We start from the raw sequence: 57,671 nt of genomic DNA on the forward strand, positions 1-57,671 counted from the left end.
GAATATGTTCAAATAATTAAACATCTCCAAGCCTACTAAGAACTTTTAAAGGCTTGGAGATGTTATTTTTTATAGTAATAATGATAAGATGAATGTCCATAAACATACGAATACGAGTAAACCGATACTGTATCGTAATGTCATTTTAAGTAACTCAGATTCTTTACCAACCTCTTTAACGGCAGCTGTTGCAATCGCTATAGATTGTGGTGAGATGAGTTTGGCTGCCACACCACCTACAGTATTTGAAGCAACAAGCAATGATCCACTAGTACCTATTTGTTGAGCAACTGATGCTTGAATAGGTGCAAACAATGAGTTGTTGTTGACGACGGAACCTGTCATGAATACGCCAATCCATCCAAGTATAGGTGATAAGATTGGGAAGACACTACCTGCTTTAGAAATACCTTGACCCATCGCACTACTTAATCCACCATATGTTGTAATTTTTGAGATTGCCAGAATAAAGCAAATAGTAAGGACTGGTAGCCAAAGTTCTTTAAAAGTGACACCAAATAAACGACCAGCATCTCCAAAGTTTACTTTCTTAGACATCAATATAGTAATAACGATCGTTAGTAGAATAGCTGTACCTGTTTGGCCAATAATATTAAGTGATAATACAATTGGTTTGTGTGCTATATCACTGAATGTACCTGGTAGATTAAAGTTAAACACAAGTGATGATAATTTACCTTTTGGTAAGAATAACCCTTTAAATGATGGAGAACTCCATATCATGACAATGATTGTTAAAATAACGAATGGGCTCCATGCATATAATATTTCCTTACCTTTATGATGTTTAACTGGTTCTGGTTCAACATCTTTTTGAATTCTAAAGATATGTTTAGGTTGGAACTTTTTAGAAAATAAAGCTAAAGCTAGCATAGATGCAAGTGGCGGAATAATATCTGCTAACTCTGGTCCATTGAATACAGTTAATAGTGCTTGTAAAACTGTATAAGTGACAGAAACAACTAAAATAGATGGTAATGTTTCTTTAATACCTTTGAAGCCATCAATAATAAAAATTAATAAAAACGGAATAAAGAAGTTAATAATGGCTAATGTCAGTGTTGCGGTTTGTGAAACACCCATAGCTGTAACATTTCCCGGTAAATGTAATGTATCGACCACTCCAACTGGTATACCTATTGCCCCAAAGGCACCTGACGCTGCATTAGCTACTAAACATAACATTGCTGCTTGAAGTGGTTTAAAGCCAAGTTGTGATAATAATAAAGCACAAATTGCAATTGGCACCCCAAAACCTGCAGCACCCTCTAAGAACGCATTAAACGAAAATCCTATCAGTAATAATTGAATACGTTGGTCTTGAGAAATACTTGTTATACTATCTTGTATAGTTGAAAATTGCCCAGACTCTAAAGTAATTTTATAAAGTAATACCGCCATCATTACAATATAACCAATAGGTATCACCCCTTGGAAGAAACCTTCTACAACTGCACCAGAAGCGATTCCCACTGGTAATTTGAAAAATGGAATTGCAATGAGCAATGTCACTACAAGTGTAGTTATCGCTGCATAAATTCCTTTCATTTTGAAAACTGTTAAACATAGTAAAAATAAAATGATAGGTATTGCTGCTACTAAACTTGATAATATTAAATTACCAAATGGATTAAATGTTTGTACTAACATATTTTGACTCTTCTTTCCTAAAAATTTTCTATGAATTTAACTAGCAACATACTAATTTTAAACAGTTAACAAAAATTAAATAAAAATTAGTATGTCATCCCCACAAATATTTGTGAACTTTTTCACAAGAAAAATATATCATCTTTCTTTTAAAAATACAATAGACTTTTTATAGTTTATTCAAGAAGATTTCAAAACCTCAAAGTTTAATATTTTCCTAAAAAAAATATAGTACTAAGTTTTTAGATTTATTACATTGAAAGTCATTTTTAAGCAGTGAATTCATGAATTATAGTGAGCCACATGATAAAATAGTAGTAATAAAAGTTTAATAGATAGAAGGAAAACGAATGATAAAACAAATAAACATTTCACATATGGAGAAGTTGGAAGGACTATTAGAAAAAGCTTTACATGAGGGTTACACACATTTTGTACCCTATTCAAATGAAATTCAGATTCATCAATCAATGTTAAAATCCATTGAGCTACCTTCAACTTCATTTGTTGTCGATTATACAATACATAATACGTATCTTAATGACTGTAGATACTTTGGTAAAACATATATTAACTTTGAAGATTGGGTACAAAATATTAATTTATATCCTAATGTTATTTACGAAATCAATTCAGCGCTTAAGATATTGAATAAATTTGAGGTTGAAACGATATTTGACTTAGCTTTATTTACTATTCTTAAGGGCCATGTAGCTGTAGAAGGACATGTGGCACTTGATTTTAAAGACTCCCTCCGAACAAGCAAGGTATTCTGGAGAAGTTTTGACCGTAATGGATTAAATTATAGAGATCAATTCTTTCTTAATAAAATTGCATATGAACATCAACGTAGAATCCCTTTCACACGTGTACCTTTCAATGATCATGATAGTATACGTTATTCTGATTCCGTGTTATTAAGTACTAAATTCAAAGCACCAAGATGGCTCGTAAATCCAATTAAAAATTATTCATTACGTAAACATAAGGAAATTAGTTATATTTATGATAAAGATGATTCTAAAATTAAATCACATGTCGTATTTTTAGGTTTTGATTATCATTATAGAGGAAATTCTAAGTATCTATTTAATTACTTTGTAAAACATAACGCTACAGTAGAATCATATTTTATTACTGATGATAGAACTGGCCCACATTTCATATCTCCTAATGATGAGAGTGCAAAGGAAGTCATTGAAACTGCTAGTGTTGTAATCATAGAAAGCTATCTACCTGATGATGTTCGTCCTAATGGAAAGGTCATTCAATTATGGCATGGAACACCTATTAAGCGTCTCTTTTTAGATAGTAAAGAACCGCATCAAAATCTAAACATTTATAACTATCGAGCACGTAAATATAATAAATGGGTCCATCAAGATTATCTTGTCGTTGATTCTACAGAGGTTGTAAAATATTTTGAATCTGCTTTTCCGAGTCATAAATTAGATATCCTACCTATCGGTTATCCAAGAGTCAATTATTTATTAAATAAATCTCAAGATCTCACCCTAAGAAAAAGAATTATCAAAGGGTTACAATTAGATACCTCTAAGCCAGTTCTGTTGTATGCCCCAACTTGGAAATCAAATACATCTGAAGAAGATATACTACCTTTATCTGATAAGTTACTCAATAAATATAATGTGATATTCAAAGGGCACGTTGAAAGTAAAGATAATTACATTCCTGATGGCGTGATTGTCCCACCTGAAAGTGTAGAAACACAAGATTTAATTATGATAGCTGATATTGTTCTAACCGACTACTCTTCTATTATTTTTGATGCACTCACTCTTAATAAAAAGGTATGTTTATATACGCCAAATCATGCTCAATATGTTGAAGAACGTGGTGTATATGAAGATGTACTCAATAGCTTAAAAGAAGTATGGTATACAGATGCAGAATTACTTACAAATCATTTAATTTCTGATTCAATACCACATGTAAATAGTAAATATATTAATAGACAAAATCATTCATTAGACAAACTTAGTCATTTAATAGCTCAGCAAATAAATTGATAATTACTTAAATAACGCGCTCACTTTTAAATTAAGTGAACGCGTTATTTATATACTATTGATGATAGTTTGGATCTATAAGTGTTGGTTGACCTTGTCGATTCACTGTGACTATCGAATAACTATTGTCTTTTGAGTCATCTTTAAAGCTAAATACATATCTAAATCCATCATTAGTAGCCTCGAGGGAGTAGTCATTATATTTTTTATGTGAGTTACCAAACATGTTTGCCTCATTCTTTGCTATATCTAGGGCTGTTTCAAAATTTGGAAGTTGTTGTAGTGCTTGACCTTCATTTCCATTAAATGGAGACAAGCTTCTAGCGACCTGTGTCGCGTGATTGCTTTGATAAGGTGCAACATAGTCCTTATTTTTACTATTATCTTGGTTAGATTGAGGTTGCTGTTTTGATGTATTAGTATTTTCAGTTGGTGAATCAGACGACGAAAGTTCATTATTATTACTACTAGATTTAGATGTACTGTCTTTATCTTTATGATTTTTAGACTTATCCTTTGAATCAGTTTTAGACTTTTTCTCTTTTTGTTCCTTCTTCGAACTATCATCATTTTTCTCATTTTCATCACTTCCACTATGAGAACATGCTGCTAGTATTAATGTTAGAACTGTGATACTTGCGAATAATCTCTTCATGAATACCTCCTCCAGCTTTTGAATCTATCTACCATTACTCTCATTTTATAACATCATATTTTTATAAAAAGAATAAAAAAAGAGTATAATATTAATTCCTTATTAATATTATAACCTATATTTATTAATTGAGTATTAAATTTATATACAGACTATAAGAAGTCCTTTCCCTTCTAATTAGCATCAAATATACATTTTCAAATTACTTTCGAGACATCTGTCCCATATATTGATTTAACTTTCAAATGAATTTTCTTAAGTTTAGATACAAAACAGACTGTGACAATAAAATTAGTCACAGCCTTATATATAAATATTATATTTCTACTTGTTTTCTTCGATATCTTTGTGAATAAGCTCTCCGATATATTGAGAAGCTTTACCATCATCAACTGAACAGAATCTATCATAAAAAGCATCAATTTGGTCTTGATATTCATCTTGAACTTTATCTAAGTCTTTGAGTTTTTTAGCCAATCCATATGGTTCAGTATAAATTGGACCTGGTAAATCTTTCATATAGTCCATGTAGAATCCACGTAATCCTTTATCATATTTATCAATGTCATATGCAAAGAAAAATTGAGGACGTTTTAAAATACCATAATCAAACATAACAGATGAATAATCAGTGATTAAACAATCACTTACCAAGAATAACTCTGAAACATCGTTATAATTAGACACATCAACTGCAAAGTTTTCATATCCTGTTAGATCAAGAGCATTAGAGATAAGATAATGCATACGTAATAAGATAACGTAATCATCCCCTAGCTCATTGTATAGATTTTCTAAATCAATTTTTAACTCAAATAAATATTTACCCTTACTAACAAATTCATCATCTCTCCAAGTTGGAGCATACATAATTACTTTTTTATCACTTGGTAAGTTAAGATTTGTCTTGATTTCATCGATATAGTCTTGATCGTTTGCACGATTCACTAATACATCGTTTCTTGGATAGCCTATTTCTAATATTCTAGGTTCATCCATCCAGAATGCACTTCTGAAAATTTCTGAAGAATATCTATTAGGCGAAATTAAATAATCCCAACGTGACGTTTCACGGTTGAAGTTTCGTTTATATCTTGAAGTTGTTGTACCAGGCATACGAACGACTTTCATATCATTTGCAAGTCGTTTTAATGGCGTACCGTGCCAAGTTTGAATATAAGTTTGGTTATCCTTTTTGTTTAAATATAACGGTGTACGTGCATTTGATACCCAATGACTTGCTTCAGAGTATGCTTGATAGTATTCAGCAGATCCACGTTTCACTTTTTTAGCATTACCTGGAATTACACTCTTATCAGGTTTTTTAAGTGACCAAACATAATTGTAATTTGGATAGTATTTTTGCATATATTCATATATATATTTCGGACTATCACTATAATTTTTACCACCAAATGCCTCGAAAACAATCGTTCCTTGATTAACATTTTCTTCTTTATCAGTAAGTTCATATATAGAACGATCTTTATTTTTTCTTCTGAGTAAGACATTTTTAACATGACGCAATGTCTTTCTAAATTGGTTCACTTTAAAAGCATTCTCTGTATCTTGATTCATCAATAAAACCGTTTCTATGATATTGATAAGTTTTTGATGTTTAACTAGTTGGACGTTAAGATATTGTGCTAATTCAACAAGTGTATCTTTGTGAGCCTCGTATCTCGCTTTAATATCATAATGAGTTGGATCAAAATCACGGGAAATTCTATTTTCCATTTTATTAATAATAAATGTTCGCGTCATTTTATTCGAAGTACGTTCTAAAGCATCATAGAAGCTCTTTACATATTCTTCAAAAAGAACATCAAAACTTTGCTCACTTAACGTTACTGTTTCAAAAGGATCGTAAACTTCTCCACGGAAGTAGAACGGGAAGTTAAAAATACGCATAAACTTATTAACATACTTCATATATTCAAGCGTAAATGACCAATCAGTATAAATACTTAAATCTTCGTTGAATTTCAGATGATGTGCTTTGACGATTGCAGTTCGGAATATTATATTACAAGCTGTTTGCTTTCTTAAAAATGAATTAACGTTCGCGTCAGCATTGTAATACTCAACTCTAACACGATCTAAATCAACGTATTGAGGACGTTGAAGTGTAAATGAATGAATAGGCGCTATCAAGCCATCAGTATAATTAAATTTATCTAGATAAAATGTGATTGCATATGAGGCTAAAACGTCATCTGAATCAAGAAACATAAAATAAGGTGTTTCCACTTGTTCTAGAGCAACATTACGTGCATGTGCATGTCCTTGATTACTCTCTAATTTGATATAATTAATATCTTTATCATAATCTTTTAAAGCTTCATTCATTAATTGTTCACTATTGTCAGTAGAACCATCATTAACGATAATCACTTCAAAATCTTGAGTTCTCTGTTGTTTAATACTTTCAATACAACTTTTTATGTACTCTTCTGAGTTGTAATATGTTACAATAATTGTCGGTTTACTCATGTTATACGTCCTTTCTAATAACTCTATATGAATATAACGTGATTTGGCAGACATGCTATTAGATTTTATAAATCTAATATTTGTAATTCCTCTTTCACTTTGTATTACGTATTTAATCCTTCATAAGTGAAATGCTTAGGATAATTAAAACTAGTATACTCATTAAAATAAAATGTACGATTATCATAAACACATTTTAATTCAATGATTAACTGTCATCATAGCAACTGAAACATTGACGATAATGATTACTAGTTATAACAAAATCAACGCCTTGCTTTTACTAAAATTTTACGTAAAATTCATAAAAATTTAACGTGATAATTATATCTAATTTTTAATACCTACGCTAATAATAACAAGTTCAATGTTCAAATTTTATATACTTTTTGGTATATTTTAAATTAAACTTTTTTCCATAATTAAATCTTTATCTACGACATCACCAGTATAAAATTCATGTGAACCTGTAACGACAAACCCTCTTTTTTCATAAAATCGAAGTGCTTGTGGGTTGTGCTCCCATACACCAAGCCAAATCTTAGTTTTATGATATTCCTTTGCTTTTTTGACAGCCAAGTCGATGAATTTTTTACCTCTCCCGCCACCTTGATACGCCTCATCGAAATAGATTCGTTGAATTTCTAAATAATCCTCTCCCTTTTTTTCTGTTTGGGCATGATTAATATTTAATTTTAAATATCCTACTACTTTTTGTTCATCTTTAAAAAAATAGTGAAATGAATCTTTCTCTTGAAGTTCACGAGATAATTGATTAATGTTATACGCCTCTTCAAAAAATTTATTAAAATCTCTATCATCATAAGACGATTTAAATGTATGATAAAAAGTTCTCTTAGCTATATCTTGCAATATTTCAACTTCATCACTTCTTACCTCACGGATACTTTCACTCATACCAAACAACCCCTTTTTGTCGTTTAAACTACTTTAACTTATTTTATTGGACGAGTCACGCTTTTTTATTTTATAATACTATCATTTTTCTATTGATAATCTTTATCAATGAGTATAAAGTTATAGATGAAAATTGTTTAAAAAATAGAGTGAGGTTATTATATGTTTGAAAATATGTTTGTCGTAGGTATCACTGGTCCTACAAGTTTAGTCGTAATCGCAATTATCGCATTAATTATTTTTGGACCTACAAAATTACCACAATTTGGAAGAGCTGTTGGTTCAACGTTAAAAGAATTTAAATCCGCAGCAGAACATATTGATGAAGATTCACACGAGACTCCCAGTAAAGCTTCTAAATCACAGCGAGAACAATCAAAATAGTTCTTCACTATTAGAGCATTTTGAAGAGTTACGTCACAGGCTTGTCATTGTATTGATCGCACTTATCGTTTCAGTCTTCTTAGTTTATATTTCATCACATTGGTGGATGCAACCTTTTATAAAATATATTAAACGAGCACATGTTACTTTACATACCTTCTCGTTTACCGAAACGATACAAATTTATGTAATGATTATTTTCACAGTAGCAATATGTTTAATTGTACCTATTATTTTCTATCAGCTATGGTCTTTTATAGCACCAGGCCTACATGTTTATGAGCGACAATTTATTTATAAATATAGTTTTTTCTGTGCTTTATTATTCATTATAGGAGTAGCCTTCGCATTTTTTGTTGGCTTTCCAATGATTATTAATTTCTCTGAAAAACTATCTCATATGCTCAACATAGACCAAGTTATTGGATTTAAAGCATACCTAGGAGAGCTAATTAGATGGCTCCTCGTTTTTGGATTTATATTCCAATTACCTATATTATTTATGGGATTAGCTCATTTTGGACTTATAGATGTTAATCAGTTAGGTCATTATAGAAAATATGTTTACTTTGCTTGTTTTGTAGTAGCAAGTATTATCGCACCACCTGATTTAATATTAAACTTAGCATTAACACTTCCATTAATTCTCTTATTTGAAATCAGCATGTTTATCGCAAAATTCACTTATAGAAAACAAAAAATCACAAATGAACTCTAAATGAGTCTCATTTGTGATTTTTCTTTATTGTTGATTCTTTTTACGTTGTTTAAATACAAATAATAGTATTAAAATAACTAAAATGATTTGAGCTACTATTGTTTCGACACTAGGATAGAAACCAATCCAACTCACTGTAGGCATACCTTCGATACTATGTTGAGGTATCCAACCTAGTAATTGAGCTTTTTGGATACTTACACCTAACATTTTAAATGTCATAATGAAGATTAGTATTGAAAGCACTCGAAATATATAGTGAACTGGAATTAACTTGACAATAAATCTAAATAGTAAAGCGAAGATGATTAAAATTACAATCGCTATTACTATTCCTATTATAAAGTCTTGCGTTTTAATACTACCAATCATACCCATATAGAATATGATAACTTCAACACCTTCACGAAGTACTGATATCAAGCCGATTGTTCCCAATAAAACAAGGTTACCGTTACTAATTGCATTTTGGTACATCGACTGAATCATTTCATTCCAACGTTTTGCACTTGATCGATTATGCATCCACACACCAACAACATACATTAAAATAACGGCTACGATACCAAGTACCGTTTCCATACCCTCACGAATAATACCATTATTGCCAATTGTTGAAATCAAAACAACTGCTAACGCTATACTTAATACTAATCCTAAGAGTGCACCACCTATCACACTAGATGTACCTTTATGGTCTTTGACCTTGCGAGTCATGGTTGTTAAGGTCATGACGATTAATAGTACTTCTAAGCCTTCACGTAAGAAGATTACCATTACATCAACGAAAGTATAATCTCCTGTTCCAACCGTATCTTTAATATCATTATTGATCTCTTTTAAACCGTCTTTGACACGCTCTTTGTTGCTGTCATCTAAAATACTTTGATAATAAGGTATTTTATCTTCAATAGTTGTATATAAGCTACTATTCTTAGTTTGAATCTTACCTTCGACATATGGCCAAATTTGAATAAATTTAGATAAAGCCGCATCCGTTTGTTTTAAATCATTTTTATTGATACCAGTTATCGCCTTATCTAACTCATCATTTAATTGTGTCACTTTGTACTTACCATTTTCTTCTGATGATTGTTTTTGGTCCACAGTATCTATACTTGATTTGAACGTATCCCAAGCGTTCTTAACTTTCTTTGGATCTAATGGTTCCTTTTGTATGGCTACACGAAGTTGCATTAAATTCACTTCAATCGTCCCATATTTCCCTTCATCGTAATTACGAATGACAGTTTCATGACTAGTCCAAATTTGGTTCAAACTATTATTAATGGATTCGAGTTCTGAACGATTTTTATTTTTAATCGCTTTTTGAATAGGTTCATCTTTGGCGTCTACTGCTTGCTTTAATTCTTTAATTTGACCTGATGCATCTTTAGAACTTTGTGTATTTTCATATGTAATTAATGCTTTAGTTAAGTCTGATAACTTATCAGCTTGATCATCTGAAGTTTTAGCACTTTCAACTTCCTTCAGTTTATTCTTGACTGCTTTACCTTCTTTATTATCTTTTACTTTTAAAGCATTAATTTCTTTTCTAACTTGCTTGATAGCTTTTTTCTTATCGCTATCCTTTTTTGAATTATCACTAATCGTTGATTTAGCATCCGTAATTGAAACATATGCTTCACTCATTGAGGCATTTTCAGCATGTACTGGTGCTATTTTAAATAAACTTAATATTAGAATTAAGACGATAAGTATCTTAATCGAATAGTGTTTCACCGAGGTATCCTCCCTTTTTCACACCAGGTAATACGATAAATGTTGCGGAGGCACGATGTGTAATGTATTCATTTAATTTATCTTTATGACCTAAATGGTTTTGAATATCAATAAATTGTTGAGTCGCCTTTTGGAAACTAATAAATAATAAGCCTGTTTCTAAAGCTCCAGTTTTGTCATTTGTTCCTGCAGTGTAGTTATAAGCACGACGTTTAATGGACGTCTTCGCTTCATGCGCTAAACGTGCATGAGCATCTGCAGGAATCACATACTCTCCACTACTATCCTTTGCACCGAGATCCATTTCATCAAATTCTTTCTTACCAGTTAGTGGAGCACCAGAGATTCGTTTACGTCCAAACGTCGCTTCTTGTTCTTCGAGTGCAGTGCGGTCCCATGTTTCAATATGAATCTGTATGCGTCGAATAATACAATATGTACCATTTTTAGCCCAACCGTCATCAATAAATACATAATCTTTGTATTCGTCAGTATGGCGAGGGTTAACAGTCCCATCTTTAAATGCCATTAAGTTACGTGGCGTTTCATGAAGTTGTCCTGAAACAAAACCTGTTTGAGACCATTTAACTTGTACAATATCTCTAAATGGTCTTATTAAGTTATGGATAGCATGGAAAGTAACTTGATCATCCATTGAACATGCTTGAATCATGATATCTCCATCACTAAAATCATCCGATAATTGATCATTAGGGAAATGTGGTAAATCTTTATAATCTTTCGGTATCTTGTCTTTCATACCAATCTTTTTCAAGAAAGATTTACTTACTCCGAACGTAAGCGTTAATTTACTCGCACTTAAGCCAATTGCTTCACCAGTATCAACAGGTGGTAATAATGGGTTACTACTCTCTTTACCGACAGAATCTCCGTCCGTCATCTGCGCTGCCATTTTCGTCCACTGTTTGAACATATCTTTGATTGCAGCTTTATCTTTCGATTTTAAATCTAAAGCTACAAAGTTAATTGAACGTTGTGTGGGTGTAGTAATACCAGCTTGAACTTTGCCATAAAACTCATATGCATCTTTCTCTTCATCTTCTGGTGTATCAAACATTGATTTAAAAGAGAATATACTTCCTACTCCACTTGCACCAATAACTACGCCAGCGCCACCTATGCCTAACATTTTTAAAAATGATCGGCGTGACATTTGTGATGATTGGTCTCTGTCTAGTTTACTCATTCTGTAACCACAGCCATCTTACTTAATGGTTCACCTAAAGCATTTACAGCATCAGCCAATGCTTTTCTATCTTTCTTAGTTACATCATTATAAGATTTATAACCATCACCGTCTTTATATTTATCAAGTAATTTATTTACCTTGTCAAAGTTCTTTTGAATATTTGAACTTAACTTTTTATCTTTTTTCTCTAGAGTAGGTTTAAATAACTCATATATTTTTTGCGCGCCTTCAATATTAGCTTTAAAGTCGTATAAATCAGTATGAGAATAAATTTCTTCTTCACCTGTAATTTTAGATGTTGAAACTTCATTTAATAAGTCTACTGATCCTTGAAGCATTAATTTAGGTGTAATATCTAATGTATCAGCTTTTGCATGTAATTCTTTAGCATCTTTTAACAATTGATCAGCATCCTTTTTAGTTGTACTGTCAATTTTATTATCTTGATAAAGTTGTTTTTCAATTTTATGATATCCAGTCCATTGATCTTCTTTTTTTTCTTCTTTCATATCTGCTAAACGAGCGTCAATCTTAGGATCTAAATCACCGAAAGCCTCGGCAACTGGTTCTGAACGTTCATAATACATACGTACCTTAGGATATAATTCTTTAGCCTTTTGCATATTGTTATCTTTAATTGCATCAACGAATTGTTGCGTACCTTTTAAGAATTGATCGAGTTGCTTATCTGTGTACTTTTCATACTTCTTAGTAGCTTCATTTAATTCCTTTTTATTACCACCACTACTATTATTTGTTGAACTTGAACTATCTTTACTATTATTGTCGTTTCCACATGCTGCTAACATTAACGTTGATGCTAATAAAATAACCGGTAACTTTTTCATTACTTCACCTCATAGATTGATAAATAAATGATTAACCTATTGTGACTCACATCGAGTAGGAGTTAAAGTTCTCAATTGATAATCATTATCAAGAATATTATATTCGTGGGTGATATTTGTGTCAATAACAACTCTTTTGATTTTTTATCTAAAAATCCTTTTAAATTTTAAAGAAATTAGGAGACATTTATGTGTTATTTATTTTTAAAAATAAAATGACTGGGTAAACTATGAATAAGGGAATTTAGAGTTGACGATTACTATAATTTATAGAATTTAAAAAGATACTTATAGGAGTGGCTATACTATGGTAGAAAAGTTTCAAGCATTTATAGTTGATCAAGACGACAAAGGTAACGTTTCTCATGATTTTAAAAAGATAAGTAAACAGGATTTACCTGAAGGTGACGTTCTCATTAAGGTTCACTATTCTGGAATTAATTATAAAGACGCTTTGGCTACACAAGATAACAATGCAATTGTAAAAAGTTATCCTATGGTGCCTGGTATTGATTTGGCTGGTACTATTGAAGAAACGAATGCACCTGGATTAGAAGTTGGAGATGAAGTCATTGTTACAAGCTATGACTTAGGTGTAAGTCATTATGGTGGTTTCAGTGAATACGCACGTGTGAAATCAGAGTGGGTTATTAACTTACCAGAGGGACTTACTCTAGAAGAAGCTATGATTTATGGAACTGCTGGATATACAGCTGGCTTAGCTATTGAAAAATTAGAAAAAGCTGGCATGACTATTGAAGGAAAAGAAGTTTTAGTAAGAGGAGCATCAGGTGGCGTTGGCACACTTGCTATGCTTATGTTAGATAATCTGGGATATGACGTGATAGCTAGTACCGGCCGAAAGAATGTTGATGCTGATTTAAAAGAACTTGGTGCTACTGAAGTAATCAATCGCCTACCAGATAATGATAATAAAGCATTGGCATCACGCACTTGGCAAGCAGCCATTGACCCTGTCGGTGGTCAAAATTTACCTTATATTGTTAAACGTTTAGATAATAATGGCAGTGTAGCAGTAATTGGTATGACTGGTGGCAATGAGTTTGAAAGTTCGATTTTTCCATTTATCTTAAGAGGTGTAAGTATTATTGGCATTGATTCAGTTTTCACACCGATCAAGTTACGTCGTCGTGTATGGAGAAGATTAGCAAGAGATTTAAAACCAAATCAACTTCATGATATTAAGCATGTCATTTCTTTTGATGAACTTCCTCAAGCTATTGATAAAGTGATTAACCATGAAAATACTGGTCGCATTATAATAGATTTTAATGCTTCAAAATAATTAATATAAGAAAAGAGCGCGAGTACACCTCATAGCCTACTCGCGCTCAAATCTTTAATACTTGATATACATTCCTTTTGAATGTGGCTCGGTACTTATGAACCCAAACTTTTCATAAAGTTTATCAGCTGGATAATCTGCCATTAAACTTATATATGTTCCTTTTTCAGCCACTCGATCAATATACTTCATAATTTCTTCCATTATAGTACGCCCATGTCCCAAACCTTGGTATTCTTTATTTACTGCGATATCTACAATCTGAAAAGCAGTACCACCATCTCCTATAACACGCCCCATACCAATGAGCTTATTGTCATCATAAATAGTGACATTGAAACAGGCATTGGGTACCCCCTTTTCAGCAGCTTCAATTGACTTAGGACTCATACCAGCGTTGAGTCTTAAATCACAGTATTCTTGAACTTTAGGTGCTTCAAAATTAATTTCTACCATCACTATGCTATCCTTTCAATAAACTTAGTATAGATATTGGTTCACAATATCTTTGTTTGATTCCTTAAAGATATCGTTATGACTTGATACATAACCTTCAGTTGCTGCATGAGGTTCGATGTACGTCTTAGCTAAATTAGCAGCATTACCAGCATCACTGAATGCGCTCGCAATTAAATGTACTTTAGCATCATGGTGCACGATATCGCCACATGCGTAAATACCCTCTACACTAGTAGTCGTATTCCCAAAGCCTTTAACTCGGTATTCATCATAAAGTTCAAATTGTGATGTACAATCTTTGAGTAATGGATTCTCATGATCAAAGCCATGACTAATTATGACTTCATCAAAAGCTTGAGTTTCGATTTTACCGCTCTCAACATTCTCCAGTTTCACTTGATGAATACGTGTATCATTGTCATTTCCAATAAGTTGTTTAATTTTAGTGTTTGGCAGTAATTGTACACCAAGTTCTTTAAGAATCCCATTCATAGCTTCATAACCACTTGTTTCTGATTTTCGATAAATCACCGTTACGCTTTTGGCAATTTTCGCAATATCTCGCGCCCAATCTAATGCAGTATTTCCTCCACCAGAAATAAGGACATCTTTATCTCTAAATTTTGAAAATGACTGAACGACATAGTGAAGATTTGTAAGTTGATAACGTTCTGCACCTTTAATATCAAGCGGTTTTGGATTAATGATTCCTCCTCCAATAGCGAAAATAACTGCTTTGGATTCATAAATGTGCCCTTCACTTGTTTCAATTTCAAAATGTCTTTCTGAAACTTTACGTATATCTGTAACACGTTCATTTAAATTTACTTTAGGATTAAAATGTAAACCTTGTTCAATCATATCTTCGATAATCTGGTAGCACGGTTTAGGTGCAACACCACCAATGTCCCAAATAATTTTCTCCGGATAAATTTGCATTTTACCACCTAACTTATCTTGCACATCAATGATTCTAACTGACATCCCTCTCAACCCAGAGTAGAAACTTGCAAACAAGCCAGCTGGACCGCCACCTATAATCGTAACGTCTTCCATATTGCTTCCTCCTATAATATGTAAAGCATATTAATTAATTCCCAGTGATAATTATTATCATTTATTTCATCAATATTATACTATATGTGAAATGCGTATTGAAGATATTCATATTAGCTCTATATAAAAAACTCGTGAGTCATTAAAAACTCACGAGTTAAAATTAATCCTTAGGTTCAGTAATAATTGCTTGTCTAAGTAAAAAGAATAATAATAACAATCCTGCTAGCATTCCCGTATGACCTATACCAGCAAAGCCTGCTAAAGCTTCTGGTGAATATTTTGCACCAATCACTTGTAAAGTACCTTTATAAGTCATCATGCCTATTGTCACTATGACACCTAAATGATAGACGATAAAGAACCAATTAAATAAATAATAACTACTTAATTTAAATACCTTTTCAAGTGGTAATAAAAGTAAGAACATAAACATTCCGAGTATAAGTGTATGAGTATGTACTAATGCTAATTGTGTATCACCCGTAAAATGATGCGCTTTAGTTAATTCTCTGTAATAGAAACCACTTAATAGTCCTATAATCATATAGAATAAAAAAGAATATAGTAATCTACGCATGATGAATCCTCCCTCACGGTTATATTATAGAACATATTACTAAATATTAAAGTGACAAAATCACGAAGAATATAGATGACTACAAAAAATTCCTAAAAAGATAAAGTAAACTTTTTAGGAATTTTTGAGCTCTTTATTTTTTATTACGTGCATGTTTAAATAGAGCAACTAATGAAATAATTATTGCAAAGATGGACACAATCCATAAAGCGATTGAGCCTCCACCATTTGAAGTAGATGCTTCAGATTTATTATCATTTGAACTTGCACCTTTTTTCACGGTAGTAGTTGGAGCAGGATGTTCACTATTTTCTTTACCAGTCCATTTTACAACATCACCGTTATCATACGTTTGATATGCTTTCCATTTAAATGTGCCCTCATCTTCAGGATTAGCTGCTACAATCGGAAATTCTATAAACTCGTTAGGTCCTATTCCTTTACCAGTAGCTTTCCATGTAATTTTAGTGATATTGCCTTTCTTATCTTTTTTAAATTGATGCTTAAATCCTTCAACAGGTGCGACGTTTGCTACGTTGACACCTTTAGGGACATTTAATTCAACTTTGACAGTGTTATTATCTTGCTCAACTGGAACCCTCACATCATATTTGTCATAAGATCCTGGTTCACTTTGGTTGGGATTTAGTGTCACGTGCGCATCGGCGTATTTAAAACATCCAATCGCAAAAAATAAAACAATTGTCATTGATATCAATTTGCGTAACATGATTTTCCTCCTTAACTTGGGATATTAATTTGACTCATCATCACACCGGCAAAAATTAAAATAATGCCGATAATAAGTTCTGTAAATAGAGTTACTTTGTTTACATGATTTCTTTTACCTAAAGCACGGTAAGTTTGGTAAAATCCTAAAATCATCATGATTAATGTACCAATCACTTTAATAATGATAAATACTGTCCAAGCTTGTATATTATTCCATATAGCTAAGACATTCGTTTCATCAATAGCCATCAGGACACCAGAAATTATCAATATAGCTACCGCTGTAATATTCGTTTTCAAAAGCATATGTCTAACATTTGTTAATTGATTGCCACGTCCATTTTTAGCGTAACAAATCAGATAGACTAACGCGCCTAACCATAGTGTCATTCCTGCTAAATGTAGCGTTCTAATTACTATAGACCAAAGTGGCACATGTTGTGACCACGCATGACCAGACATTGCTATAGCTAATATCATTGCAAACGACACAAGCCAGTACCATAATTTTTCCATATCTTTAAGAACCATTAATATAAATAATACAATAAGCGCAATTGAACTAATGATATATGGAAATTGCATAATGACGTTAGCTTTAAAAGATAAAATATCGTTTAACACATCTGATGTGAGTGTCATCATATAAACGAGTATCGACATAAGAATCGACATCCCCATTATCCATGCGACACCGACCTGTTTAGGTAATATGTTAAATTGCTTTAATCCTCGACGTTTAGCAAGACCATTCATCCAGAACAAGCCAACTAAAATAATAGTTGCACCTTCTGTAAGGTACCTAAATACACCAAACCAAAAGCTTGGTTGTTCATAAAAAGAATCAGAGGTATCAACATTTTTAGCAGTCACCTTGCCTACTGAAAACTCAAATTTATTACTCACTTCATGACCATCTGCTGAAATCGCATGCCATTCAACTGTATTTGTCCCTTTAGCAATTTGATCTCCAGGAAATTCTAAAGTTTTTGACCATCCTGAAGTTGTAGGTTTTACTTCACTTATTTTTTTACCTTTATCATTATATAAAGTTATATTTGAATATTTTGCATTGACTGGCTCATTATATTCCAGCTGTATGTCTTCTGGTTTATCTTTAACAACTCCTCTATCTTGCGGTGTTGTTTTTTCTAAAGTTGCATGTGCAGAAGCTTGTTGCTGAAAGGCTGGAACCAATGTCATTAATATTATAACTATCAATGCAATCATGTACTTTGTCATTCTACTATGTACTAACATTGAAACCTCCCCATATAAGTGCTTTTAAATTTTGCCCTGTTTCCAATAATATAGCTTACATTTCCACTTAACAATAACAATTCTAATTTTTCACTATTTCGACAAAAAAGAAGACAAGTAAGAAACCTTATCCTCTAACGTCTCTTAAACTTGTCTTTTAAAATTATACTGGTTTTACTAACCCTTCTTTATCAACTACTAAATAAACAACGTTAGCTCATTATAAACTAACGCTGTTTATTTCATATTATGAAGGTATTTCAGTACGTTTAGTACTATGTTTTCTAACTATTGCTGCGATTAAACTTGAAATGATACCGAAAATCATAAAGCCAATTAGCATCCAAACTGTACTATTTAACTCAATTGCTTTATTCATATAAATAAGCTCTTTGAGCGTAGTAGTATAGTGTGTAAATGGATTCCATCCATAAGCCCATTTTTGATATCCTTCTGGGAGCATTTGTTTTGGTAAAGTAACCATTTGCATACTGAAGAACATGAGTAAGATGAAGATAGGTAGAGATTTCATACCTAACCAAACCATAATTCCTAGTATTAATCCAACAAATCCCATTATTGCTAGAGCAATGAACAATGCAACTCTATTAGGATGATCGAAATGGAATCCTAATACACCTTTCATAAAGTACACATATGCAAAGCTGCCTAGGAAAGCTGCAAGTACTGCAGTTACCATTTGTCCTACAGATGCGATAATTCTGTGTTGAATCGCAAAGTTATTACTAGTTCTAAATGCATAGAATAATAACACTGAAGTAATCATTGAGCCCATCCAAACTGGCATAAACATTAAGAATGGTGCATTACCGCCACCTTGATGATCTTTAACTTTATTTACTTTGTGATCATCAACTTTAACTGGATTAGTAATGCCTTGGATATCTTTAGGACTTACATCTACGTTCTGTTTTTGAAGTGTAGATAAACTTTGTTTAGTAATTTGTTTATTTAAGTTTTGTCCAACACCTGATAGTACATTTGTAACAATGTTTGATGCTTGTAAATTTGAACCTTGGCTTACAATCGTTTTAAGTTTTGCTTGTTTTACATCAACACTTTGATTACCCATTTTTTCTTTCATTTTTTGAGCTTGTTGTGCTGGAATTTCACCAGATTCAACTTTTTCTTTCATCTCTGACTTTTTACTATCCATAACAACTTTTTGAGTTTTACTCATTGCATTTTTTGAAAAGTCTTTTTCAAATACAACTGCCCCATAATATTTCTCATTATCGAATCCTTTTTTCAAATCAGATTCTTTATCAACTTTGACCCATTTAATTTTATCTGAATCACTATCTAATAATTTATCTTCTATTTTCTTACCAATATCAACTTTATTACTTTGAATAGTTGTACCTTCATCATTATTGACGATGGCAATTGGTAAATCTTTAGGTTTAGGATTAAATGCTGGATAAAATGCTAGTGAAAAAATAACTAAGATTAAAATCGCAGCAATTGGTGCTAACCATAATAATTTGCTTTTAAAGATATTCATGAATTGACCTCCTTTTTTTATTGAACAATGTGTTGAATATTTTTTACGTTGTCTATTATAATAGGTAAGAACAATTTAACAATAATCAATTTAATAAAATACGTCTGTTATTGAACACTTTGTTGTAAATTGTCTATTAAATCATTGGGAGGTTATATTTAATTGAAAGAAGATAGGCGAATAAGAAAGACAAAATCTTCCATTAAGAAGGCATTTACAACATTATTACAATACAAAGAGCTCGATAAAATTACGATTAGAGATATTACAACTGAAGCTGATGTGAATAGAGGAACCTTCTATTTACATTATGAAGATAAATATATGTTGCTTTCAGATATGGAAGATGAGTGTATTTCAGAGCTAGCTCATCTAACGGATTTTAATCAAATAGATGGGGACACTGTTGAAGCTATTTCAGAACTCTTTATAGATAGAGTTCTTACTAAAATCCTTCAACATATAGATGATAATTTAGATTTTTATCAAATCATTCTACAGTTAGATCGTCGAAGTAAACTTGAAGAGAAAATAAGTTTATTAATTAAACAAAATATGAATCGATATATGAGTATTAATCATGAAATAGATGGTATACCAGAGATGTATTTTCATAGCTATGTCGCAGGCGCTACAATAAATACTATTAAATATTGGGTTTTAGACCCAAATCGTATTTCAGTTGATGAATTAACACATCATATTTATAAAATTGTTTATAATGGACCATTACGAATTATGGCAGAATATAAATATAAAATGAATCATGCCTAACTTAATCGTTCAAATACTATCTAACTGTTAATCAAATTGAATATAGAAGACTTTGAAAGGAATTATAGTTATGATTACTGCTTATAAACATGAAAGTATAAATTCAAATGAAATCATTGAAACTAAAGTGGATCATAGCGCGTCTTGGATTAACGTTGTTGAACCTGAACGTGAAGAAATTGAAGAATTAATGGAATTCTACAACATTCCAGAGGACTTTATCCGTGACCCATTAGATTCTGAAGAAAGTGCACGTATAGAATATGACGAAGATACTGGCTATTCACTCATTATTATCGACTTACCTATTGTCAACTCTACAAACCGTCGCGTACTTTCGTTTGTTACTATTCCACTAGGTATCATTATAGGTAATGGCATTATCATGACCGTTTGTGATGCCGAAAATGAATTTCTTGAAAATTTTGCAAGACAAGATGATATTAATTTAAAATTTCATAGTCGCTTTGCACTTGAAATTTTATTAACAATTGCAAATCACTATAATAGAAATTTAAGATTATTAAATAAATCGCGAATTCGTATCGAGAAAGATTTAAAGAATAACATTACTAACAAACAATTATTTAAACTTATGGAAGTTGAAAAAAGCTTAGTTTATTTCTTAGCGGCATTAAAAGGTAATGATACAATTATTAAAAAACTATTTCGTTTACCTGCAATCAAACGCTTTGAAGAAGATGAAGAATTACTTGAAGACTTAGTAATTGAAAATAATCAAGCTATTGAAACAACCGAATTACATCAACGTATCCTTGAAAGTATTACAACATCTTATGCTTCATTACTATCTAACGACATGAATACAATAATGAAGACATTAACACTGTTTACTGTATTACTTACTCTTCCTACGCTCGTGTTTAGTTTCTTCGGTATGAACGTACCATTACCTATAGACGACCATAGTTATGTCTCATGGGTAATCGTTGTAGGTATATCATTGATACTTGTTGCAATAGTGAGTATCTATTTATGGCGTAAACAAAAGCTTTAAATCATATTTTATATAAAAAGTCCCACTTGAATTTGATTTTAAATTCAAGCGGGACTTTTTAATTATTTAGCTGCAGCTTTATAGGTCTTTCTTTTCGATAAAACAAATGTAACAACGATTGACACAATAAAGGCAATCATCATACCTATGAGATAGTGTAACCAACCTGCATGCGCTGGATTAATAGATATAAATCCTGGTAAACCTGCAGTACCCAGTGCAATAGCTTTCACTTTGAAAAATGAAATATAAGCTGAACCTAATCCAGATCCCACAACAGCACCTATAAATGGATATCTTAATTTAAGATTGACACCAAACATCGCTGGTTCCGTAATACCTAATAATGCAGAAATTCCAGCTGCAGATGCCACACCTTTTAGTTTTTTATTATGTTTAATTATAAAGAATGCTGCAATGGCTGCACCACCTTGAGCAACATTAGACATAGTAGCAATTGGAAAGATGAACGAACCTCCCGTTTTAGTGGCGTCAGCAATCAAGGTCGTTTCAACTGCGATGAAGCTATGATGCATGCCAGTAATTACAATTGGTGCATAAAGTAAGCCGAATATGAGGCCTCCTATAGCCCCACCAAAATCATACAACCAAGTTAGTCCATCTGATAACCAATATCCTAATTGACGTGTAATAGGTCCAACGAATAAAAATGTGATAAAAGCTGTAACAAATATAGATAACAATGGTGTCAGTAAATTATCCAAAACAGTCGGTATCACTTTACGTAGCCACTTTTCAATTGTAGCTAAAATATACGCAGCAACTAACATGGGAAGCACTTGTCCTTGATAGCCCACCTGATTAATATGTAATCCAAAAATATCCCAATGGGGAATAGCTTTCCCTGCTTCAACTGCTTTAGGAAAATCATAAGCGCTCATTAAACTAGGATGAACTAATATCATGCCTAGTGCGGCACCTAAGAAAGGATTACCCCCAAAACGTTTAGCTGCACTAAATCCTATTAAAATAGGAAGTAAAGTAAATGGTGCATTTGCAAAGACGTTTATCATTTCAGCCAAGCCAGCAAATTGACTGTGAACATCAATGAATGATTGTCCTTTATAGAACAAATCTTTGGCAGTTAGAATGTTATTCAATCCCATCAATAAACCACCAGCTACAATTGCTGGAATAATAGGAACAAATATATCAGACAACATTTTCACAAATTTTTGTAAAGGATTCATATTTTTAGTCGACTTATCTTTAACATCTGATGTCGTTGATGCCTCTTTGCCAGTAATTTTCTCTAATTCATTAAATACTTTGTTAACAGTCCCAGATCCAATAATGATTTGATACTGTCCCCCAGTTGAGAAAGTTCCCTTTACTACATCCATATTATTTAGCGTTTCTTCATCTACTTTGCTTTCATCATTAAGAACTAATCTTAATCTTGTAGCACAATGTGCAATAGCATCAAGGTTTTCTTCCCCACCTATTGCTTGTAATATATCTTCAGCAGATTTCTTATAGCTCATTAAATAAGCCTCCTTATTTAGAAACCGGTTCCATTTATTTAACTTTATTGTAACCGGTTCCAAACTTTTACGCAATAGCTCATCAATCGTTTATTAGTAATCATATTAATTTAGAAACTTAACTTCTGGGTAACCTTAATAATATAAGATGAGGTGAATAATTTAATGAAAGAACGTGGAAAAATAGAAAAGCTTTGGCGAGAAGAGAAATATCGCGTATTACTACATGATCAAAATGCCTATAACAAAATTAGAGCACTGCTAAAAGAATCACCCTCTCTTGAGGAAGTACAATTTCAAATTAATGAAGCAATTAATCATTCTCCAACAACTGGCTCAATTATTAATGCCTATGAACACATGTGGGGTTATTTTAAAAATATAGCAACTGATAATGAAAAACATAAGGCATTGATGTTAAAGGATGACTTTATGAATCATCAAATTGAATTGGACGCCCTACTAAGTTATTTGAGTCAACTTGCTAATAAGTATGACATTAAATACCTACAAGAAAGTACAATACTAAATAAAAAAAGACCTAGGTGAAAACACCTAAGTCTTTCGCAATAATGTACGTGTTATATTATTTCTAAAAAGAGTAATTGTCTAAGTTGTTTCACACTGTAATAGCATTAAGGCTTGTTAATAAAACACTAATGGAATATCTTGCCTTATAGCTATGTCATTCGAATAATTAAAACATTAAGCTGATAATTAATAAAATATAAAACTTTACCATGACACTACACGAAATATATTTCTTTAATTTAATAGTACTTCGGGGGAGAGTAATTTTAATTAAAAATCTTCTAATTGTTGCTACTAAACAATTGTTGTTGATCGATTATACTTTAATGTGCATAGATGTTGATTCCTGTTGTTGAAATAGTAAGTATTTCATGTGTTTCAATAATTTGTCTTAACATTAATTAGTCTTGATGTTGATTCCTGATGTTTGAGAAGAATGAATTTTATTCTTGTTGATCTTATTCTTCGATGTTATGCATTCTTCTTATTCCATGGTGTCATTTCTTTCTAGATGACTTAACTTGAGTTGGTTGATGAATAAGTTTCGAGAAAATTATTAAGTATAACTGAATTTTTCTAGTTGTTTATTCTATTAGTATAGTTAAACAATTAAATAATAGAAAATGTGTGCTATTCTTTGTTGTCTCTCTCTTTATGCTGTTGATTCTTGATGTATTAACATACATAGTACATTTATTGCTACGATTTCCATCCAAAAATTAATTCACTATAAAATTAATCGCAAATCGTCTAAAAATTTACATTAACTTCTTTTTAGAATTTCAATTGGGTCGAAATCTATATTTATTATGTACTAAAAAATTCGTTTGCACTCTATCCAAAATTTTCAAAATAAGAACTCTATATTTCTAAATAATTATTTGTATTGTGTGCTACTTATAATTTTTGATTGGTTGCTTAACTTTACAAGGAAAAATTTTTATATTTCTCTATTACTATTTCAAGACGAATCGATTATAATAACATTTATTATTCTATAAGGAGCACAGTGCCGAATTATGACATGTCATTTAAATATTTATCAACAGTATCATTCACCCCCAACTCGAAATATCAATCGAATCATTTTAATGTTCTCACTTACAAATCATCTAGAAATTACGATTAATGGTGAAACTAAAGATTTAGATAATCATATTGCTATTATTAATCAAGCTGATATTTTTTATGTAAATCAATCCTCGAACTTGGTTATGCTCTCTATTCCTGTATTTTATTTCTATAGTGAGGATGAAAATTTCTTCAAATGTTATTTTGATCGACATTTACTTCAATCTAGCGGTTTTGTAAAAAATATTATTTTACAATCAATTCATCATTATATGAACGAAGAAGAGCAAGATACTCAAGCTATTTCAAAAATTATTCAGACTTTATTTAAGGAAACAGTGATAAGATACAAGGAAAAATATATCCCTCAAGTTGCTATCAATCATCCAATATTTATCCAAGGACTTAGCTACATTCATTCCAAAGTTTCAGATACCTTATCATTACGCGAAGTTGCAAATTATTGTAATATTTCTGAATCATATTGTTCAAATTTATTTGTTCGCTACTTAAATATGAACTTTAAAGATTACTTTACAAGTTTAAAAGTCATTTATGCCATAAAATTGCTATTATCTACAGATGATTCAATCAATGCGATTTCTGAACGCTCTGGTTTTAGTAGTCATACGAACTTCACTAATCAATTCAAAAATCATCTAGGCTTTAGTCCCAAACAATTCCGTTCTATGATCTCTAAAATTTCATTAAATCCAGTAATGGATTTTAGCCAAACTCATTTTTTAGATTACAAAGATTTAATCAATCAATTTGAATTTAATGACCAATTAGCAACTGAAATTACTGATATAGATCTTAATCAATTTAATCCTAAAGATCATACCAAAAGCTCTAAAGCATTTATCCGATTTGAAAACTTTAACAAATTATTCCAGTTCGTTTTTAACGAGTACTACGATATAGATTTCTCTTATTTGCCACAACCCGTAGTATTTATCCAAGATATTAACGATATCGCAATTAGTCATATTAACCTTAATTTGTTAAATCGTTGTTTTGAAAAGTTATTCGAAATGGATATCGGTCTAGCAATGCAAATTAATTCTACGCAACAATTTGAAGCAATTAATCAAATCATATTATCATTTTTACAAAGCAATCAAGATTATAAGAATAATAAAAAGCTAGTTAAACTCATGCTTGTTTTTAATTCAGAATATATGACTGTAAACGAAATCCATTTATGTCATTTAAAAATTAAAAATAAAAATCGTGAAATTAGGTATGGTATCACCGTTGAAGGTTTACTTCGTGATTCGCCTTCCATTGATCAAACTTACGATATAATGAAACGTCTTAACTTTGATTACTATTTCATTGACATTGAGAATCTTGAAACTAAAAATTTGTTATTAACCAAACGTAAGACATATCATCATTCATCTACTCATTTTGAAAATTACAAGCAATTTATGCTAGATTCAGGAATTCCAACTACAAATTTTGTATACAATAATTTATCACTTAAGTGTTTTAAGTATACTAATAATGGCACTAATCCATTACAGTTATCAGATTTAGTATGTCACCTTATCGCCCTTATGAGATACGGTGGTGGCATAAGTTATCAACTTATCGACGATCACTCACAATATATAGCTTTATTTAACAATTATGGTAGCCCTTTACCTTTAATGCACATTTATAAAATGGGTGATTCATTTGTCGACGAACCTTTAGAACTTGGGAATAACTATCTAATAAGCCGTAAAGATGGAAATTATCATATCTTATTATTTAATAAAATCAATGATCGTTATTTATCTGATAGTAAACAGAAGTTCATTTTCAAAAATAATTTAAAAAAGAACTCACTCATTATTATAAAAACGTTAAATAATGAGCACGGTTCAATCCAAAATCTACTTCCTAAAAGCAAAGAATTATTATATATAGAACGTAATATACTTGAAGAATTAGATAAATGTAATCGCCCTAAAACAGAATTAGCTATTCAAGAAGAAAACAACAAACCATTCCAAATGACTTTGAAGCATGATGAAGTTAAATATATATGTTTTAAACCCATTTAAGTGTTACAAGTGTCTGAGTTTATCATCATCAATGAATGGATATAGTAACTATTAAGGAGATGATGATTTTGGATAAACAAAAAGCAACTCAAGCAATTGAAAAAGTATTAGAAACTTCTAAAGTTGGCGTATTATCAACTGCTTATAATAACAAACCTAATAGTAGATATATGGTTTTCTATAACGATGATTTAACTTTATATACTAAAACTAGTATCAATTCAGTAAAAGTTGATGAAATTGAAGATAATCCACACGCTTACATTCTTTTAGGCTACAATGAGACAACTAATAATAGCTTTGTTGAAATTGATGCTCAAATTGAAGTAGTTAAAGATCAGAAAGTCATTGATTGGTTATGGGAAACACAAGATAAGACATTCTTCGATTCTAAACAAGATCCAGAATTGTGCGTCTTAAAAGTAATTCCTAAATCAATTAAATTAATGAATGATGATGAGTTAGATACTCCTATCACAATTGAAATTTAATATTTTAAAAGATACCGGAGAGGACAATGACATTGATTTGTTCCTCTCCCTATTTTTATTGAATTTCTTTTTTTGTAAGAAACTCTGTATACTGTGGGCCTTACCAGTAAGGTTTACTATAATTGTAAGAAGAATAATAAAGACGTATTTTCAATTTAGTTATCTATTCCGAATGTTTAAAATACTAAAATAGTTTATATATTAGCCAAGTTTTACGTTTTAAATATTATAATTTTATGAATTTTGAAAGTGTTTTATTTCGTGATTTTTGAAAATATGATTGCAATGTAATCTCAAGTTCTGTATAAATGAAGTAACATAAATAAAGGAGTTTTATTCAACTATGAAAAATAAAAAAGCTTTAGGTTTTGGACTTATCGCAATTATGCTTGTGCTGTGTATCGTACTTGTCATTATGATGATGGTAGGTGGTAAAAAAGATACATACTACGGTATTATGAAAAATAGTACTACTATAGATAAAATGATTAGCGAAAAAGATGAAAAAATTGAAAAGAATGTTAAATTACCTTCAAACGCTAATGTTTCTGTAAAAAAAGAAGACTTTGTAATGATCTTTAAAGATGAAAAGTCAGGAAAAATCACAAAAGTTAAAAAAGTAAAACACGATGATGTACCTCATGGTTTAATGTCTAAAATTCATGATATGAAAGGCATGAACCACGGCATGTAAACGAATATTGAAAGAATTTAAAAGACCTTGAAGTGGAATAATGTTCCCCACCTCAAGGTCTTTTTAATTTATTTATGTATATTGTTTTCATTTGTCTGACGACAAATGCATAAGCGAATCTAAAAACTTAAGTTTTAAGATTCGCTAAAAAAAATGTCAGATATAGATTTTTATAGTGAATTAAGATACTTTTGGCCTTTTTCTTTATCGTATACCTTCTCCCATTTCGCAACAACAATCGTTGATAAAGCGTTACCCATTACGTTAACGCATGTGCGAACCATGTCTAGTAATCGGTCAATTCCGATAATTAATGCAAGACCTTGTGCTGGCAAGTGCATAGAGCCTAATGTTGTTAATAAAACTACAATAGAAACACCTGGAACCCCAGCCATACCTTTAGAAGCAATCATTAACGTAGCCATTAACACTATTTGTTCTGTTAACGATAAATGTACATCATACATTTGAGCTACAAATAATGCTGCAATTGATTGATATAATGCGGATCCGTCTAAGTTGAATGAATAACCTATTGGAATAACGAATGACGTTACATCTTTTGGCGCACCAAAATTTTCCATTTTCTTCATAATAACTGGTAATACTGCTTCTGAACTTGAAGTTGAAAATGCTAGTAACAACTCGCTTTTTAAAATTTTCATGATTGAGAAGATACTAACTCCAACCATTCGAGCAACAATTCCTAATACAACTACAACAAAGAAAATCATTGCTCCAACTACTACTAATAAAAGTTTTAATAATGGAACTAAAGCTGATACTCCAAATGTCATAACAGTTGTACATATAAATGCAAATACTCCTATTGGAGCAAGTTTTAAGATTTTATTAATCATCCAAAACACTGCTTCTAATGTGCCACTTAGAAAACCTTTAACTGGTTCAGCTTTTTCTCCTATTGCTGCGAGACCTAAACCAAAGAATACTGCAAAGAATATAATTGGTAATAAATCACCTTTAGCTAATGATTCAAATAGATTGGTCGGCACAATATTTACAATAGTATCAATTAAATGATTACCGTATGTAGAAGCTTGTTCAGCTGAATGTGCAGAAGATTGATATTTAGAAATGTCACCTTTAGGTAGTTTATTATAATCTAATCCGGCACCTGGTTTGAACAGGTTACCAATTATAATACCTAACCCAATAGCAACTGTCGTTATAATTTCAAAGTAAAGGATTGCTTTCCATCCATAACTGCCTACCTTTTTCGAATCCCCTAAATTCGATATAGACAAAGCAAGTGCACAGAATACAATCGGAATAATGATCATTTTTATTAAATTTAAGAATATGTCACCAAAAGGCTTTATATAATTTGCTAAATTATCTTGTCCAAATAATAAAAGTCCTACGATGACACCTAGTACCAAAGCAATAATAACTTGCGTTGGTAAACTTATTTTTCTCTTGAATAGAGCCATAATGCAAACTCCCCTTCATCTGACATCACTTAATTATATCAGATAATAATAAAATAGCTACTTAAATTTTAAAGCTATTAATAAATAAAATATTTATGACTTGAAGTCAAAAATGTTAATAATAGTAAAAAAACACACGACTTCAAAGTGGATCATGAAGTCGTGTGTACTCTAAATTATTTATTTAGATGGTTTATAATTTTTATCAAAATCACTATGTTTTGCTTTCTTTATGCTTTTCTTCGTTTCACTATCAAAGCCTTCTACAAATATACCTTTATTTGTACTAATTGGTTGCATAACATAAGTGACATTAGATTCGTCTTTGAAAACGATTTCTTTGTAATACATCCCTTTTTTAGCACTATACAAATTATCTTGCTTTTTAATTTTATCTTGTAAATGATGTTCTTTGATATAACTATCCATAAGTTCGATATTTTTATGACCTTGATAACTTTTTAGACCAAAGAAAAATACTATGGCTAAAATAAGTGAAATGATTAATATAATAATTATTCTTAAAATGACTTGTTTTCTACTCATGATAGAAACTCCTTTTATACTTATCTTATTAAGTATGAACTAAAAGTTGGTTATAGAAAAGAGATTATTTAACATTGTAACAAAATGTTCTCATCCCATGAATATTGCTTTATAAATATTCTCTCACTTCGTGAACAGGTAATCTCACAGAACCATGAGCTTCTTGAGCTTTTTTACCAATAGCAATTGCTAATACTGGGACATATCTATCTGAATCATAACCAATAATCTTAGCGATATTTTCTTTATCAAAGCCACCAATAGGATTTGTGTCATATCCATAAGCTTTAGCAGTTAGCATAAATTGCATAGCCATTAAACTACTATCAATATTTACAATGTCCTTCATACCTTCTCTTGACAAACTTTTATAATAAGGAAGAATCCATTCTAACATTTGAGTTTTAATTTCCTCTGTCATATGGGCTTGGTCTACTGCATCATTATAAATTTGTTCAGCTTTTTCGTAATTTTGTAAATCTCCGAAAATAATCACCATAGCCGAAGAAGTAGTAAGTTGTCTTGAATTAAAACCAAAAGCTTCTTTGATTTTTTCTTTTCCTTCGTCACTCTCTACAACAGCAATTCTCCATGGTTGCATATTAACTGATGAAGGCGCTTTTGTAGCTTTAGTAATCATTTCATCCATTTCTTCGTGAGGAATTTTATATTCACTATCGAATACCTTTACTGATTTTCTTCCGTTAAGTACTTCATTGAAATCATTTAATCTTGTCATGAGATAATACTCCTTTGTTCTGTATTTATTTGAGTTTCAAAATCAAACAAAATATATTCAAATGTCGTCTAAATTTAATTTAAAACAATTTGATTATAGTGATGAAATCGGCACTTGACAAGTCATACACTTCATAATATTGTTACTTTAACAAGGAGTGATTAAATGTATGTAGAGAATAGTTATTTAAGTAAACAATTATGTTTTTTATTTTATGTTTCTTCAAAAGAAATCATAAAGAAGTACACAAATTACCTCAAAGAGTATGAATTAACATACACAGGGTATATTGTACTAATGGCGATCGAAAATGATGAGAAACTTAATATTAAAAAACTAGGTGAGCGAGTCTTTTTAGATTCAGGCACACTTACACCACTGCTCAAGAAATTAGAAAAGAAAGATTACGTTGTTCGAAGTCGTGAAGAAAAAGATGAACGAAATCTTCAAATTTCACTAACAGAACGAGGTAAAGAAATTAAAAAACCGTTATCTGAAATATCAATGAAAGTCTATAGTGAATTCGATATTAATCAAGATGAAGCTAAAGAATTAATTGAAAACTTGCAAAATTTTGTATCTAAAAATTTTGACAATAGTATAGAAAAGTGATACTTGTAGAGAAAAAGACAAAAGTAGACTTTTTGAAAATCTTAGGCAAATTCAACTTCAGCATTAACGACACAATTTAATAACATCAGTATGTATAGTAAGCTTTTGTCTTATTCTCTCGTACAATTTTTGACTTTTTTTATCCCCTAATTCCTACTAAACTTATAGAATACCTATTTATTATTAAGTGTTATCACTTTACCTCTTTTCGCTCTCTTAATATAATGTAGTTGAAAAATTATTCTAATATATTCTAACTACTCATTTAACACTTTAAGGAGTGAATTCTAATGAATAATAATGATTTTTTCAATAATAATTTCTTCAAAAATGATCCTAGTGAATTATTTAAAGACTTAGGGAAACAAGTATACAATCAATTTTCATCAAGAGCATTTCCTACTAATATTTATGATAAAAATGACGCTTATGTATTAGAAGCTGAACTTCCTGGTTTAAGCAAAGAAGATATTTCACTTAAATTTGAACAACATATTTTAACTATTAAAGCATACAAAAAAATCAATAATGAAAATTATAAATCACAACTTAATGAACGTTCTAATGGTGAATTAGAAAGACGCTTTGAATTCGATGATATTGATAAAGAAAGTATAGTAGCTAATTACACTGATGGCGTATTATATGTCACATTACCTAAACAAATCAATGAAGATGACAAAGCTACTACAATTTCAATTCAATAATAATAAAAGAACCCTCAACTCTGAAAAAAGTTGAGGGTTTTTACTGTATAATATGCATAAATATGTTAAATACAATTATTTATCTACATATAACTATCATTAGTCACTATAGAGTGTTGTACCTATTTCAGTTTCTTTTTTATATAAATGAACCATTGTGATTAAAGCGATAAGTGCAAATAGTACTAATAAACCAAATGCAAGATGACTTGAACCTGTTAGTCCTGTGACAAATGTAATCACTAAAGGTGGGAAGAAACCACCCAAACCTCCCATCATAGAAACAATTCCATTTGCAGAGCCTGCTTCTTTCGAGAAATAAGAAGGTACTAACTTAAACACGAGGCCATTACCTATACCTGCACAAACGCTTATAGTTAAACAACCAATAGTAAAATAGATGATTCCATCGAATAAAGTTAAAATTAAACCTCCAATAATCATTATTACAAAATCTATAATGAGTACTTTCACAGCATTAAATTTATCCCCTAAAACGCCACCAAGTGGACGTAAAAATGTTGCAAGAGCTATAAAAATACCGGATCGAATCCCTGCATCTACCTTATCGATAGTAAAATGATGCACTAAATAATTTGGTAAGAATAATCCAAATGCCACAAACGCACCAAATGTTATGAAGTACCAAAAACTCAAATAGTATAATTTATAATTTTTAGCCAATACTTTGACTTGAGATATTAACGGTACTTTGACTTTAGGTTCTTTATTATCTCCCAATAAGAACATTAATACTGCAAACAAGCTGATAATGATTAAATAACTTCTTACGGTATTTTGCCACCCTATTAATCCTGCCAAAACAGGTGCACAAAAAGATGAAATTGCTGTTCCTATATTGCCCATTCCATAAATTCCGTTAGCTAATCCAACTTTATCTTTTGTAAAATATTTAGGTAGCGCAGTTACTCCTACTGAGAATACCGCCCCACCGACTCCTAGAAAGAAGCCACAAATTATAAGCATCGTCGTACTTTGGGCTTGTCCTAAGAAAAATATTGGGAATAGCAACACTATAAAACTACTAAAGAATACCCATTTGGCACCTATAATATTAGTAAGGTACCCAAAAGGAACTCTTAAAACTGATCCTAAAATAACAGGTATAGCTAAAATAATAGAAATTTGACTAGCAGAAATTTTAATATCTTGAGTGATAAATGGCATTAACGGAGATATAATACTCCACGCCATAAAACCTACTATCAAACTAAACGTTTGTAATGTAAGCTGGTAAACTCCTTTTTTCATTTCTTTTTCACCTTCATTAAGTTGATAGAATAATGATTAGTACCATGTCTATTTTTAAGAGAGGTCAAAATAATGAAATCTATAAATAATACATACGGGAATAGACATAGTACTAATTACAACTTTATTTTAGTTTTATTGTGAAAAAATGAACATAAGGATTTACCCTTAATATACTCAGCTTTTTCCCTATAAAAATAATTAAAAGTGTAACTCTAAAAATTAACATCGTATGATACCTGCTAATTTTAAAGCACAAAAAAATCCTAAAAAATGATGAGCTTATCATCTTTTAGGATTTGATTAATCAACAATATGTTTTTAAAACTCGAGTAATTTCTTTTTTAGTGCATACTCAACAAGCTCAGGTTTGCTCTTAAGGTTGAGTTTATTCATGATGTGCGTTTTATGTGCTTCAACTGTTTTCACTGAAACAAATAACTTTTCAGCTATATCTTTATTACCATAACCTTTTGCAATAAGCGGTAGTATTTCAAGTTCTCTTTTTGATAATATCTTAAAGGGATCTGAAGAATAACTTACTTCTTCCTGATGAGATTGATTAATAAACTCATTTACTAAAGAAGTGGTCATCTTCATATCTACATATGTTTCTCCTTTATATACTGTTCTTACAGCTAAAATTAATTGCTCATCAGGTGCATTTTTTAAAATATATCCTTTCGCTCCACTTTTTAAAACGTGAAATAGGTATTCCTCATCATCATACATCGTTAAAATAAGAATCTTAGTTTCTGGAAAACTTTCTGAAATTTTACTTGTAGCGACTAACCCTGATTCACCAGGTGGCATGCTCAAATCTAAAATTAAAACATCTGGTTTATACTCTAAAACCTTTTGATATGCTTCAACACCATCAGCTGCTGTTGCGACAACTTCCATATCTTCTTGGTAGTTTAATATCATCGAAAATCCTGTTCTTACTACAGCGTGGTCATCTGCTATAACGATCTTCACATTCATTCCCCCACTATTTTAAATAGGTATGTCTAGTGTGACTATGGTTCCTTTATTGAGGTGTGATTCAATATTAATATTTCCATTTACTAATTCCGCACGCTCTCTCATACCGTAAAAGCCTAGTCCTGATCCTCTGGGCTTGTCATCCAAATTAAAACCTTTACCTCTATCTACTACTTCCGCTAACAAGCGATGTTCACTTTTACTAATATGAACCTCTATTTCATTTACTTCTGCGTACTTTAACGCATTTAGAACCGCTTATTGAATCACACGATAGACAACAGTTTCAACTTCATTATCAAACCGTAATCCTTTAATATTGGAATGGTAATTAATTTGAATACCATAATTTTCTTCAAATTGCTTAAAGTAGGAATTAAAAGCGGCTTCTATGCCTAAATCATCTAATGACGAAGGACGTAGTTCCACTGATAGATTACGAATGTCATCAATGAGTTGCGACACTAAACCTTCTATTTGTTGCGTACTTTCAACAACTGTTTCATCTTGAAACTTGTATTTTAATAGTCGTAGTTCAACATCAATATTTAACATTTCTTGAATCACGCTATCATGTAACTCACGAGAAATGCGCTTTCTTTCATTCTCTTGGGCTTGTATAGATTTGTGAAGCATTTTCTGTTGATACATTTTCTCCTGTCTTTCAATTTGTGGAGAAACATTTTGCAAAGTAAAAGCACTAATTCCTCTTTCATCATCAATAGTTTGATAAGTAGCTGTATAAGGTTCTATTTTATTGTCCTTTGTCTTCATAAATACTTGGAAGTTTGATTTCTGCAAATGATTCGCTTCTAAAAAGCATTCTTCACATGACTGTAAATCATATTCATTGGAATATCCTTCACAGCGATTGCAAATGGCATGCGTCATTGCTTTATAATTATCTTCTTCAGATAATATATCTCTAGCAGCTCCGTTCATTGCAATAATTTTGCCAAGACGATCGACAAAGACAATCTTTTCAGTCGTAGTATCATAATATTTATGCAACAAGTCTTCTACATTTAATTCAAATTTATTTAGCATCATATTCACCTAATTCGTTTCTGTAAAAAACCCTATTTGACTTTGAATATCAAGTTGTTCTAAAGACTGTGGCAGAGGATGATGATTTCTTTGACCTAACAATAATACTCCATACATTTGATGTTCAAGCCATAGTGGAACTGCTACAACAGCTGTTAACGATTCATTCAAAATAATTGGAAAGGCAATTTTCTCTGCTTGAGTTAGTGCTGTATCTACATCAGCAATTACCATGCGTTTTCCAGTTTTCATTACAGTCCCAGCTAAACCTCTTCCTTTTCTTAATATAATTAATTTATATCGTTCATTCGTATTACCTGAAACATATTTCCATTTGATTGGCGATGATCTAAGCGATCGTTCATACATCGCAATCCCCCCAAAATCATAACCACCATCTATTCTCAATCGGTCTAAATTATTCTGTAAACTTTGATTGTTTAATAAGGATTCTGGTCTCAATTTTCCCATCCTCTCGTCATCAAACTTTATTCTTGCGGTAAATAATATATCTTCTGTTCATATATGAAATCGGTACACTCCATACGTGGACTAATCTTGTAAATGGCCAACAAGCAAATATTGTAAATCCTAGTAAAATGTGCAATTTAAAAGACCAAGGGACGTGAATCATAAAATCAGCATTAGGTGTAAACTTAAACAGATGTCTAAACCATATCGCTATAGTTTGACGATAATCAAAATCAGGTTGAACCGCGTTGGTAAAAATTGTTGAATAACAACCCATAATTAATATAATCACTAATAAAATATTAACGAAAATATCAGAAGTTGAACTAAGTTTCCTAACATTTTTAATAGTTAATCTTCTTGAAGTAAGAAGTATCATTCCTAACAATGTCATTATACCAAAAATACTACCAATATATACTGCTCCTATGTGATAGATGTGATCATTGACACCTATAGATTCAAGCCAATTTGCTGGAATCAACAAACCTACAACATGACCAAAGAATACTGGAATCACGCCAAGATGAAACATCAAACTTCCCCATTTTAACTGTTTCTTTTCAATTAATTCACTTGATTTAGCCGTCCAAGAAAATTGATCATATTTATAACGAGCAATATGTCCAATAACAAAAATACTTAAACATAAATAAGGATAAATGACCCATGTAAATTGATTAAGCATGATTTCCCACCTCTTTATTAGAAACAATACATGCTTTTAAAGTTTGTCTTAACGCTTTGATGACATACGCATAAGGATTGTTATTTTTAGCAAGATGATTAGCCATCTCATAAGTTCCATCCTCAATAATCATGATGATTAATTTTAAATTGTCTTCTGCACGAACATCATTTTCCCAGCGAGCTACTTGCAAAAATTGAAGCATTAGTGGTAAGTAATCCGATAATTCATTGTCTATCATTTTAAGACCAAACATTTCATATAACACTTTAAGTTTAGCTAACATTTGCCCACGTTCTTTTTGAGTATCAAATCGATTATATGTCATGTAAAGAGGATAGTTTTTACTGAAATCAAATGTATCTGTATAAATTGCTTTAATTTCGGACAAAGAATAATTCATTATAATTTCTCTAAATGCACATAAATCTTCATATGCTGGGTGAGATGCTTCAATTGTTTCTTGAAACACATTAGGGTGAAAGGTTAACTTTTCTGGAAAGTTAATTTGTTGGCCCAAGTAACCTAAACTTTCTTGATATTGAGCTAATTTCTGAAGATTAATCACGGAAAATCCCTCCATAGAAGTTATCATTGTATATCTCTTGTCCTGATTTACCTGAGCCAACTGCTACACCACAACCTTCACAATTTGCACCAAAGTATTCTCCACCATAACCTTGACTACCTTGTGCTCTATAGGTATCTAAATATGTTTCTTTGTGCGAAGTTGGAACAACAAAACGATCTTCATATTTGGCAATTCCTAATAAACGATACATGTCATTTAATTGACTTTCTGTTAAATTCAATCGTTCAAGCTTAGACACATCGAATGGTTGTTGAGTCACTTTCGCTCTCATATAGCTTCGCATCATCGCCATTTTTTGTAACCCTAATTTTATTGGTGCTACATCACCAGCAGTTAATAAATTAGCTAAATATTCAATAGGTAATCGCATCTCTTCTATTGCTGGGAATATCATATCTGAGTTATTTCCAGCATTTTGCCCTTCAAAATAGCTCATAATTGGACTTAACGGTGGACAGTACCATACCATCGGCATCGTTCTAAATTCTGGATGTAATGGAAAAGCCATCTTATATTCCACTGCTAATTTATACACTGGAGAATTTTGAGCTGCAGTAATCCATTCATGACTGATACCTTCTTTTTCGGCTTCGGCAATCACCTCTTCATCAAATGGGTCTAAAAATAAGTCTAGTTGTTTTTCATATAAATCCTCTTCATTAGTTGCAGAAGCCGCTTCTTGCACTCGATCTGCATCATATAACATCACACCTAGGTATCTCATTCTACCTGTACATGTTTCAGAACACACTGTTGGCATGCCCGCTTCGATTCTAGGGAAACAAAACGTACATTTTTCTGCTTTATTCGTTTTCCAATTAAAATATACTTTTTTATAAGGACAACCTGTCATACAATAACGCCAACCTCGACAAGCGTCCTGGTCAACTAATACAATCCCATCTTCATCTCTTTTATACATTGCGCCTGAGGGACAAGAAGCAACACAACTTGGATTAAGACAATGTTCACACAAACGTGGTAAATACATCATAAATGTTTCATCAAATTGGAATTTGATATCTTCTTCAATTTGTTGAATGTTAGGGTCTTTAGGGCCTGTAACGTGTCCACCGGCTAAATCATCTTCCCAGTTAGGCCCCCACTCTAAGTCAAGCTTGTCACCTGAAATGAGAGAGTGTGCCTTAGCAACAGGAGAATGTTTCCCCTCCTTAGCAGTAGTTAAATGCTCGTAATTATATGTCCAAGGCTCATAATAATCTTTAATCAGAGGCATATCTGGATTGTAAAAGATTTTACCTAAAGCAATTTTTGACCATCTATTTCCAGATTTTAATTCAAGTTGACCTTTCTTATTTAACACCCAACCACCTTTATAATGGCTTTGATCCTCCCAACGCTTAGGATAGCCAACACCTGGCTTCGTTTCCACATTATTAAACCACATATATTCTGCACCAGGTCTGTTAGTCCAAGTGTTTTTGCATGTCACACTACATGTATGACATCCAATACATTTGTCTAAGTTCAGTACCATTGCTATCTGCGCTTTAATCTTCAAGCCAATTCACCTCTTTCATTTTTCTTACCGCAACATATACATCTCTTTGGTTTCCAATCGGACCATAATAATTAAAGTGATAACTAATTTGAGCGTAACCTCCAACTAATTGTGTAGGCTTTAGGTGGATTCTAGTAGGTGCATTATGAGAGCCTCCACGAGTATCTGTAATTTCTGATCCAGGTGTTTCAATATGTTTATCTTGTGCATGATACATAAACATTGTTCCTTTAGGCATACGATGTGATGTTACAGCTCTCGCAGTTACAACACCATTTCGGTTGTACACTTCTAACCAATCATTGTCTTTAATGTCATGTTCTTCTGCATCTTCGTTTGATAGCCATACTACAGGCCCACCTCTAAATAGCGTTAGCATACGTTCATTGTCCTGATAAGTTGAATGAATATTCCATTTACCATGTGGGGTTAAATATCTAAGTACTAAAGCATCTTGCCCACCTTTAACCTTCTTATCTCGTGTTCCAAATACCATTGGTGGTAATGTTGGTTTATAAACGGGTAAGCTTTCTCCAAACTGTTGAAATATTTCATGATCGATATAATAGCTTTGTCTACCTGTTAATGTTCTAAATGGTACGAGTCTCTCAATATTAGTTGTGAAAGGAGAGTATCTTCGACCATTTTTATTTGAACCTGGAAATACCGCCGTTGGAATTACTTCTCGTGGTTGTGATGTTATATTCAAAAATGAAATCTTCTCTGAAGCACGAGCTTGAGAGATATCCTTCAATGGCATTCCAGTTTGATGTTCTAAATCTTCATAAGATAGTTGTGATAATTTCCCATTAGTCGCAGAGGAAATATTTAATATTGCATCTGCGACTTTACGTGCAGTGTCAATTCGAGGTCGATGATTTCTTACCGAGTTTTTATCATTATCATTCCATGTACCTAGCATGCTTTTCAGTTCTTCATACTCATCTTTTACACTGAAACTTACTCCATGAGCGCCTACTTTGGCTTTTTCAAGTAAAGGACCAAGCGTGACAAATTTATCGTAAATTTTAGTGTAATCACGTTCTACAATGGCAAAGTTGGGCATTGTTTTTCCTGGAATACCTTCAATTTCACCTTTCGACCAATCTTTAACAATTCCAAATTCAGAACCTAATTCTTGTTTAGAATCATGACCTAGAGGTGTTGTTACAACATCTTTGAATGTTCCTGGTAAATAATCCTTTGCCATTTCTGAAATTGCTTTACTTAAAGTTTTATAAATATCCCAATCTGAGCGTGATTCCCATAAAGGATCTATCGCAGGATTAAAAGGATGTATAAATGGATGCATATCTGTTGAAGATAAATCGTATTTTTCATACCAAGTTGCAGCTGGTAGAACGATATCGGAATATAAAGGCGTCGCAGTCATTCTAAAATCTAATGACACTAATAAGTCTAATTTACCAACAGTATCTTCTCTCCATTTAATTTCTGAAGGTTTATCATCTTCATTAGGTTCAGCCATTAAACCTGACCGTGTGCCTAATAAATGTTTCATGAAATATTCTTGTCCTTTAGCGGAACTGGATATTAAGTTTGATCTCCAAACAAATAGTGTTTTAGGATGGTTCTTTCTTAAATCTGGATCTTCAATTGCAAATTGAGTCTCTTTATTTTTTATTGAGTCAATTGCTTTTTTAAGAATAGCCTCATTAGAGTCGTTCCCTTCCTCTTTGGCTTCTTCTCCGAACAACAGACTATTTTTATTAAATTGAGGATATGAAGGTAGCCAACCTAATCGGGCAGCTGTCACATTGTAATCTGCTGGATGTTGATGTTTAATATTCTCAGCTAATGGTGATTTAAATTGATCAACATTTGATTCCTCATATTTCCATTGATCTGTTGCAAAATAGAACCAACTTGTACCATTTTGTAAACGTGGCGGTCCTTGCCAATCCTTAGCAAAGGCAACAGTATTCCATCCTTCAATAGGTCGACACTTTTCTTGACCTACATAATGTGCCCAACCGCCTCCATTGACTCCTTGACATCCACAAAGCATTACTAAATTTAAAATCGAACGGTAAATCGTATCTGAATTAAACCAGTGATTAATGCCTGCGCCCATAATAATCATAGACCGTCCATCTGTATCAATTGCATTTTGAGCGAATTCTTTAGCAACTTGAATGACTAATCCTCTATTGATACCAGTAATAGATTCTTGCCATGCTGGTGTATATTTGGATTTAACGTCGTCATAGGATTGAGCTTCAAGTTCATGGTTAAAACGTTGAATACCATATTGACTCGCCATAAGGTCATAAACAGTTGATATATATACTTCTTGATCATTAGACAATCTAATCTTGCGAGATGGAATAGGTCTCTTAAACACGCCGTCACCCTTACTATCAAAGTATGGGAACTGGATAGTTTGTAATTCATAATCTTCTTCAACCATAGATAAAGCCGGATTAATTTTTGTTCCATCTTCATTCTCTAATTTTAAATTCCATTTCTTACCTTCTTCCCAACGCTGCCCCATCGTTCCATTTGGTACTACTAATTGTTGACTTTCACAATCAAAAATAACTGGCTTCCATTCACTATTCTCACTATCAATACCTAAATCACTTGCTCGTAAAAATCGACCTGCTTTATAACCATTTTCATCTTGATCTAACATAATCACGAACGGCATATCAGTATATTGCTTCGCATAATTGATAAACATATCGTTAGGTTCATTTTCATAAAATTCCTGTAAAATAACGTGTGTCATAGCTTGCGCTACTGCAGCATCTGTACCTGGATGAGGCGCTAACCAATTGTCAGCAAATTTCACGTTTTCTGCATAATCTGGTGCAACTGAAATGACTTTAGTCCCTTTATATCTTACTTCAGTCATAAAATGTGCGTCTGGTGTTCGTGTTAATGGTACATTGGATCCCCACATGATAATGTAAGCAGCGTTATACCAATCACTCGATTCAGGTACGTCTGTTTGTTCTCCCCATATTTGAGGTGAAGCAGGAGGTAAGTCAGCGTACCAGTCATAGAAGCTAAGCATTTCTCCGCCCAATAGATTAATAAATCTTGCTCCTGAGGCATAACTAATCATAGACATTGCAGGTATAGGAGTGAATCCTGCAATTCGGTCAGGACCATCTTTTTTAATCGTATATAAAATTTGTGCTGCAATAATATCTGTTACGTCTCTCCAGTTTGCTCTAACATGACCACCTTTTCCTCGAGCTTCTTTATATGCTTTAGCTTTATTTTCATCTTCTACTATAGAGGCCCATGCTGCGATTCGATTGCCGTTATTTTCCTCTAATGCTTGAGTCCATAAATCTAATAATTTCCCTCTAATGTATGGATATTTTACTCTTAGAGGACTGTACTCATACCATGAAAATGAAGCGCCTCTTGGACATCCACGAGGTTCAAATTCCGGCATATCAGGTCCGCAACTTGGGTAGTCAGTTTGTTGATTTTCCCAAGTAATCACTCCGTTTTTAACAAATACTTTCCACGAGCATGAACCAGTACAATTGACGCCGTGAGTCGTTCTAACTACCTTATCATGGCTCCATCTTTCACGATACATTTTCTCCCATTCTCTACTCTTTTGCTCTAAAACTGACCAATTTCCATTAAACTTTTCAGTAGGCTTAAAGAAATTTAATCCAAATTTTCCCATTAATGACATCCTTCCACTTTGAATGCTTTTATCATTTCGCATTTATATCGTAGTATTCATGTTCACAATGATTGTACATTTTTTCACAAAGTTTTAATATTAGGGAAATACCTAATTGAATAGTTTTAATCCCTAAAAAAAGGGACGACAATATTGAATTCGAGTGAATCCAATTTGTCGCCCCACGCTTCCGAGGAGTATCAAAATTAATTCTATTTATGCTTGAATATAACTAATATCGTGTTGGTCCATTATATTTTTGTATAATACTTGTTGAGTATGATGATAACTATTATCAAAATTGAGTAAACAATTCTTCCCTTCTTCATACAATGCTTCAGCTTTTAACATAGCAGTTTCTTTATCTCCATTAATCACGTACAAAATATGATTGATATCTTCCATGGTGCTATCCAATACCATTTTATCTATTTCATTCACTAATGGACCTAATATACAAATTCCCGGTTGTCCCTCTAAATTATCTTCACTTAATAGTTGTTCAATCGTACTTAACTTCCCGGTAATCACTTTTTGATTATAGCAAGTAGCATTAAAAACGACAGCTATTGGATAATCTTCACTAGTATAATTTTTAATTTGTTCGATGATTGCACCTAGACGTTTAATTCCCATGTAAATGGCCAAAGTTCCACCATTCATTAAATTTCTTATATCAATATCTTTATTAGTAGACTCTTTAAAATGTCCAGTTGAAAAAGTTACACTAGGCGCTATTCCTCTCATAGTTAATCCTATATTGAGAGAAGCCACTGCAGCACTTGCTGATGTCACGCCTGGTATAATTTCATGTTCAATGCCATATGATTTTAAAGTATTAATTTCTTCAGTAACCCTGCCAAATATAGCAGGATCTCCACCTTTTAAGCGTACAACACATTGGTATTTTTCAGCCATTTGAACTATTTTTTGATTAATATCCTCTTGTTGAATGTGTTTGCAGTAAGGTTTTTTCCCTACATCAATCAGTTCAGTTTGAAAACTTGAATACTGTAGAATAAGAGGATTGACTAAACGATCATAGAGAATGACATCTGCATTTCTAATGATACGTTCTGCTTTTTTAGTTAATAAATTAGGGTTACCAGGTCCTGCCCCAATTAAATATACCTTTCCCATTGATTTTAAAGACATATATAAACCCCATTATCGATAACCTCAACAGTATAGGTTTGGACACAACCTGAATCTGGCTCTTGTACTTTTCCAGATAACAAATCTATTTTTTGGTCATGTAAAGGACAGTAAACATAATTTCCACTTACAGTCCCTTCAGACAATGGGCCTTTTTTATGCGGACAGATATTACTTACAGCGTAAACATCTCCCTTTTCAGTAAGAAATATTCCAATTTCTTTATTATCTACAATGACTTTTTTACCTATAAGTGGTGTTAACGCATCTAATGTTGTTACTTTCACCTTTTCCATTGCTTTCATCTCTTACACCTTCTCAACTTCAAAGATTTTTTGTGCATTTTTATTTTCTACAATGGCTTGCCATGGTTCATTTTCTATAGCTTTTTTCACTTCCATAATTCTATTAAATAATTCTTCTTGTCTTTCTTTATCTAATAAAACTTCTTTCACATTTTCAAAACTTAATCGACGAATCCACGGTGCAGTTCTCTCGGCATAAATACCAGTTTCTCTATAATATTGCATTAAAGCACCGCATAATTGAATGACTTCATCTTCAGTTTCTACTGTTGTTAGTAATTGTCCGACTGTAACATCAGTACCTCCATTGCCACCAATATATATTTGGTATCCATTTTCAACTGAGATGACACCGAAGTCTTTCACACCAGATTCTACACAACTTCTAGGACAACCGGAGACGCCCATTTTAAACTTATGAGGTGTGTCAATATATTCGAAAGTTTTTTCGAGACGAATACCTAGACGAGTTGTGTATTGTGTACCAAAACGGCAAAATTCTTTTCCGACACAACTTTTTACAGAACGCGTTTTTTTACCATAAGCGGAAGCTGAACGCATTCCTAAATCCTTCCATACATTAGGTAATTCTTCTTTGTTTAAGCCATATAATCCAATACGTTGTGATCCTGTTACTTTTACGAGTGGCACATTGTATTTCTTAGCAACTTCTCCAAGTTTAATAAGCTGGTCTGGATCTGTTACGCCCCCTCTCATTTGAGGTATGACAGAAAATGTACCATCATTTTGTATATTGGCATGATAACGCTCATTTGCAAATCGAGAGTCTTGTTCATCTTGATGCTCAAATGGATATACCATATTTAGATAATAATTAATTGCAGGACGACATTTAGGGCATCCATTTTTATCTTTAAAATTCAACACATGTCTTACTTCTTTGGATGTTTTAAGACCTTTAGCTCTGATTTGAGTCACAATTTGATCTCTAGTAAGTTCTGTACAACTGCATATTCCTGAAGGTTTTGCAGCTACAAAGTCATCCCCGAGTGTATATTGAAGTATTTCTCCTATTTGTTTTTTACATTTACCACATGAATTACCTGCTTTAGTAGATTGGGTTACTTCATTGACAGATGTAAGACCTTCTTTAGTAATAGCATTCACTATCGTACCTTTATTGACACCATTACATCCACAAATTGTTTCATCATCTGCCATATCAGCAATTGAAACTGAACCTGTATCATCACCTTTGTGTAATAATGAGACAAGCGTATAATCTTCGAGGGATTCATGTTTCTTCATCATATTATAAAATCGAGATCCATCATCTGTATCTCCATAAAGTACTGCTCCTACAACTTGTCCTTGATTTAAATATACCTTTTTATAAATATTGTCAATGCTATTAAAAATCTCGATACCGTGTATGTCATCATTTTCAACAATCTGACCAGCACTGTATAAATCACAACCAGAAACCTTTAAAGAAGTGAAAGTTGTTGAACCTTTGTAACCCTCTGTTTCATTTCCAGTTAAATAGTCAGCAAGAACTTTACCCTGTTCATAAAGTGGTGCAACTAAACCATAAACTTTACCATTGTGTTCAGCACATTCTCCAATTGCATAGATATTTGAATCGGACGTTTGTAGAAAATCATTGACTACAATACCTCTTTGAACATCTAATCCAGCATCTTTAGCCACCTCTGTATAAGGTCTAATTCCTACAGCCATAACGACTAAATCTGTCTCAATCACACGTCCGTCCGCTAATTCAACAGCTTCAACATCCTCATCACCTATAATGCGTTTTGAGTTGGCTTGCAATTCAAATTTCATGCCTTGCTTTTCAAGATCCGCCCTCAACATATCGCCAGCTTTTCTATCCAGTTGCATCTCCATTAACCATTCAGCAAGATGAAGTACTGTGACATCCATACCTTGGTCTAATAAACCACGTGCGCACTCTAATCCAAGTAGCCCACCACCGATGACAATAGCTTTTTTCTTTTTACTAGCGATATCGATGATTTGTTCTGTATCTTGTATCGTTCTCCACCCGATAACACTCGGTAAGTTAGACCCCTCAATGGGTAACACAAAAGCTTTAGAACCTGTTGCGAAAATACAAATATCATATTCTAGTTCTATACCTTTTTGTGTAATAATTTTTTTAGATTGTCGATCTACCTTTTCAACTGGGTCATCATTGATAAGTGTAATATGATTTTCTTCATACCATTCATAACTGTTCATAATCGTCTCTTCGACAGTCATTTTATTTTGTAAAATATTGGATAACATAATTCGATTATAGTTTGGATAAGGTTCTTTACCGACTACTGTGATATCATAGCGATTCGCATCTCGACTAATCAGTTCTTCTATAGTTCGTATACCTGCCATACCGTTACCAATCATTACTAATTTTTGTTTAGACATATATATGCTCCTCTAATGTAAAAATTAATCTATAATTTATTACTAAAGGATTGGTAAAAGAGTCTAAACTAAGGAAGCTAAGTATTTAGTGATTATTTATACAGCTAATTGTTCTATACGTGCGCGAATAATTAATTTTAAAATGTGGTCAAAATTAATAGATGGTGTAATATGAAGATTACAATGAATATCCATTTCTGATATTAAACGCTTAACTTTATTAACTAAACGGCCATCAAATAAAAATAGCGGTACGATGATTAAATCATCGTATTTTTTAGATATTTCATCCAAATCATTTTTAAATGTCATTACACCATATAGTGCTCTCGCGTATACTGGTTTATTTGAATCAATACTTTTCACAAATTCTTTTAATTCTTCATGGGCTTTTGTGAAACGACCACTACCGTTACCATGTGCAATGATGACTGTTGCTACATTCGCATTAGCTGGTAAGTCTACATCTGCCATTCTTCTTTCAACTAAATCCTTCATATAAGGATGCGTACCAAGTGGCTCACTCATTTCACTATTAATATGAGGATATTTCTCTTTCATGCTTTTTAAAATCTCAGGTATGTCGCCTATATAGTGCATCGCTCTGAATATAAGTAAGGGTACAATTCTAAATCGTGTCACACCTTGGTTAATCATTTTTTCCATAGTCAATTCAAGATTTTGTGTATCACTTTCTAAAAATGCAAGCTCATAATGATAATCTTCATCTTTTAAAAGTGTAGTAATAAACTCCTCTAGTGCCTCATTTTGTTGACCTTTCCTCATACCGTGTGCCACTAAGATATTACCTATCACTATTACCAATCCTTTCATCTGCATTGTATAATAATTTTTTGATTAATTGTGATTTTATTCACATTATTTTTGAAAAGTAGGGAATACCCTTATCTCAAACATGAGGGGAATTCCTCATAATAAATATCATGTCATTAAATCTGACGAAAATTTTAAATTTTTCTTTATAAGTTATATAATCAATATATTGGTAGTTAACAAATATGTCTAAAATTAAAAATAATAAGGTTTAACATCATAACGCAATCACTTCAAACATAAATACTAAATAAATGTTACTTTTAATGTTAGACATAAGTTGCTTCAATAAATTCAATGTTCATGTTAAGAAAGGACTTGTTTCATGAAGAAAATTTTAATCCTTACCATATTAGTATCTTTTATTTTAGCAAGTTGTGGAGGGAAATCAAACTCTGATAAAAATACATTAAATGTTGAAATTCCCTTGAAAACAAAATCAATCGCCCCCTATGAAACCGATATTCCTGTTAAAGTAGGTGCTTTGGAATCACTTTTCAAAATGTCAAAAGACGGTACAGTTAAACCTTTACTAGTTAAAAGCACACATCAAAAATCTGATAACACCCTCGAATTGACATTAAAAGATAATATTAAATTCCAAAATGGTCATAAAGTGACTGGGAATGCTGTGAAATCAAGTTTAGAAGAGGGAATGAAAAAGAGTGATTTATTAAAGGGGTCATTACCTATTAAATCAATTTCTGCTAAAGGTCAAAAAGTGACGATTACTACAGAAGAACCTTATCCAGAATTAAAATCAGAACTAGCTAGTCCGTTTGCGGCAATTTATGATACTAAAGCCAAAAGTAAAGTTACCGACAAACCAGTCGGAACAGGTCCATACCAAATAGATAACTATAAACGCGCACAGAAGCTTGAACTCACAAAGTTCAAAGATTATTGGCAAGGAAAACCAAAACTCAATAAAGTAAATGTCACTTATCATGAAGATGGTAATACACGCGTTGATAACTTATTATCTGGTAAATCGGATTTAACCACAGATGTTCCTATCGATCGTATAAGTGATGTAAAAAATTCTAAGAAAGCTAATATCCAAAGTACGTCAGGTTTCCGAACACATCTACTGTTATACAATCATCAAAGTAAAAAGATTAATAAAAATGTTCGAGAAGCATTAGACATGGTTATTAATCGTAAAGAAATCGCTAAAAACATTTCTAAAAATTATGCTAAGCCTGCCTCAACTCCATTTAATGATCGATTAAAAAATGTGGAAAACGATAAAGTTCAACCCCAAGATATTGAAAAGGCTAAAAAATTATTAGCACAAGAAGGATTTAGTAAGTCACATCCACTTAAAATTAACATGGTCACATACGATGGTCGTCCAGAATTACCTAAAATTGGCCAAGTGATCCAATCAGAAGCTAAAAAAGCTAATATTGATATTCAGTTACGTAATGTAGATGATATAGATGGTTACCTAAAAGATCCAAAAGCTTGGGATGTGTCTATGTATAGTTATTTAACTATACCTCGAGGAGATACTGGCTATTTCTTCAATACTGCATATTTGCCTAATGGTGCACTCAATAAAGGACATTATAATAATAAAGGAGTCACTCAACTTATTAAAAAATTAAACACCTCTTTTGGTGAAAAACAACGTGCATCAGTAACCAATGAAATTTTAGAAAAGTCTAAAGGAGACATTCCAAATAGTTATATTACGTACAATGATCAAATTGATGGCGTAAGTAGTAAAGTTAAAAATTTCAATGTCACTCCTGAATCAATTTACCTTATTGATTACAAAGTAAGTAAAAAAGAATAATTATATAAAAAACTCCCTATAAAGTATTCACTTTGAAATGTCTACTTTATAAGGAGTTTTTTATTTTACTAATAAAGACTTTTAATACTTAGACAATGATACTCATAGTTGTCTTAAAATGGTGGTTGCCCTAATATTTGTTCTTCAAAACGTTCAGGGATTAAAATTTTACGCATTATGACTCCTAAATCACCATCATCATTTTCATGTTCAGCATATACTTCATAGCCTCTTTTTTCATAAATTTTAAGTAACCAAGGATGGAGTCTTGCAGAGGTACCTAAAGTTACAGCTGCCGCTTTTAATGTATCTCTTAAAAAATCCTCTTCAACATAACGTAGCAATTGACTACCATAGCCCTGACCATCATAAGATGGTTTAGTCGCAAACCACCATATAAAAGGATATCCAGAAATACTTCTCACACTGCCCCAAGGATAACGTACAGTAATTGTGGAAATAATTTCATTACCCTTTACCATAACAAAGGTCGTATTGTTTTCTAAATTATTTTTAACCATTTCTAAATCTGCATTGACTGAAGGCCAATCAATTCCTAGCTCTCTTAATGGTGTAAAAGCATCATACATTAATTGATGTAGCTCCTCTGCATCTTCCATGTTGGCAATTCTTATATTTGTCTCTGACATAATTTCACTCCCAAAATCTAACATTCTACTTGAATAATAGGCTAACTTTTAATCAAACGAACGTCCATTGATTAAGCTTAAGAAGCTCAAACTATATTTAAAGTTGTTTTCAATTTTAACCATCTTTTAAAAAAATAAGCAGATCCATCTATATGAACCTGCTTAACCAATTATTCAGTTAAACTATCACGTTTCCCATTAAGATACGCGTAAACTAAACCAACACATATACCGCCACCGATATAGTTACCAATAAATGCAAAAACAATATTCTTTAACACGTCTAACCAAGACAATGCCTCGATATTAAAGAATATCATTCCTGCATAAAGACCTGCGTTAAATACTACGTGTTCATAACCCATAAATACAAAGACAATTACACCACAAGCGATGAAAAACGCTTTTGCTAAGCCCTCTTTAAATTGTAGAGAAATGAAGATGCCAATATTGATAAAGAAATTACAAAATATACCTTTAATTAATATACTCAACCATGTAGATTCAACTGTTTTCTTATGTACCAGTGTCGTTAAACTATTGGTCATCTCTGGTGTCATTACATGAGAAAATTTAAGTAAGAAGAATAGTATAAATCCACCAACAATATTTCCTATAAAACAAAAGATGAATATCCACGTCACTTTCTTCATACTTATAACTTTATAATACCAGCCGACGGTTAAATACATGAAATTACTTGTAAGTAATTCAGAATGAGTTAATACAACAAGCACTAGCCCTAAACTAAATGAAATTGCACCCATCAAATTGATTAAGCCGTCAATATGTGTTGAAGCAAATTGGGTTTTGATTGCTAACATAAACACTGTAACAATTGAAAGTAAAAAACCGGCCATCATTGATTTTAAAGCATATCGACTCGGAGTTTTATCAGCCATAACCTCTTTCATTTGTACTTGACCGGCAATATTTTGAACAATTGTCTTTGTTGCATGTGTATCCTGAACATTTTTATTATTATGTATCATGCGATCTCTCCTTAATTAAACTCAACATTTATTATAATACATTATATTAATTCATCTATGTATTGTGTATCTCTATAATAAAATTTCTAATAAAAATATCGCCCTGTACCTAGGGCGATATAAAGCTATTCACCTTTAGTTATAGTTAATGTTTACGTTGTGCTAAAAAATGTAAACTATACGCGAAAATGCCATAACCCAATGCAGTTCTTAAAATAAATCTCAGCATTTTATTAGATACACAATTTGAGTTAATTACGATAGACGAAATGCCTGTAGTAAATGTGTACAATCCCAATACTTTTAAATATCTTTTTTTCATAATAATACCTCTTTAACAAATAATTGATTTCTATACCAATTATAATTGAAAAAGAAGCGACTGACTCTGACAGATTTTTGACAACTAAGATTTAAGTAACTTATCTAATTGATCTAAAGTTGAGTCCATCCCTTGCTCAACGCCCATATCTAATGCTTGTTGAGCTGCTTCTTGAGTTGGAAATACTGATGTTGAGGTAACTGTTGTTTGGCCATTTTGCTCTTCAAAATTCATGAAAATTTGCATACCAGGCATTGAAGTATCTTTCTCACCTTTAGAATTAGCAAAGTAATCTAGATATTCAATATAATTAGGTTTGTCTACTTTTTGATATTCAGTAACAGTATAACTTGTCATGTTAGGCGCTTGAATCGCGAAAAACGCCTCTCCACCCTCAACAGCGTTAAAATGATAAACCTCTATTGAAGCGCCTTTAGGATGAAACCACTGTTCAAATAATTCTTTCTTAGTATAAGCATCAAATACTTTTTCAATAGATGCTTGAAATGTTCTAGAAAAAATAATTCTATTTTTTTCTTTTTTAATTGGCATAACGAACCCTCACACTTTATCTTTTATTTTAATGATTATATAGTAACAAAATTCGTCAAATAACAAATAATAAAATGCCCCCACTCATATGAATGGAGGCTCTCAATTTAACCAACGTAACAAAAAACCATGCTTCGGTGGTTAAGAATTAATTATTGTTCTTTCACATTACTTGATAATGACTTTTCTAAGTTTTTAATATTTTCTTTCATTAATTTTTGATAAGACAAGTCTTTTTCTTCTTGTTGATCTTTATTTAAAGATTCCATGTTGTAAAACTTAAGCGGTTTAGCATCTGTTTCTTTACGAATTGTATCTGTAACTTTATTTGCTACATTATCCTCATAAAGAATATATTTCGCTTTACTAGCTCTTATCTCTTTAACAATTTGAGTTAATTCTTTTTGCGATGGATCCTCTGCATTCATATTTTGAACACCTTCTTGCTTAAATCCGTATCTATGAGCTAGATAACCGATTGACTCATGTGAGATAAATACAACATTATCTTTCTTGTCTTTAGTTACTTTCTTCATTTCTTTATCTAAATTAGCAAGTTCTTTGTTAAGTTTTTTGTAATTCTTTTCATATTCTTTCTTATGTTTTGGATCTTTCTTAATTAAAGCATCTTTGATTTCTTTAGCGAATGTTTGATCCATTTTTGGGTCTAGCCAAATGTGCGGGTCATATTCACCATGATGATGATGATGTTCGTGTTCCTCATGCTCTTCTCCATGATGGTGATGATCAGGAAGTAAACTACTTTTACTTAATTTATCTTGTAAAGATAATTTCTTATCTTTATCTTTGATTGTTCCTGCTACTTTTTTAGCAACTGGATCTAAATCATCACCTGTATAGATAAATAAATCTGCCTTACTCGCATTTAAGATATCCTTTTGTGTTGGCTCATAGCTATGTAAATCAGTACCTGCTGGATAAATTGATTTAACGTTTACATGTTTACCACCAATTTGTTCTGCAAAAGATTTAAGTGGATAAACTGTAGTATTGATAGTAATCTTACCATCTTCTTTTTTATTATCATCATTTCCACACGCCGTTAAAATGAGGGCAAATAAAGGGAGAATGACTAATAAACTCAATAGTCTTTTCATAAACAACCTCCTAAATAGTAATTATTACGATTTAAAAGTATATACTTTTATTTCTTAATTGACAAGGGCTTTTAAAAATATTTCTCACAATCATTTGGAAAATAGAACTATTGGTAGTTTTGTAGTGCATCATCTGCAAGTAACTTTTAAAAATAAAAAATGCCGACAAAAGCTTAAGCCTTGTCGACATTTGCAAAGAAGATTGACATATTATATTCTTTAAAATTATTTATTCCCTAATCATCATTAAAGAAAATTACTCTTCTAAAAGTTTTTGATAACTACTAAAATCATATGGATCTTTAACTTTTTTACCTTCAATGAATACTGTAGGAGTTTGTTTAATATGATGTTCCTTACCTAGTTTTTTATCTTTTTCAGCAGCTTTCCATGATGTTGAATTTTTAGTTTTATAATTTGCTTTAATCTTATCTTTAGTTTTATTACTAATGTTTAATTTATCAATTTGTTTATCTATTAATGTATGTGTAATCCATTTCTTATCTTCGTCTTTTTGATGTTCAAACATTAACTTTTGAAATTGGAGTGAATACTTTGGTGCATAATGATTTACTGCTTGTTGTGCTCTTGAACCAATAATTGAGTCCTTTCCTATAAAGGCAAGGTTCACATATTGAAACTTAACTTTATTTTTATCAATATATTTATTTCTCAACTTTGGCATCACTTTATCTTCTACTTTTTTACAATATGGACATTTAAAATCTCCATACATAACTATTAATGGCTTGCCATCTTGTTTAGCTTTAATAGAACTTGGTTGTTTTGAACACCCATATATAAAAATGATGGTTAAAATGGCTATAATTCCAATTAATTTTTTCATTAGTACTCCCTTTGTAGCTATACAACGATTAATTCATGTTTTCTTCCTTGTAATCAGGTTCATGTTCTTCATAATAACCTTTGGAGTTAAAGTTTTCTTTGTAATGCGCTTTTTTGCCTTTAAACTCATATGTGTAATAATGCACTTCAGCATCATCACTCAATGGTTTATATGCAAGAATAACGTATTTCCCTTTTTTAAATACATAAATATTCGCATCTTTCTTATCAAAGTGTTTTACTTCATCTCCTGTATCGTGCTTAGCTATTTTTTCTTGTTTTTTGTCTTGCATTTTTACAGCTTTATCAATTTTATCAGTATATTTACCACTACTACATCCCGCCAATATAAGTGCTACTACTGATAAAGCAACTGCTAATTTCTTCAAACTACTCACTCCTACCTTTTCAACCTATTTTATCTATAGAAAAAATAAATTACCTTGAAAATCTATACATTCTTCATTTATTGTCCCATGTTAGATTCCATTCTTTCATTATAAATATTATCACATAATGAGTGTTACAACGAAGCTAGTTGTTTTTATTTTTTGTGATTTTTCTATTAATTAAATTTAAGTTGGGGTAAATTTATCTCATACAAAAGTATGATGCAATGTTTTGTGTTATTATGTGTAATGATGACTTGGGTTTGGTAAAATAGATAAATCATGACAATTTAGATAACTAAATAGATTTAGAGGGGAAGATTAATGATGAAATTTGTTAACTTATCTTCTGAAGAATTCGATCAATTTACTTCAGAAAATTTTTCACATTATACACAATCAAGTATACATTTTGATAACCGTAATAAAATGAAAGGCGATGTTCATCTTGTAGGAGTTAAAGATGAAGATGACAAAGTCATTGCTGGTTGCCTTTTAACAGAGGCACGCTCGCTTAAATTCTTTAAATATTTCTACACACATAGAGGTCCAGTAATGGATTATAATAATCAATCATTAGTTCGTTTCTTCTTTAAATCTCTTACAGATTACTTGAAAAAACGTAACTGCTTATACGTTCTTGTTGATCCTTACCTACTAGAAAACTTGAGAAACGCTGATGGTGAGATTATCGAATCATTCGACAATCGACCATTCATCAAAACAATGGAAGATTTAGGTTATAAACATCAAGGTTATACAGTCGGCTATGATACAATGAGCCAAATTCGTTGGCTATCAGTATTAGATCTTAAAGACAAGACTGAAGATCAACTATTAAAAGAAATGGATTACCAAACACGTCGTAATATTAAGAAAACTTATGAGATGGGTGTTCAAGTTAAAACACTTCCTATAGAAGAAACAGACACATTCTTTGAATTGTTCCAAATGGCTGAGGAAAAACATGGTTTCAAATTCCGTGAAAAACCTTACTTCGAAGATATGCAAAAAACGTATGAAGATCATGCAATGCTGAAACTTGCTTATATAGACTTACAAGACTACCTAAATACATTACAAGAAAAACATGATAACTTAGAAAAACAACTAAAAGAAGTTGAAAAAACATTAGAAGAAAATCCAAATTCTAAGAAAAATAAAACTAAACACACGCAAGTAAAACAGCAATATGATAGTAATGAACGTAAAATTAATCAAACTAAAGATAAGATTGCTGAAGAAGGACAAGTACTTAATCTAGCCGCTGCGTTATATATTTATAATGACCATGAAGTATATTATCTCTCTAGTGGTTCAAACCCTAAATATAATGCTTATATGGGTGCTTACCGTTTACAGTGGGAAATGATTAAATTTGCTAAAGAGCATGATATTAATCGTTATAATTTCTATGGTATCACTGGAGACTTTAGTGAAGATGCTGAAGACGCAGGTGTACAAAAATTCAAAGAAGGTTTCAATGCTGACGTTTATGAATATATTGGTGATTTTGTTAAACCAATAAAACCTATATTCTACAAACTAAAAGAAACCTTAGAAAATCGCAAATCATAAATTAAAAAGGATCACATCTAAACTCCCCTTTAGATGTGATCCTTCTATATTATACAAGCTCTATTTTTAAAGCAACTACACCATAATTTAATTCATCAGTTTGGTTATAGATGGAATAAATACTTGCTACTTTTTGCGCCAAGGTCGCGTCTGTCTCATAACCTATTTCAGCATTATCATAGTAGTTAAATAACTTCTGAAATGTATCGAAAACTCGCTTTTCAGTTACTTTGACTCTCATTTTTTTCTCCGAGTCGTCTATATTTGTAAAGACAATCGTGTCACCAATTTTAACTTTTTGTCTTTTCTCATCATTCAGTCTAATTTCTACCGTTTTCTTATGATTACGAATGGCTTCGAATGGCTCCACATTTAACTTCATCGAGTGTTCCATTATTTCACTCCTCAAATCTTCTTTGTGAAAATTAATTTATAATTATTTTAACATAAAAAAGCTATGCAAACGTCAAATAACCGTCAGCATAGCATGTATCAAACTTATTTAATTACATTTAAAAAGCGTTTTAATTCCTCAGTTTGAGGTTGATTAAACATTTCGTCTGGCGAGCCTTGCTCAGCAATTTTACCTTCATGAATAAAAACTGTATGATTTGAGACTTCCCTAGCAAATCGCATTTCATGCGTCACAATGACCATCGTCATACCCTCATCAGCGAGTTCTTTAATTACCTTCAAAACATCATTAACTAATTCTGGATCAAGTGCTGATGTAGGTTCATCAAATAGCATGACCTTAGGATTCATTGCTAATGCTCGAGCAATGGCAACACGTTGTTGTTGTCCACCTGATAAAGCATGAGGACGTTGGTCTTTCACGTGATCAAGTCCAACTTTTTCTAATAATTCCATTGATTTACGTTCGGCTTCAGACTTTTTCATTTTCTTAACCGTAACAAGTCCTTCCATCACATTTTCTAAAGCAGATTTATGTGGGAATAAATTATAATTTTGGAAGACCATTCCAGACTGTTTGCGTACTTCGATTTGAGATTTTTTATCCTTTTCAGTATAAGTTTTACCATTAACATAGACTGTACCGTCTGTTGGAATCTCTAAAGCATTCATCATACGAAGTAACGTTGTCTTACCAGAACCTGAACGCCCTATTAAAGTTACAACTTCACCTTTATCTACAGTTAAATCAATGCCTTTAATCACTTCGGTCTCATTAAAAGACTTATGGATATTTTTTAATTCAATCATGAGCGATACCCTCTTTCAATGCGTGATTCATACCATCCTTGAATAATTGAGATGATAAAGCATACAACCCAGTACATAATTGCTACTAAAATATAAATAGTTAAATATTCGTATGAAGTAGACGCAACTTCTTGTGCTTTTCTGAACATTTCAGCCACAAGAATGAAACCTAATAGTGAAGTATCTTTAATTAATCCTAAAAATGTATTACCTAATGCTGGTATAGAAACACGTATTGCTTGAGGTAATATAATTCGTTGAACTGTTTGGCGATAATTCATTCCGATTGAATACGCCGCTTCAGTTTGCCCTTTAGGAATTGAAATAATACCACCACGAATAATTTCAGATGCATACGCTCCCACGTTGAATGATAAACCTATTATAGCAGCTACAACCGGTGCTAAAGTCCATTGATTATCCGCATCATTCGTAATGAGTCTTCCTAATTCTGGAATACCATAAAATATAATAAATAATTGAACAATCATCGGTGTTCCACGAATAATTGATACATATACGCGTGCAATGCCTCTTAAAATTTTACTTGTTGAAATACGCATTAATGCAGTAAACAAAGCAATAACAAGGCCTAGAATAAATGTAACTATAGTAATAGGGATTGAATATTTCACCAATCCCTCTAACATTGGACCAAATGCTTGCTTAGCCGCATCTAAAGCGTGTTGCTGTTCATTATTTAGACTTAGAAACATCTTGACCAAACCATTTCTTACCTATTTTAGCTAATTCACCATTATCTCTGATTTTCTTAAGACCATCATTGAATTTTTTAATTGTTTTATCATCTACTTTCTTAGAAAATGCGAAAGCTGATTTATTTTGTTCAGCGTTACCTTTAATAGCTTTGATCTTAGCATTAGGTTTTTGTTTCTTATAATCTAAATAAGATAAACTATCATTAAACGTAGCATCCACACGTTTAGAAAGTAATAAATCCATTGATTGGTTGAAACCATCAACTTTAGTGATTTCGGCACCTTTATCTTTTGCTAATTTACCGTAGTTAGAAGTGAATGTTTGTGCTAATTTTTTACCTTTAACATCATTAAATGATTTAATATTTTTCTCATTATCACGTACAACTAATACTGCGCTTGAATAAGTGTAAGGATTAGAGAATTTATATTTCTTCTCTCTATCTTTATTGATACCAACTTGGTTTGCAATGACATCAAAGCGCCCTGCATCTAAACCTGCAAACATAGAATCCCATGATGTTTCATTGAATTTTAATTTGAGGTTTTCTGCTTTCGCTACAGCTTTAATAACATCAATATCGTAACCAGTTAATTTATCTTGTTTATTGTGGAAAGTGAATGGTGCGTAAGTACCTTCAGTACCTACTCGTAATGTATTATCATCTTTACTACTTGATTTGCTATCTTTATCACTTGATGAATCGTTATTACCACATGCTGCCAATACAAATACTAAAGCGATAA

General features: G+C 31.8%; 53 protein-coding genes and 2 pseudogenes (2 of these 55 running past the window's edge). 15 read left to right on the forward strand and 40 right to left on the reverse strand.

Annotated features, from left to right (window positions below):
• Positions 1–16 carry the 3' portion of a glycosyltransferase family 4 protein gene (locus HMPREF3154_RS00940; RefSeq protein WP_023351235.1) on the forward strand. The gene continues 1,130 nt to the left of window position 1, outside the view, so only the last 16 of its 1,146 coding nucleotides appear in the window; its start codon lies beyond the left edge, outside the window; its stop codon occupies positions 14–16.
• A 53-nt stretch (positions 17–69) separates the two neighbouring features.
• Here HMPREF3154_RS00940 and HMPREF3154_RS00945 read toward each other — a convergent pair whose 3' ends face one another.
• Complete coding sequence (locus tag HMPREF3154_RS00945; protein WP_023351234.1) at positions 70–1,671, reverse strand: L-lactate permease; 1,602 nt, start codon at positions 1,669–1,671, stop codon at positions 70–72.
• 350 nt (positions 1,672–2,021) lie between these two features.
• Here HMPREF3154_RS00945 and HMPREF3154_RS00950 point away from each other — a divergent pair, with 350 nt between their 5' ends.
• Positions 2,022–3,701 (forward strand): CDP-glycerol glycerophosphotransferase family protein, encoded by a 1,680-nt coding sequence (locus HMPREF3154_RS00950; RefSeq protein WP_023351233.1) that lies wholly within the window; start codon positions 2,022–2,024, stop codon positions 3,699–3,701.
• A gap of 55 nt (positions 3,702–3,756) precedes the next feature.
• Here the strand turns inward: HMPREF3154_RS00950 and HMPREF3154_RS00955 are convergent, their stop codons facing one another.
• The 3 genes from HMPREF3154_RS00955 to HMPREF3154_RS00965 all read right to left on the reverse strand — a co-directional run bounded on the left by HMPREF3154_RS00955 (position 3,757) and on the right by HMPREF3154_RS00965 (position 7,767).
• Positions 3,757–4,356, reverse strand: a complete 600-nt coding sequence (locus HMPREF3154_RS00955) for a hypothetical protein (protein ID WP_023351232.1) — start codon at positions 4,354–4,356, stop codon at positions 3,757–3,759.
• A 324-nt stretch (positions 4,357–4,680) separates the two neighbouring features.
• Positions 4,681–6,849 (reverse strand): bifunctional glycosyltransferase/CDP-glycerol:glycerophosphate glycerophosphotransferase, encoded by a 2,169-nt coding sequence (locus tag HMPREF3154_RS11185; protein ID WP_083292094.1) that lies wholly within the window; start codon positions 6,847–6,849, stop codon positions 4,681–4,683.
• Between the two features lie 399 nt (positions 6,850–7,248).
• Entirely contained in the window at positions 7,249–7,767 is a 519-nt protein-coding gene (locus HMPREF3154_RS00965) for a GNAT family N-acetyltransferase (RefSeq protein ID WP_037550206.1), read from the reverse strand.
• A 162-nt stretch (positions 7,768–7,929) separates the two neighbouring features.
• Here HMPREF3154_RS00965 and tatA point away from each other — a divergent pair, with 162 nt between their 5' ends.
• Both tatA and tatC read left to right on the forward strand, forming a co-directional pair.
• Positions 7,930–8,151, forward strand: a complete 222-nt coding sequence (gene tatA, locus HMPREF3154_RS00970) for a twin-arginine translocase TatA/TatE family subunit (RefSeq protein ID WP_002432296.1) — start codon at positions 7,930–7,932, stop codon at positions 8,149–8,151.
• Entirely contained in the window at positions 8,090–8,869 is a 780-nt protein-coding gene (gene tatC / locus HMPREF3154_RS00975) for a twin-arginine translocase subunit TatC (protein WP_049307460.1), read from the forward strand. The genes tatA and tatC overlap by 62 nt, the downstream gene beginning before the upstream one ends.
• 24 nt (positions 8,870–8,893) lie before the next feature.
• On the opposite strand, the gene HMPREF3154_RS00980 is transcribed toward tatC, so the two are convergent.
• Genes HMPREF3154_RS00980 through efeO form a run of 3 tightly spaced genes read right to left on the reverse strand, consistent with a single transcriptional unit; the run spans position 8,894 to position 12,670 of the window.
• Complete coding sequence (locus HMPREF3154_RS00980; protein WP_023351227.1) at positions 8,894–10,612, reverse strand: FTR1 family iron permease; 1,719 nt, start codon at positions 10,610–10,612, stop codon at positions 8,894–8,896.
• Entirely contained in the window at positions 10,593–11,819 is a 1,227-nt protein-coding gene (gene efeB / locus HMPREF3154_RS00985) for an iron uptake transporter deferrochelatase/peroxidase subunit (protein WP_023351226.1), read from the reverse strand. Before efeB ends, HMPREF3154_RS00980 begins: the two co-directional genes overlap by 20 nt.
• A complete protein-coding gene (efeO, locus tag HMPREF3154_RS00990; RefSeq protein WP_002453899.1) occupies positions 11,816–12,670 on the reverse strand; it encodes an iron uptake system protein EfeO in 855 nt (284 codons plus the stop codon). Before efeO ends, efeB begins: the two co-directional genes overlap by 4 nt.
• A 307-nt stretch (positions 12,671–12,977) precedes the next feature.
• Here efeO and HMPREF3154_RS00995 point away from each other — a divergent pair, with 307 nt between their 5' ends.
• Positions 12,978–13,976, forward strand: a complete 999-nt coding sequence (locus tag HMPREF3154_RS00995; RefSeq protein ID WP_030062332.1) for an acrylyl-CoA reductase family protein — start codon at positions 12,978–12,980, stop codon at positions 13,974–13,976.
• A 54-nt stretch (positions 13,977–14,030) separates the two neighbouring features.
• Here HMPREF3154_RS00995 and HMPREF3154_RS01000 read toward each other — a convergent pair whose 3' ends face one another.
• The 6 genes from HMPREF3154_RS01000 to HMPREF3154_RS01025 all read right to left on the reverse strand — a co-directional run bounded on the left by HMPREF3154_RS01000 (position 14,031) and on the right by HMPREF3154_RS01025 (position 19,588).
• A complete protein-coding gene (locus HMPREF3154_RS01000; RefSeq protein ID WP_023351222.1) occupies positions 14,031–14,432 on the reverse strand; it encodes a GNAT family N-acetyltransferase in 402 nt (133 codons plus the stop codon).
• A 24-nt stretch (positions 14,433–14,456) separates the two neighbouring features.
• Positions 14,457–15,491 (reverse strand): NAD(P)/FAD-dependent oxidoreductase, encoded by a 1,035-nt coding sequence (locus HMPREF3154_RS01005; RefSeq protein ID WP_002432574.1) that lies wholly within the window; start codon positions 15,489–15,491, stop codon positions 14,457–14,459.
• Positions 15,492–15,654: 163 nt separating this feature from the next.
• The gene (locus tag HMPREF3154_RS01010) at positions 15,655–16,071 is read right to left on the reverse strand and encodes a DUF2871 domain-containing protein (RefSeq protein ID WP_002432207.1); all 417 of its coding nucleotides are present in this window, start codon (positions 16,069–16,071) and stop codon (positions 15,655–15,657) included.
• 133 nt (positions 16,072–16,204) lie between these two features.
• A complete protein-coding gene (locus tag HMPREF3154_RS01015) occupies positions 16,205–16,801 on the reverse strand; it encodes a YcnI family protein (protein WP_002432601.1) in 597 nt (198 codons plus the stop codon).
• Between the two features lie 11 nt (positions 16,802–16,812).
• Positions 16,813–18,063 carry a copper resistance CopC/CopD family protein gene (locus HMPREF3154_RS01020; protein ID WP_023351221.1) on the reverse strand — a complete coding sequence of 417 codons (1,251 nt, stop codon included), beginning with the start codon at positions 18,061–18,063 and terminating at the stop codon, positions 16,813–16,815.
• A gap of 247 nt (positions 18,064–18,310) precedes the next feature.
• Entirely contained in the window at positions 18,311–19,588 is a 1,278-nt protein-coding gene (locus HMPREF3154_RS01025) for a YhgE/Pip domain-containing protein (protein WP_030062329.1), read from the reverse strand.
• Between the two features lie 162 nt (positions 19,589–19,750).
• Between HMPREF3154_RS01025 and HMPREF3154_RS01030 the strand changes: the two genes are divergently transcribed.
• Both HMPREF3154_RS01030 and HMPREF3154_RS01035 read left to right on the forward strand, forming a co-directional pair.
• Positions 19,751–20,362 carry a TetR/AcrR family transcriptional regulator gene (locus HMPREF3154_RS01030; protein WP_023351218.1) on the forward strand — a complete coding sequence of 204 codons (612 nt, stop codon included), beginning with the start codon at positions 19,751–19,753 and terminating at the stop codon, positions 20,360–20,362.
• Positions 20,363–20,432: 70 nt separating this feature from the next.
• A complete protein-coding gene (locus HMPREF3154_RS01035; RefSeq protein WP_002432912.1) occupies positions 20,433–21,380 on the forward strand; it encodes a magnesium transporter CorA family protein in 948 nt (315 codons plus the stop codon).
• 62 nt (positions 21,381–21,442) lie between these two features.
• On the opposite strand, the gene HMPREF3154_RS01040 is transcribed toward HMPREF3154_RS01035, so the two are convergent.
• Positions 21,443–22,885: a sucrose-specific PTS transporter subunit IIBC gene (locus HMPREF3154_RS01040; RefSeq protein WP_002432683.1), complete on the reverse strand. Its 1,443-nt coding sequence runs from the start codon at positions 22,883–22,885 to the stop codon at positions 21,443–21,445.
• Between the two features lie 165 nt (positions 22,886–23,050).
• On the opposite strand from HMPREF3154_RS01040, the gene HMPREF3154_RS01045 reads away from it, so the two are divergent.
• The 4 genes from HMPREF3154_RS01045 to HMPREF3154_RS01060 all read left to right on the forward strand — a co-directional run bounded on the left by HMPREF3154_RS01045 (position 23,051) and on the right by HMPREF3154_RS01060 (position 27,726).
• Positions 23,051–23,434, forward strand: a complete 384-nt coding sequence (locus tag HMPREF3154_RS01045; RefSeq protein ID WP_023351217.1) for a UV damage endonuclease UvsE — start codon at positions 23,051–23,053, stop codon at positions 23,432–23,434.
• A gap of 1,001 nt (positions 23,435–24,435) precedes the next feature.
• The gene (gene rsp, locus HMPREF3154_RS01050) at positions 24,436–26,541 is read left to right on the forward strand and encodes an AraC family transcriptional regulator Rsp (RefSeq protein ID WP_023351216.1); all 2,106 of its coding nucleotides are present in this window, start codon (positions 24,436–24,438) and stop codon (positions 26,539–26,541) included.
• 62 nt (positions 26,542–26,603) lie between these two features.
• Positions 26,604–27,032: a pyridoxamine 5'-phosphate oxidase family protein gene (locus HMPREF3154_RS01055; RefSeq protein WP_030062327.1), complete on the forward strand. Its 429-nt coding sequence runs from the start codon at positions 26,604–26,606 to the stop codon at positions 27,030–27,032.
• A 343-nt stretch (positions 27,033–27,375) separates the two neighbouring features.
• Complete coding sequence (locus tag HMPREF3154_RS01060) at positions 27,376–27,726, forward strand: DUF4889 domain-containing protein (RefSeq protein ID WP_002432288.1); 351 nt, start codon at positions 27,376–27,378, stop codon at positions 27,724–27,726.
• A 170-nt stretch (positions 27,727–27,896) separates the two neighbouring features.
• On the opposite strand, the gene HMPREF3154_RS01065 is transcribed toward HMPREF3154_RS01060, so the two are convergent.
• The 3 genes from HMPREF3154_RS01065 to HMPREF3154_RS01075 all read right to left on the reverse strand — a co-directional run bounded on the left by HMPREF3154_RS01065 (position 27,897) and on the right by HMPREF3154_RS01075 (position 30,462).
• Positions 27,897–29,177, reverse strand: coding sequence for a cation:dicarboxylate symporter family transporter (locus HMPREF3154_RS01065; protein ID WP_002432290.1), 1,281 nt, complete (start codon positions 29,175–29,177; stop codon positions 27,897–27,899).
• A 180-nt stretch (positions 29,178–29,357) separates the two neighbouring features.
• Entirely contained in the window at positions 29,358–29,723 is a 366-nt protein-coding gene (locus tag HMPREF3154_RS01070; protein WP_002432567.1) for a DUF3139 domain-containing protein, read from the reverse strand.
• Between the two features lie 109 nt (positions 29,724–29,832).
• Positions 29,833–30,462: a nitroreductase family protein gene (locus tag HMPREF3154_RS01075; RefSeq protein ID WP_002453908.1), complete on the reverse strand. Its 630-nt coding sequence runs from the start codon at positions 30,460–30,462 to the stop codon at positions 29,833–29,835.
• 165 nt (positions 30,463–30,627) lie between these two features.
• Between HMPREF3154_RS01075 and HMPREF3154_RS01080 the strand changes: the two genes are divergently transcribed.
• Together HMPREF3154_RS01080 and HMPREF3154_RS01085 are read left to right on the forward strand one after the other, a co-directional pair.
• Positions 30,628–31,074, forward strand: a complete 447-nt coding sequence (locus HMPREF3154_RS01080) for a MarR family winged helix-turn-helix transcriptional regulator (protein WP_002432941.1) — start codon at positions 30,628–30,630, stop codon at positions 31,072–31,074.
• Positions 31,075–31,364: 290 nt separating this feature from the next.
• Complete coding sequence (locus HMPREF3154_RS01085; RefSeq protein ID WP_023351215.1) at positions 31,365–31,781, forward strand: Hsp20/alpha crystallin family protein; 417 nt, start codon at positions 31,365–31,367, stop codon at positions 31,779–31,781.
• A 99-nt stretch (positions 31,782–31,880) separates the two neighbouring features.
• Here HMPREF3154_RS01085 and HMPREF3154_RS01090 read toward each other — a convergent pair whose 3' ends face one another.
• The 12 genes and pseudogenes from HMPREF3154_RS01090 to HMPREF3154_RS01145 all read right to left on the reverse strand — a co-directional run bounded on the left by HMPREF3154_RS01090 (position 31,881) and on the right by HMPREF3154_RS01145 (position 46,715).
• The gene (locus tag HMPREF3154_RS01090) at positions 31,881–33,053 is read right to left on the reverse strand and encodes a nitrate/nitrite transporter (RefSeq protein WP_070474224.1); all 1,173 of its coding nucleotides are present in this window, start codon (positions 33,051–33,053) and stop codon (positions 31,881–31,883) included.
• 321 nt (positions 33,054–33,374) lie between these two features.
• A complete protein-coding gene (gene nreC / locus HMPREF3154_RS01095) occupies positions 33,375–34,031 on the reverse strand; it encodes a nitrate respiration regulation response regulator NreC (RefSeq protein WP_002432902.1) in 657 nt (218 codons plus the stop codon).
• Between the two features lie 18 nt (positions 34,032–34,049).
• A pseudogene (locus HMPREF3154_RS01100) lies at positions 34,050–35,084 on the reverse strand (sensor histidine kinase).
• Between the two features lie 9 nt (positions 35,085–35,093).
• Positions 35,094–35,546 carry a nitrate respiration regulation accessory nitrate sensor NreA gene (gene nreA / locus HMPREF3154_RS01105; protein ID WP_002432590.1) on the reverse strand — a complete coding sequence of 151 codons (453 nt, stop codon included), beginning with the start codon at positions 35,544–35,546 and terminating at the stop codon, positions 35,094–35,096.
• A gap of 19 nt (positions 35,547–35,565) precedes the next feature.
• Positions 35,566–36,243, reverse strand: coding sequence for a respiratory nitrate reductase subunit gamma (gene narI, locus HMPREF3154_RS01110; RefSeq protein ID WP_070474228.1), 678 nt, complete (start codon positions 36,241–36,243; stop codon positions 35,566–35,568).
• A complete protein-coding gene (gene narJ / locus HMPREF3154_RS01115) occupies positions 36,236–36,811 on the reverse strand; it encodes a nitrate reductase molybdenum cofactor assembly chaperone (protein WP_002453914.1) in 576 nt (191 codons plus the stop codon). The genes narI and narJ overlap by 8 nt, the downstream gene beginning before the upstream one ends.
• Positions 36,804–38,357: a nitrate reductase subunit beta gene (gene narH / locus HMPREF3154_RS01120; protein ID WP_049326477.1), complete on the reverse strand. Its 1,554-nt coding sequence runs from the start codon at positions 38,355–38,357 to the stop codon at positions 36,804–36,806. The genes narJ and narH overlap by 8 nt, the downstream gene beginning before the upstream one ends.
• Complete coding sequence (locus tag HMPREF3154_RS01125) at positions 38,347–42,030, reverse strand: nitrate reductase subunit alpha (protein WP_070474230.1); 3,684 nt, start codon at positions 42,028–42,030, stop codon at positions 38,347–38,349. Before HMPREF3154_RS01125 ends, narH begins: the two co-directional genes overlap by 11 nt.
• 216 nt (positions 42,031–42,246) lie before the next feature.
• Entirely contained in the window at positions 42,247–43,185 is a 939-nt protein-coding gene (cobA, locus tag HMPREF3154_RS01130; protein WP_037560530.1) for a uroporphyrinogen-III C-methyltransferase, read from the reverse strand.
• Positions 43,176–43,490, reverse strand: a complete 315-nt coding sequence (gene nirD / locus HMPREF3154_RS01135; RefSeq protein ID WP_023351207.1) for a nitrite reductase small subunit NirD — start codon at positions 43,488–43,490, stop codon at positions 43,176–43,178. The genes cobA and nirD overlap by 10 nt, the downstream gene beginning before the upstream one ends.
• Before the next feature lie 3 nt (positions 43,491–43,493).
• Positions 43,494–45,899: a nitrite reductase large subunit NirB gene (gene nirB / locus HMPREF3154_RS01140; RefSeq protein ID WP_070474232.1), complete on the reverse strand. Its 2,406-nt coding sequence runs from the start codon at positions 45,897–45,899 to the stop codon at positions 43,494–43,496.
• A 96-nt stretch (positions 45,900–45,995) separates the two neighbouring features.
• Positions 45,996–46,715 (reverse strand): sirohydrochlorin chelatase, encoded by a 720-nt coding sequence (locus HMPREF3154_RS01145; protein WP_049326475.1) that lies wholly within the window; start codon positions 46,713–46,715, stop codon positions 45,996–45,998.
• 343 nt (positions 46,716–47,058) lie between these two features.
• Between HMPREF3154_RS01145 and nikA the strand changes: the two genes are divergently transcribed.
• Positions 47,059–48,534, forward strand: coding sequence for a nickel ABC transporter substrate-binding protein (gene nikA / locus HMPREF3154_RS01150; RefSeq protein WP_023351204.1), 1,476 nt, complete (start codon positions 47,059–47,061; stop codon positions 48,532–48,534).
• Positions 48,535–48,647: 113 nt separating this feature from the next.
• Here nikA and HMPREF3154_RS01155 read toward each other — a convergent pair whose 3' ends face one another.
• From HMPREF3154_RS01155 to HMPREF3154_RS01180, 7 genes and pseudogenes are all read right to left on the reverse strand, one after another.
• Positions 48,648–49,184 (reverse strand): GNAT family N-acetyltransferase, encoded by a 537-nt coding sequence (locus HMPREF3154_RS01155; protein ID WP_023351203.1) that lies wholly within the window; start codon positions 49,182–49,184, stop codon positions 48,648–48,650.
• Positions 49,185–49,354: 170 nt separating this feature from the next.
• On the reverse strand, positions 49,355–50,176 hold the full coding sequence (locus tag HMPREF3154_RS01160; RefSeq protein ID WP_023351202.1) for a formate/nitrite transporter family protein: 822 nt from the start codon (positions 50,174–50,176) through the stop codon (positions 49,355–49,357).
• Positions 50,177–50,321: 145 nt separating this feature from the next.
• Complete coding sequence (locus tag HMPREF3154_RS11480) at positions 50,322–50,498, reverse strand: hypothetical protein (protein WP_030063344.1); 177 nt, start codon at positions 50,496–50,498, stop codon at positions 50,322–50,324.
• A gap of 84 nt (positions 50,499–50,582) precedes the next feature.
• Positions 50,583–51,050: an SRPBCC family protein gene (locus HMPREF3154_RS01165; protein WP_030063342.1), complete on the reverse strand. Its 468-nt coding sequence runs from the start codon at positions 51,048–51,050 to the stop codon at positions 50,583–50,585.
• 161 nt (positions 51,051–51,211) lie between these two features.
• Positions 51,212–52,168 (reverse strand): annotated as a pseudogene (locus tag HMPREF3154_RS01170) (metal ABC transporter solute-binding protein, Zn/Mn family); the annotation flags it as partial.
• Positions 52,169–52,424: 256 nt separating this feature from the next.
• Positions 52,425–53,015: a DsbA family protein gene (locus HMPREF3154_RS01175; RefSeq protein ID WP_023351199.1), complete on the reverse strand. Its 591-nt coding sequence runs from the start codon at positions 53,013–53,015 to the stop codon at positions 52,425–52,427.
• A gap of 28 nt (positions 53,016–53,043) precedes the next feature.
• A complete protein-coding gene (locus tag HMPREF3154_RS01180; RefSeq protein ID WP_002432307.1) occupies positions 53,044–53,403 on the reverse strand; it encodes a DUF4467 domain-containing protein in 360 nt (119 codons plus the stop codon).
• Positions 53,404–53,730: 327 nt separating this feature from the next.
• Here HMPREF3154_RS01180 and HMPREF3154_RS01185 point away from each other — a divergent pair, with 327 nt between their 5' ends.
• Positions 53,731–54,981 carry an aminoacyltransferase gene (locus HMPREF3154_RS01185; protein ID WP_030063338.1) on the forward strand — a complete coding sequence of 417 codons (1,251 nt, stop codon included), beginning with the start codon at positions 53,731–53,733 and terminating at the stop codon, positions 54,979–54,981.
• A gap of 49 nt (positions 54,982–55,030) precedes the next feature.
• On the opposite strand, the gene HMPREF3154_RS01190 is transcribed toward HMPREF3154_RS01185, so the two are convergent.
• The 4 genes from HMPREF3154_RS01190 to HMPREF3154_RS01205 all read right to left on the reverse strand — a co-directional run.
• Positions 55,031–55,375: an ASCH domain-containing protein gene (locus HMPREF3154_RS01190; protein WP_023351197.1), complete on the reverse strand. Its 345-nt coding sequence runs from the start codon at positions 55,373–55,375 to the stop codon at positions 55,031–55,033.
• A 104-nt stretch (positions 55,376–55,479) separates the two neighbouring features.
• A complete protein-coding gene (locus tag HMPREF3154_RS01195) occupies positions 55,480–56,205 on the reverse strand; it encodes an amino acid ABC transporter ATP-binding protein (RefSeq protein WP_023351196.1) in 726 nt (241 codons plus the stop codon).
• The gene (locus HMPREF3154_RS01200; protein ID WP_002432695.1) at positions 56,202–56,921 is read right to left on the reverse strand and encodes an amino acid ABC transporter permease; all 720 of its coding nucleotides are present in this window, start codon (positions 56,919–56,921) and stop codon (positions 56,202–56,204) included. Before HMPREF3154_RS01200 ends, HMPREF3154_RS01195 begins: the two co-directional genes overlap by 4 nt.
• Positions 56,902–57,671 carry the 3' portion of a transporter substrate-binding domain-containing protein gene (locus HMPREF3154_RS01205; RefSeq protein ID WP_023351194.1) on the reverse strand. 22 nt of this gene lie beyond the right edge of the window, so 770 of the gene's 792 nt are visible here — the last part of the coding sequence; its start codon lies off the right edge, out of view; the stop codon is at positions 56,902–56,904. Before HMPREF3154_RS01205 ends, HMPREF3154_RS01200 begins: the two co-directional genes overlap by 20 nt.

The organism is Staphylococcus sp. HMSC06C11 (genome assembly GCF_001808345.1).
GTDB classification, from domain to species: Bacteria; Bacillota; Bacilli; order Staphylococcales; family Staphylococcaceae; genus Staphylococcus; species Staphylococcus capitis.

What these genes read in the sequence shown, in the direction of transcription:
- HMPREF3154_RS00945 (WP_023351234.1), bottom strand. Translation starts at nt 1,671, where the DNA reads ATGTTAGTACAAACATTTAATCCATTTGGTAATTTAATATTATCAAGT.
- HMPREF3154_RS00950 (WP_023351233.1), top strand. Translation starts at nt 2,022, where the DNA reads ATGATAAAACAAATAAACATTTCACATATGGAGAAGTTGGAAGGACTA.
- HMPREF3154_RS00955 (WP_023351232.1), bottom strand. Translation starts at nt 4,356, where the DNA reads ATGAAGAGATTATTCGCAAGTATCACAGTTCTAACATTAATACTAGCA.
- HMPREF3154_RS11185 (WP_083292094.1), bottom strand. Translation starts at nt 6,849, where the DNA reads ATGAGTAAACCGACAATTATTGTAACATATTACAACTCAGAAGAGTAC.
- HMPREF3154_RS00965 (WP_037550206.1), bottom strand. Translation starts at nt 7,767, where the DNA reads ATGAGTGAAAGTATCCGTGAGGTAAGAAGTGATGAAGTTGAAATATTG.
- tatA (WP_002432296.1), top strand. Translation starts at nt 7,930, where the DNA reads ATGTTTGAAAATATGTTTGTCGTAGGTATCACTGGTCCTACAAGTTTA.
- tatC (WP_049307460.1), top strand. Translation starts at nt 8,090, where the DNA reads ATGAAGATTCACACGAGACTCCCAGTAAAGCTTCTAAATCACAGCGAG.
- efeB (WP_023351226.1), bottom strand. Translation starts at nt 11,819, where the DNA reads ATGAGTAAACTAGACAGAGACCAATCATCACAAATGTCACGCCGATCA.
- efeO (WP_002453899.1), bottom strand. Translation starts at nt 12,670, where the DNA reads ATGAAAAAGTTACCGGTTATTTTATTAGCATCAACGTTAATGTTAGCA.
- HMPREF3154_RS00995 (WP_030062332.1), top strand. Translation starts at nt 12,978, where the DNA reads ATGGTAGAAAAGTTTCAAGCATTTATAGTTGATCAAGACGACAAAGGT.
- HMPREF3154_RS01000 (WP_023351222.1), bottom strand. Translation starts at nt 14,432, where the DNA reads ATGGTAGAAATTAATTTTGAAGCACCTAAAGTTCAAGAATACTGTGAT.
- HMPREF3154_RS01005 (WP_002432574.1), bottom strand. Translation starts at nt 15,491, where the DNA reads ATGGAAGACGTTACGATTATAGGTGGCGGTCCAGCTGGCTTGTTTGCA.
- HMPREF3154_RS01010 (WP_002432207.1), bottom strand. Translation starts at nt 16,071, where the DNA reads ATGCGTAGATTACTATATTCTTTTTTATTCTATATGATTATAGGACTA.
- HMPREF3154_RS01015 (WP_002432601.1), bottom strand. Translation starts at nt 16,801, where the DNA reads ATGTTACGCAAATTGATATCAATGACAATTGTTTTATTTTTTGCGATT.
- HMPREF3154_RS01020 (WP_023351221.1), bottom strand. Translation starts at nt 18,063, where the DNA reads ATGTTAGTACATAGTAGAATGACAAAGTACATGATTGCATTGATAGTT.
- HMPREF3154_RS01025 (WP_030062329.1), bottom strand. Translation starts at nt 19,588, where the DNA reads ATGAATATCTTTAAAAGCAAATTATTATGGTTAGCACCAATTGCTGCG.
- HMPREF3154_RS01035 (WP_002432912.1), top strand. Translation starts at nt 20,433, where the DNA reads ATGATTACTGCTTATAAACATGAAAGTATAAATTCAAATGAAATCATT.
- HMPREF3154_RS01040 (WP_002432683.1), bottom strand. Translation starts at nt 22,885, where the DNA reads ATGAGCTATAAGAAATCTGCTGAAGATATATTACAAGCAATAGGTGGG.
- HMPREF3154_RS01045 (WP_023351217.1), top strand. Translation starts at nt 23,051, where the DNA reads ATGAAAGAACGTGGAAAAATAGAAAAGCTTTGGCGAGAAGAGAAATAT.
- rsp (WP_023351216.1), top strand. Translation starts at nt 24,436, where the DNA reads ATGACATGTCATTTAAATATTTATCAACAGTATCATTCACCCCCAACT.
- HMPREF3154_RS01055 (WP_030062327.1), top strand. Translation starts at nt 26,604, where the DNA reads ATGATTTTGGATAAACAAAAAGCAACTCAAGCAATTGAAAAAGTATTA.
- HMPREF3154_RS01060 (WP_002432288.1), top strand. Translation starts at nt 27,376, where the DNA reads ATGAAAAATAAAAAAGCTTTAGGTTTTGGACTTATCGCAATTATGCTT.
- HMPREF3154_RS01065 (WP_002432290.1), bottom strand. Translation starts at nt 29,177, where the DNA reads ATGGCTCTATTCAAGAGAAAAATAAGTTTACCAACGCAAGTTATTATT.
- HMPREF3154_RS01070 (WP_002432567.1), bottom strand. Translation starts at nt 29,723, where the DNA reads ATGAGTAGAAAACAAGTCATTTTAAGAATAATTATTATATTAATCATT.
- HMPREF3154_RS01075 (WP_002453908.1), bottom strand. Translation starts at nt 30,462, where the DNA reads ATGACAAGATTAAATGATTTCAATGAAGTACTTAACGGAAGAAAATCA.
- HMPREF3154_RS01080 (WP_002432941.1), top strand. Translation starts at nt 30,628, where the DNA reads ATGTATGTAGAGAATAGTTATTTAAGTAAACAATTATGTTTTTTATTT.
- HMPREF3154_RS01085 (WP_023351215.1), top strand. Translation starts at nt 31,365, where the DNA reads ATGAATAATAATGATTTTTTCAATAATAATTTCTTCAAAAATGATCCT.
- HMPREF3154_RS01090 (WP_070474224.1), bottom strand. Translation starts at nt 33,053, where the DNA reads ATGAAAAAAGGAGTTTACCAGCTTACATTACAAACGTTTAGTTTGATA.
- narI (WP_070474228.1), bottom strand. Translation starts at nt 36,243, where the DNA reads ATGCTTAATCAATTTACATGGGTCATTTATCCTTATTTATGTTTAAGT.
- HMPREF3154_RS01125 (WP_070474230.1), bottom strand. Translation starts at nt 42,030, where the DNA reads ATGGGAAAATTTGGATTAAATTTCTTTAAGCCTACTGAAAAGTTTAAT.
- cobA (WP_037560530.1), bottom strand. Translation starts at nt 43,185, where the DNA reads ATGTCTTTAAAATCAATGGGAAAGGTATATTTAATTGGGGCAGGACCT.
- nirD (WP_023351207.1), bottom strand. Translation starts at nt 43,490, where the DNA reads ATGAAAGCAATGGAAAAGGTGAAAGTAACAACATTAGATGCGTTAACA.
- nirB (WP_070474232.1), bottom strand. Translation starts at nt 45,899, where the DNA reads ATGTCTAAACAAAAATTAGTAATGATTGGTAACGGTATGGCAGGTATA.
- nikA (WP_023351204.1), top strand. Translation starts at nt 47,059, where the DNA reads ATGAAGAAAATTTTAATCCTTACCATATTAGTATCTTTTATTTTAGCA.
- HMPREF3154_RS01155 (WP_023351203.1), bottom strand. Translation starts at nt 49,184, where the DNA reads ATGTCAGAGACAAATATAAGAATTGCCAACATGGAAGATGCAGAGGAG.
- HMPREF3154_RS01160 (WP_023351202.1), bottom strand. Translation starts at nt 50,176, where the DNA reads ATGATACATAATAATAAAAATGTTCAGGATACACATGCAACAAAGACA.
- HMPREF3154_RS11480 (WP_030063344.1), bottom strand. Translation starts at nt 50,498, where the DNA reads ATGAAAAAAAGATATTTAAAAGTATTGGGATTGTACACATTTACTACA.
- HMPREF3154_RS01165 (WP_030063342.1), bottom strand. Translation starts at nt 51,050, where the DNA reads ATGCCAATTAAAAAAGAAAAAAATAGAATTATTTTTTCTAGAACATTT.
- HMPREF3154_RS01175 (WP_023351199.1), bottom strand. Translation starts at nt 53,015, where the DNA reads ATGAAAAAATTAATTGGAATTATAGCCATTTTAACCATCATTTTTATA.
- HMPREF3154_RS01185 (WP_030063338.1), top strand. Translation starts at nt 53,731, where the DNA reads ATGAAATTTGTTAACTTATCTTCTGAAGAATTCGATCAATTTACTTCA.
- HMPREF3154_RS01190 (WP_023351197.1), bottom strand. Translation starts at nt 55,375, where the DNA reads ATGGAACACTCGATGAAGTTAAATGTGGAGCCATTCGAAGCCATTCGT.
- HMPREF3154_RS01195 (WP_023351196.1), bottom strand. Translation starts at nt 56,205, where the DNA reads ATGATTGAATTAAAAAATATCCATAAGTCTTTTAATGAGACCGAAGTG.
- HMPREF3154_RS01200 (WP_002432695.1), bottom strand. Translation starts at nt 56,921, where the DNA reads ATGTTTCTAAGTCTAAATAATGAACAGCAACACGCTTTAGATGCGGCT.